At 35.3% G+C, this 57,671-nt stretch carries 64 protein-coding genes (2 of these 64 cut by a window edge); 50 read left to right on the top strand and 14 right to left on the bottom strand.

What is annotated here, in order from left to right; translation table 11 throughout:
• The 3 genes in view from KHA97_RS04875 to KHA97_RS23865 are tightly spaced (at most 19 nt apart) and all read right to left on the bottom strand, a layout consistent with a single transcriptional unit that may run on beyond the window.
• A protein-coding gene (locus KHA97_RS04875) for a hypothetical protein (protein WP_233713301.1) crosses the window boundary here: on the bottom strand, positions 1-171 show its 5' portion. It extends 231 nt beyond the left edge of the window; the window shows 171 of its 402 coding nt (coding positions 1-171); it begins with the start codon at positions 169-171; the stop codon falls past the left edge of the window.
• A 19-nt stretch (positions 172-190) separates the two neighbouring features.
• Positions 191-457, bottom strand: a complete 267-nt coding sequence (locus tag KHA97_RS23870) for a hypothetical protein (RefSeq protein WP_233713300.1) — start codon at positions 455-457, stop codon at positions 191-193.
• A complete protein-coding gene (locus KHA97_RS23865; protein ID WP_233713299.1) occupies positions 438-698 on the bottom strand; it encodes a hypothetical protein in 261 nt (86 codons plus the stop codon). The genes KHA97_RS23870 and KHA97_RS23865 overlap by 20 nt, the downstream gene beginning before the upstream one ends.
• A 132-nt stretch (positions 699-830) precedes the next feature.
• On the opposite strand from KHA97_RS23865, the gene corA reads away from it, so the two are divergent.
• Complete coding sequence (gene corA / locus KHA97_RS04865; protein ID WP_213123588.1) at positions 831-1,781, top strand: magnesium/cobalt transporter CorA; 951 nt, start codon at positions 831-833, stop codon at positions 1,779-1,781.
• A gap of 46 nt (positions 1,782-1,827) precedes the next feature.
• On the opposite strand, the gene KHA97_RS04860 is transcribed toward corA, so the two are convergent.
• Together KHA97_RS04860 and KHA97_RS04855 are read right to left on the bottom strand one after the other, a co-directional pair.
• Positions 1,828-2,244, bottom strand: coding sequence for a VOC family protein (locus KHA97_RS04860; RefSeq protein ID WP_213123587.1), 417 nt, complete (start codon positions 2,242-2,244; stop codon positions 1,828-1,830).
• A 53-nt stretch (positions 2,245-2,297) separates the two neighbouring features.
• A complete protein-coding gene (locus tag KHA97_RS04855) occupies positions 2,298-3,557 on the bottom strand; it encodes an MFS transporter (protein ID WP_233713298.1) in 1,260 nt (419 codons plus the stop codon).
• A gap of 92 nt (positions 3,558-3,649) precedes the next feature.
• Between KHA97_RS04855 and KHA97_RS04850 the strand changes: the two genes are divergently transcribed.
• Positions 3,650-4,282 carry an MOSC domain-containing protein gene (locus KHA97_RS04850; RefSeq protein WP_213123585.1) on the top strand — a complete coding sequence of 211 codons (633 nt, stop codon included), beginning with the start codon at positions 3,650-3,652 and terminating at the stop codon, positions 4,280-4,282.
• 5 nt (positions 4,283-4,287) lie between these two features.
• Here KHA97_RS04850 and KHA97_RS04845 read toward each other — a convergent pair whose 3' ends face one another.
• Positions 4,288-4,758: an Hsp20/alpha crystallin family protein gene (locus tag KHA97_RS04845; RefSeq protein WP_213123584.1), complete on the bottom strand. Its 471-nt coding sequence runs from the start codon at positions 4,756-4,758 to the stop codon at positions 4,288-4,290.
• Between the two features lie 319 nt (positions 4,759-5,077).
• Here KHA97_RS04845 and KHA97_RS04840 point away from each other — a divergent pair, with 319 nt between their 5' ends.
• The 3 genes from KHA97_RS04840 to KHA97_RS04830 all read left to right on the top strand — a co-directional run bounded on the left by KHA97_RS04840 (position 5,078) and on the right by KHA97_RS04830 (position 10,717).
• The gene (locus KHA97_RS04840) at positions 5,078-7,921 is read left to right on the top strand and encodes a 2-oxoglutarate dehydrogenase E1 component (RefSeq protein ID WP_213123583.1); all 2,844 of its coding nucleotides are present in this window, start codon (positions 5,078-5,080) and stop codon (positions 7,919-7,921) included.
• Between the two features lie 65 nt (positions 7,922-7,986).
• Positions 7,987-9,225, top strand: a complete 1,239-nt coding sequence (gene odhB / locus KHA97_RS04835) for a 2-oxoglutarate dehydrogenase complex dihydrolipoyllysine-residue succinyltransferase (RefSeq protein WP_213123582.1) — start codon at positions 7,987-7,989, stop codon at positions 9,223-9,225.
• 682 nt (positions 9,226-9,907) lie between these two features.
• On the top strand, positions 9,908-10,717 hold the full coding sequence (locus KHA97_RS04830; RefSeq protein WP_213123581.1) for a DUF2935 domain-containing protein: 810 nt from the start codon (positions 9,908-9,910) through the stop codon (positions 10,715-10,717).
• A 69-nt stretch (positions 10,718-10,786) separates the two neighbouring features.
• Here the strand turns inward: KHA97_RS04830 and sda are convergent, their stop codons facing one another.
• Positions 10,787-10,909: a sporulation histidine kinase inhibitor Sda gene (sda, locus tag KHA97_RS04825; RefSeq protein ID WP_213123580.1), complete on the bottom strand. Its 123-nt coding sequence runs from the start codon at positions 10,907-10,909 to the stop codon at positions 10,787-10,789.
• Between the two features lie 141 nt (positions 10,910-11,050).
• Positions 11,051-12,535: an aldehyde dehydrogenase family protein gene (locus KHA97_RS04820; RefSeq protein ID WP_213123579.1), complete on the bottom strand. Its 1,485-nt coding sequence runs from the start codon at positions 12,533-12,535 to the stop codon at positions 11,051-11,053.
• Between the two features lie 274 nt (positions 12,536-12,809).
• Between KHA97_RS04820 and KHA97_RS04815 the strand changes: the two genes are divergently transcribed.
• The 3 genes from KHA97_RS04815 (at position 12,810) to KHA97_RS04805 (ending at position 16,190) form a co-directional block, all read left to right on the top strand.
• A complete protein-coding gene (locus tag KHA97_RS04815; protein WP_213123578.1) occupies positions 12,810-13,307 on the top strand; it encodes a Rok-like winged helix domain-containing protein in 498 nt (165 codons plus the stop codon).
• A gap of 85 nt (positions 13,308-13,392) precedes the next feature.
• Positions 13,393-14,259, top strand: coding sequence for an ATP-binding protein (locus tag KHA97_RS04810; RefSeq protein WP_213123577.1), 867 nt, complete (start codon positions 13,393-13,395; stop codon positions 14,257-14,259).
• A gap of 17 nt (positions 14,260-14,276) precedes the next feature.
• Positions 14,277-16,190: a vWA domain-containing protein gene (locus tag KHA97_RS04805; RefSeq protein ID WP_213124312.1), complete on the top strand. Its 1,914-nt coding sequence runs from the start codon at positions 14,277-14,279 to the stop codon at positions 16,188-16,190.
• Between the two features lie 18 nt (positions 16,191-16,208).
• Here the strand turns inward: KHA97_RS04805 and KHA97_RS04800 are convergent, their stop codons facing one another.
• The gene (locus KHA97_RS04800; RefSeq protein WP_213123576.1) at positions 16,209-16,925 is read right to left on the bottom strand and encodes a TPM domain-containing protein; all 717 of its coding nucleotides are present in this window, start codon (positions 16,923-16,925) and stop codon (positions 16,209-16,211) included.
• 145 nt (positions 16,926-17,070) lie between these two features.
• Between KHA97_RS04800 and moaA the strand changes: the two genes are divergently transcribed.
• From moaA to KHA97_RS04780, 4 genes are all read left to right on the top strand, one after another.
• Positions 17,071-18,075 (top strand): GTP 3',8-cyclase MoaA, encoded by a 1,005-nt coding sequence (gene moaA, locus KHA97_RS04795; protein WP_233713297.1) that lies wholly within the window; start codon positions 17,071-17,073, stop codon positions 18,073-18,075.
• A gap of 20 nt (positions 18,076-18,095) precedes the next feature.
• Positions 18,096-19,385: a molybdopterin molybdotransferase MoeA gene (locus tag KHA97_RS04790; RefSeq protein ID WP_213123575.1), complete on the top strand. Its 1,290-nt coding sequence runs from the start codon at positions 18,096-18,098 to the stop codon at positions 19,383-19,385.
• Positions 19,355-19,876 carry a molybdopterin-guanine dinucleotide biosynthesis protein B gene (gene mobB, locus KHA97_RS04785; RefSeq protein WP_213123574.1) on the top strand — a complete coding sequence of 174 codons (522 nt, stop codon included), beginning with the start codon at positions 19,355-19,357 and terminating at the stop codon, positions 19,874-19,876. The genes KHA97_RS04790 and mobB overlap by 31 nt, the downstream gene beginning before the upstream one ends.
• A 102-nt stretch (positions 19,877-19,978) precedes the next feature.
• Positions 19,979-21,214, top strand: a complete 1,236-nt coding sequence (locus KHA97_RS04780; protein ID WP_213123573.1) for an MFS transporter — start codon at positions 19,979-19,981, stop codon at positions 21,212-21,214.
• Between the two features lie 29 nt (positions 21,215-21,243).
• On the opposite strand, the gene KHA97_RS04775 is transcribed toward KHA97_RS04780, so the two are convergent.
• Positions 21,244-22,134, bottom strand: a complete 891-nt coding sequence (locus KHA97_RS04775; protein ID WP_213123572.1) for a YitT family protein — start codon at positions 22,132-22,134, stop codon at positions 21,244-21,246.
• 432 nt (positions 22,135-22,566) lie between these two features.
• Here KHA97_RS04775 and trhO point away from each other — a divergent pair, with 432 nt between their 5' ends.
• On the top strand, positions 22,567-23,535 hold the full coding sequence (gene trhO, locus KHA97_RS04770; RefSeq protein ID WP_213123571.1) for an oxygen-dependent tRNA uridine(34) hydroxylase TrhO: 969 nt from the start codon (positions 22,567-22,569) through the stop codon (positions 23,533-23,535).
• Between the two features lie 42 nt (positions 23,536-23,577).
• Here trhO and pepF read toward each other — a convergent pair whose 3' ends face one another.
• Positions 23,578-25,389, bottom strand: coding sequence for an oligoendopeptidase F (gene pepF, locus KHA97_RS04765; RefSeq protein ID WP_213123570.1), 1,812 nt, complete (start codon positions 25,387-25,389; stop codon positions 23,578-23,580).
• A gap of 164 nt (positions 25,390-25,553) precedes the next feature.
• On the opposite strand from pepF, the gene KHA97_RS04760 reads away from it, so the two are divergent.
• The 4 genes from KHA97_RS04760 to KHA97_RS04745 all read left to right on the top strand — a co-directional run bounded on the left by KHA97_RS04760 (position 25,554) and on the right by KHA97_RS04745 (position 28,098).
• The gene (locus KHA97_RS04760) at positions 25,554-26,624 is read left to right on the top strand and encodes an AI-2E family transporter (protein WP_213123569.1); all 1,071 of its coding nucleotides are present in this window, start codon (positions 25,554-25,556) and stop codon (positions 26,622-26,624) included.
• A 116-nt stretch (positions 26,625-26,740) separates the two neighbouring features.
• Positions 26,741-26,944 (top strand): DUF1657 domain-containing protein, encoded by a 204-nt coding sequence (locus KHA97_RS04755; protein ID WP_213123568.1) that lies wholly within the window; start codon positions 26,741-26,743, stop codon positions 26,942-26,944.
• A gap of 64 nt (positions 26,945-27,008) precedes the next feature.
• A complete protein-coding gene (locus tag KHA97_RS04750) occupies positions 27,009-27,215 on the top strand; it encodes a DUF1657 domain-containing protein (protein WP_213123567.1) in 207 nt (68 codons plus the stop codon).
• A gap of 13 nt (positions 27,216-27,228) precedes the next feature.
• Positions 27,229-28,098 (top strand): DUF421 domain-containing protein, encoded by an 870-nt coding sequence (locus tag KHA97_RS04745; protein WP_213123566.1) that lies wholly within the window; start codon positions 27,229-27,231, stop codon positions 28,096-28,098.
• A 47-nt stretch (positions 28,099-28,145) separates the two neighbouring features.
• Here KHA97_RS04745 and KHA97_RS04740 read toward each other — a convergent pair whose 3' ends face one another.
• A complete protein-coding gene (locus tag KHA97_RS04740; protein WP_213123565.1) occupies positions 28,146-29,765 on the bottom strand; it encodes an ABC-F family ATP-binding cassette domain-containing protein in 1,620 nt (539 codons plus the stop codon).
• Between the two features lie 169 nt (positions 29,766-29,934).
• On the opposite strand from KHA97_RS04740, the gene KHA97_RS04735 reads away from it, so the two are divergent.
• The 4 genes from KHA97_RS04735 (at position 29,935) to KHA97_RS04720 (ending at position 34,470) form a co-directional block, all read left to right on the top strand.
• Positions 29,935-30,117, top strand: coding sequence for a cold-shock protein (locus KHA97_RS04735; protein ID WP_213123564.1), 183 nt, complete (start codon positions 29,935-29,937; stop codon positions 30,115-30,117).
• Positions 30,118-30,255: 138 nt separating this feature from the next.
• Positions 30,256-31,470 carry a CapA family protein gene (locus KHA97_RS04730; RefSeq protein WP_213123563.1) on the top strand — a complete coding sequence of 405 codons (1,215 nt, stop codon included), beginning with the start codon at positions 30,256-30,258 and terminating at the stop codon, positions 31,468-31,470.
• Positions 31,471-31,575: 105 nt separating this feature from the next.
• Positions 31,576-33,123, top strand: coding sequence for an FAD-dependent oxidoreductase (locus KHA97_RS04725; protein ID WP_407657987.1), 1,548 nt, complete (start codon positions 31,576-31,578; stop codon positions 33,121-33,123).
• 576 nt (positions 33,124-33,699) lie between these two features.
• Positions 33,700-34,470 (top strand): SDR family NAD(P)-dependent oxidoreductase, encoded by a 771-nt coding sequence (locus KHA97_RS04720; RefSeq protein WP_213123562.1) that lies wholly within the window; start codon positions 33,700-33,702, stop codon positions 34,468-34,470.
• A 47-nt stretch (positions 34,471-34,517) separates the two neighbouring features.
• Here the strand turns inward: KHA97_RS04720 and msrA are convergent, their stop codons facing one another.
• A complete protein-coding gene (gene msrA, locus KHA97_RS04715; RefSeq protein WP_213123561.1) occupies positions 34,518-35,042 on the bottom strand; it encodes a peptide-methionine (S)-S-oxide reductase MsrA in 525 nt (174 codons plus the stop codon).
• 163 nt (positions 35,043-35,205) lie between these two features.
• Here msrA and KHA97_RS04710 point away from each other — a divergent pair, with 163 nt between their 5' ends.
• From KHA97_RS04710 to KHA97_RS04695, 6 genes are all read left to right on the top strand, one after another.
• Positions 35,206-35,610, top strand: coding sequence for a hypothetical protein (locus KHA97_RS04710; protein ID WP_213123560.1), 405 nt, complete (start codon positions 35,206-35,208; stop codon positions 35,608-35,610).
• A gap of 95 nt (positions 35,611-35,705) precedes the next feature.
• The gene (locus KHA97_RS23860; RefSeq protein WP_233713296.1) at positions 35,706-35,969 is read left to right on the top strand and encodes a polysaccharide deacetylase family protein; all 264 of its coding nucleotides are present in this window, start codon (positions 35,706-35,708) and stop codon (positions 35,967-35,969) included.
• On the top strand, positions 35,966-36,067 hold the full coding sequence (locus tag KHA97_RS24385; RefSeq protein ID WP_325167428.1) for a hypothetical protein: 102 nt from the start codon (positions 35,966-35,968) through the stop codon (positions 36,065-36,067). The genes KHA97_RS23860 and KHA97_RS24385 overlap by 4 nt, the downstream gene beginning before the upstream one ends.
• Positions 36,045-36,203, top strand: coding sequence for a polysaccharide deacetylase family protein (locus tag KHA97_RS23855; RefSeq protein WP_233713295.1), 159 nt, complete (start codon positions 36,045-36,047; stop codon positions 36,201-36,203). Before KHA97_RS24385 ends, KHA97_RS23855 begins: the two co-directional genes overlap by 23 nt.
• A gap of 311 nt (positions 36,204-36,514) precedes the next feature.
• Positions 36,515-38,245 (top strand): ABC transporter ATP-binding protein, encoded by a 1,731-nt coding sequence (locus tag KHA97_RS04700; protein WP_213123559.1) that lies wholly within the window; start codon positions 36,515-36,517, stop codon positions 38,243-38,245.
• Positions 38,235-40,004 carry an ABC transporter ATP-binding protein gene (locus KHA97_RS04695; protein WP_213123558.1) on the top strand — a complete coding sequence of 590 codons (1,770 nt, stop codon included), beginning with the start codon at positions 38,235-38,237 and terminating at the stop codon, positions 40,002-40,004. Before KHA97_RS04700 ends, KHA97_RS04695 begins: the two co-directional genes overlap by 11 nt.
• Before the next feature lie 62 nt (positions 40,005-40,066).
• Here the strand turns inward: KHA97_RS04695 and KHA97_RS04690 are convergent, their stop codons facing one another.
• Complete coding sequence (locus KHA97_RS04690) at positions 40,067-41,764, bottom strand: transglutaminase domain-containing protein (RefSeq protein WP_213123557.1); 1,698 nt, start codon at positions 41,762-41,764, stop codon at positions 40,067-40,069.
• A 152-nt stretch (positions 41,765-41,916) separates the two neighbouring features.
• On the opposite strand from KHA97_RS04690, the gene KHA97_RS04685 reads away from it, so the two are divergent.
• The 23 genes from KHA97_RS04685 to KHA97_RS04585 all read left to right on the top strand — a co-directional run.
• Complete coding sequence (locus KHA97_RS04685) at positions 41,917-42,300, top strand: glyoxalase superfamily protein (RefSeq protein WP_233713294.1); 384 nt, start codon at positions 41,917-41,919, stop codon at positions 42,298-42,300.
• A gap of 425 nt (positions 42,301-42,725) precedes the next feature.
• Positions 42,726-43,631, top strand: coding sequence for a homoserine O-acetyltransferase MetA (gene metA / locus KHA97_RS04680; RefSeq protein ID WP_213123556.1), 906 nt, complete (start codon positions 42,726-42,728; stop codon positions 43,629-43,631).
• Positions 43,632-43,684: 53 nt separating this feature from the next.
• Positions 43,685-44,716, top strand: a complete 1,032-nt coding sequence (locus KHA97_RS04675; RefSeq protein ID WP_213123555.1) for a phosphotransferase enzyme family protein — start codon at positions 43,685-43,687, stop codon at positions 44,714-44,716.
• On the top strand, positions 44,691-45,518 hold the full coding sequence (locus KHA97_RS04670) for a GNAT family N-acetyltransferase (RefSeq protein ID WP_213123554.1): 828 nt from the start codon (positions 44,691-44,693) through the stop codon (positions 45,516-45,518). Before KHA97_RS04675 ends, KHA97_RS04670 begins: the two co-directional genes overlap by 26 nt.
• A gap of 15 nt (positions 45,519-45,533) precedes the next feature.
• The gene (locus KHA97_RS04665) at positions 45,534-46,178 is read left to right on the top strand and encodes an exodeoxyribonuclease III (RefSeq protein ID WP_213123553.1); all 645 of its coding nucleotides are present in this window, start codon (positions 45,534-45,536) and stop codon (positions 46,176-46,178) included.
• 14 nt (positions 46,179-46,192) lie between these two features.
• Positions 46,193-47,626, top strand: coding sequence for a recombinase family protein (locus KHA97_RS04660; protein ID WP_213123552.1), 1,434 nt, complete (start codon positions 46,193-46,195; stop codon positions 47,624-47,626).
• Positions 47,627-47,784: 158 nt separating this feature from the next.
• Positions 47,785-48,546, top strand: coding sequence for a hypothetical protein (locus KHA97_RS04655; RefSeq protein WP_213123551.1), 762 nt, complete (start codon positions 47,785-47,787; stop codon positions 48,544-48,546).
• Positions 48,547-48,558: 12 nt separating this feature from the next.
• Positions 48,559-48,693, top strand: a complete 135-nt coding sequence (locus tag KHA97_RS24250) for a hypothetical protein (RefSeq protein WP_267912407.1) — start codon at positions 48,559-48,561, stop codon at positions 48,691-48,693.
• Between the two features lie 73 nt (positions 48,694-48,766).
• A complete protein-coding gene (locus KHA97_RS04650) occupies positions 48,767-48,958 on the top strand; it encodes a hypothetical protein (RefSeq protein WP_213123550.1) in 192 nt (63 codons plus the stop codon).
• Positions 48,959-49,370: 412 nt separating this feature from the next.
• A complete protein-coding gene (locus KHA97_RS04645; protein ID WP_213123549.1) occupies positions 49,371-49,976 on the top strand; it encodes a hypothetical protein in 606 nt (201 codons plus the stop codon).
• Positions 49,977-50,251: 275 nt separating this feature from the next.
• Positions 50,252-50,905 (top strand): HNH endonuclease signature motif containing protein, encoded by a 654-nt coding sequence (locus KHA97_RS04640; protein ID WP_213123548.1) that lies wholly within the window; start codon positions 50,252-50,254, stop codon positions 50,903-50,905.
• Positions 50,889-51,149 (top strand): hypothetical protein, encoded by a 261-nt coding sequence (locus tag KHA97_RS04635; protein ID WP_213123547.1) that lies wholly within the window; start codon positions 50,889-50,891, stop codon positions 51,147-51,149. Before KHA97_RS04640 ends, KHA97_RS04635 begins: the two co-directional genes overlap by 17 nt.
• Before the next feature lie 752 nt (positions 51,150-51,901).
• A complete protein-coding gene (locus tag KHA97_RS04630; protein WP_213123546.1) occupies positions 51,902-52,075 on the top strand; it encodes a hypothetical protein in 174 nt (57 codons plus the stop codon).
• Complete coding sequence (locus tag KHA97_RS04625) at positions 52,076-53,653, top strand: phage major capsid protein (RefSeq protein ID WP_213123545.1); 1,578 nt, start codon at positions 52,076-52,078, stop codon at positions 53,651-53,653. It begins immediately after the preceding gene.
• A 106-nt stretch (positions 53,654-53,759) separates the two neighbouring features.
• Complete coding sequence (locus tag KHA97_RS04620; protein WP_213123544.1) at positions 53,760-54,167, top strand: phage major tail protein, TP901-1 family; 408 nt, start codon at positions 53,760-53,762, stop codon at positions 54,165-54,167.
• 65 nt (positions 54,168-54,232) lie between these two features.
• Positions 54,233-54,454, top strand: coding sequence for a hypothetical protein (locus KHA97_RS04615; RefSeq protein ID WP_213123543.1), 222 nt, complete (start codon positions 54,233-54,235; stop codon positions 54,452-54,454).
• A gap of 127 nt (positions 54,455-54,581) precedes the next feature.
• Positions 54,582-55,097: a P27 family phage terminase small subunit gene (locus KHA97_RS04610; RefSeq protein WP_213123542.1), complete on the top strand. Its 516-nt coding sequence runs from the start codon at positions 54,582-54,584 to the stop codon at positions 55,095-55,097.
• Positions 55,097-55,342: a hypothetical protein gene (locus KHA97_RS04605; protein ID WP_213123541.1), complete on the top strand. Its 246-nt coding sequence runs from the start codon at positions 55,097-55,099 to the stop codon at positions 55,340-55,342. Before KHA97_RS04610 ends, KHA97_RS04605 begins: the two co-directional genes overlap by 1 nt.
• Positions 55,343-55,468, top strand: a complete 126-nt coding sequence (locus KHA97_RS24245) for a hypothetical protein (protein WP_267912406.1) — start codon at positions 55,343-55,345, stop codon at positions 55,466-55,468.
• A gap of 182 nt (positions 55,469-55,650) precedes the next feature.
• Positions 55,651-55,935 carry a hypothetical protein gene (locus KHA97_RS04600; protein ID WP_213123540.1) on the top strand — a complete coding sequence of 95 codons (285 nt, stop codon included), beginning with the start codon at positions 55,651-55,653 and terminating at the stop codon, positions 55,933-55,935.
• A gap of 88 nt (positions 55,936-56,023) precedes the next feature.
• Positions 56,024-56,221: a hypothetical protein gene (locus tag KHA97_RS04595; protein ID WP_213123539.1), complete on the top strand. Its 198-nt coding sequence runs from the start codon at positions 56,024-56,026 to the stop codon at positions 56,219-56,221.
• Between the two features lie 83 nt (positions 56,222-56,304).
• Positions 56,305-57,081, top strand: a complete 777-nt coding sequence (locus KHA97_RS04590) for a hypothetical protein (RefSeq protein ID WP_213123538.1) — start codon at positions 56,305-56,307, stop codon at positions 57,079-57,081.
• Between the two features lie 170 nt (positions 57,082-57,251).
• Positions 57,252-57,671, top strand: partial view of a Rho termination factor N-terminal domain-containing protein gene (locus KHA97_RS04585; RefSeq protein ID WP_213123537.1) — the 5' portion only. The gene runs 171 nt beyond the window's last position; only the first 420 of its 591 coding nucleotides appear in the window; the start codon lies at positions 57,252-57,254; its stop codon lies beyond the right edge, outside the window.

The raw sequence follows: 57,671 nt of genomic DNA, 5'->3' as shown, positions 1-57,671 counted from the left end.
ATAAAAAAGAATCATTCCATCTGCATAGCTTGACTCGGGGTTTAATCTAAGTTCACTTACCAATGAACATAAACGCTGAACAACCAGTTTTGCTTCTTCCATTGTGCTCCACCAAGACATTAATCTCTGACGTTCCTCTACAGTTAATTTTAATGGTCGAATTACAGACATTTTTTATGCCTCCCATCCATTAAAGGCGAGGTATTGCCTGGATATTTTTTATTTTGGCACGAAGTCCTTTCCACTCCGGTCCAAGCAAATCCTTACCCATTCTATTTGCTTCTTTAATTGTTTCTATAAATTGTTTGTTTAATAATCGACTTTGCTCAACCAATTGATAAACCTCAGGAGAAGCATGTTTTACAGCAAGTTCAAAATTTGGGCTTAATTGTTTTGCGCTTATTTTTAGTGTATCTAAATCAAAAACAAGCAACTCCTTATAAAAAGCGGAAGGCATCTCCCTCATGCATGCGGCTTATCGTACCATGAACGGAATCAAAACCATATCCAATATCTGCGACAGAGACGTGATAAGGATTTAGACCCGGAGCCGTCCGTATTGATGGAACCCTTCGAAATCCAGTTGTAATCGAACAAACGACTTCCTTTGCCGCCATGCCATTTTCAAGCACAGTGGCGATCCTTTCCAGAAGAACATCACTTTCTTGCACGTTCTTTCCAAAAAAGGTGAATTTCATCTATTTCTCACTCCTTTTTGGGTATAGTTATTAAATAAAAATATTCAACAATACGTTGTACTAATTCTAAAAAGTGTTATATGCGAGTTAAAGAGTTAAAATATAGTAAATCGGCTTGTATGAGGAGAAAAAATGATTAAAACAATTGCGATTAATAAAAATAACGAATGCCAAATAAATATAGGAGTCAGGGAATTGTTAGAAGGGGATTTTCTTTGGTATTGGATAGACTTTGATTGCCCAACAGAGGAAGAAATAAAATTATTAAAAAATCCTTTGCATTTTCATCCTTTGGCAATTGAAGACTGTATCAATAATATCCAAAGGCCCAAATTAGATTATTACGACGACCATTTCTTTTTTGTAGCGCAAGCGATACGTGGAGAAAGCTTAATAAGAGAGGAAGTAAATATTTTCTTAGGAAAAAATTATATCGTTACGTTTCACCAAGAAAGTTCTATAGAAGTTAATAAAATTTGGGATCGACTTATACAAGAAGTGAATGTTGTACATTGGGATCCCATCCAAGTGTTATACCATGTCCTTGATGAAATCGTTGATAATTATTTTCCGCTTGTGGAAACGATTGAAGACGTGTTAAATGAGATTGACGAAAACTCAAATAGAAGACCTATGAAGTTACTGCTCCAAGATTTATATGATACGAGACATGATCTTCTATCAATAAGACATGTTGTTTCTCCGATGAGGGATTTATTATATCGAATACTTAATTCAGAACGGTTAAAGAAAATTCGACCTAATATGGAGTACTTTTCTGATATTCATAACCACTTAATAAAGTTATCCGAAATGATTGAAGAAAATCGCGAGTTAACAACAGATATTCGGGATAGTTATCTTTCTTTAAACGCTCATCAAACGAATCGAATCATGCAAGTTCTCACGCTCATTACAACTATTTTTATGCCTTTAACCTTTATAGCAGGTATTTACGGAATGAATTTTGTGAATATGCCAGAATTAGATTGGAAATATGGATATATCGGAACTCTGTTTGCAATGCTGTTAATTGGAACAGGCATGTTTGTATGGTTTAAAAGTAAAGGGTGGTTCAAATAAAAAAAGATATGGAATGTTAACAAAGCATTCCATATCTTTCATTTATTTATTCGCCCTCGTAGCTAAATTGCCAGTTTACACCAAACTTGTCTACTAATTGTCCATAAGACTTACTAAAGAACGTTTCTTGCATCTCCATTGTAATCTTCCCGTCTTCACCCAATTTCGTAAATGCAGATTTCATTTCATCCAATTTATCACTGACAATCGCTAAGTTGATATTATTGCCTACAGTAAAAGACATACCTGGCATTGTGTCGGAAAACATGACATCACTGTCAAAAATATTAAGACGAGCGTGCAAGACTAATTTATTCATTTCTTCTGTATGTGGGTAATCAGGATGTGGAGGTTGATCACCAAAAGTCATAATTTCTGGAGTTCCCAGGTTAAAAACCTGTGCATAATATTCTACTGCTTCACGACAATTCCCATTGAAATTCATATAGACATTTACTGCCATTCCCAACACTCTCCTTAGCGTAATATACTTTTATTATATACAAGTTTTACCAATTATTCCAACACAGGATCCATTTCTCCTACCTTTTTTCCTCTTTTAGGTTTAATTGCTTTAAACGCTAATAATGCTGCTACAGCACTAAGAATGGTCAATAATATTACCATACTGCTTATGTTTCCTTTCATTAACAATGCAACGATAGGAGGCCCAGCAGCTACCCCAGCAAATCGCATGGAACTAAAAATAGAAGTAATGGTTCCCCGCATTTCTTTTTCTATACTTTGAGTTAAAATGGCATCCAAGCAAGGAAGGGAGGCGCCAATGCCAATGCCACAAAATAAAATAATGACGATTAAATAAATAAAACGATCAGAAAACATCGTAGCCGCCACACTAACACCAGTTAAAATCATCCCAAAAAAAGTAATCCATTTCATCTTTTTTAAATTATCTTTAATGATCTTTCCTGTTACAAAAGACGCAATACACAAAGCAGCTAGAGGAATTGCAAGTAAAAACCCTTTTTTTACTCCGTCGTACCCATATTTGTCTTCAAGAATAGATGATAAATAAAAAAGGAGTCCGAACAATATAAACATAATAATTGCTCCAATAATAAAAACAGCCATTAACCACTTCCAATGCTCTGAGAAAATTTTCTTCGTATTTTTTACAAACCTACCAAAAGAGAGCTGATGATCATCATCTTTTGGCTTTTTCACACAAAGCATGATTAATATTAAAGATATGATGCAAAAGATTGGGATCGCGAAAAATGGCAAATACCATATTACCCCAGCAATTAATGCCCCAAGGATTGGGCTTAAAACTTTTCCTAATGTATTTGCTGTTTCAATAATACCTAATGATGAACTTACGTCTTCTTCCTTTTTATACAAATCACCAACTAAAGGAAGAACAATTGGAAATGCTCCAGCTGCTCCGATTCCTTGGAGAATTCGACCGATAATAATCCATATAAAAGCATTATCAAGCTCCCATGCAGCCCAGCCAGATAAAATACCGCCTATACCAGTAAGTATAAGTGAAGGTATAATGACCACTTTTCTTCCATATTTATCTGAAAGAAAGCCGGCAATCGGAATTAAAAAGATGGCAACAATGGAATAGACAGTAATGATATAACTTGATTGGAGCTTTGATATATGTAACTGCTTTTCCATTAATGGTAATATTGGAATGAGCATTGAGTTTCCTAATGTCATAATGAGAGGAATCGATGCAATGGCTATAAGAGCCCATTTATTTTTTTTCTTTCCGTTAAGCAATTCTTCTCTATTTATTAATTCCATAGCCATTTCCTTTCAAGCTTAGTAAGATTAATATTAACTTGTAGGAATTTTTTATCCTTACATACATAGAGCATTTATTGGGGGGATCGAAAATGTTAATAAAATCAGTTAATGTAGGAAGACCAAAGCTGATCAGTAATCAATATGGGCAAACGTTAAAAACAGGAATTAGAAAACAGCCCGTCCAAAAGGCTTTTCTCCGCAGGGGAGGATTTGACCAAGACGACGTTGCGGATTTGCGAAATCATGGCGGGGAAGATCGGGCAGCTTGTTTTTATCCATTTGAACACTATGCATGGTGGGAAGAACAAACAGGTAAATCCCTAACAATTCCAGCATTTGGGGAAAATTTAACGGTTACAAATATGTTGGAAAATGATGTGTGTGTGGGAGATATTTATCAGATTGGTGAAACAATTGTTCAAATAACCCAAGGTCGTATACCATGCATTACAATTGATCATTCGAATCGGACGAAAGGAATGTTAAAAGAAATTATTCGGACAGGGAAATCTGGCTTTTTCGCAAAAGTCCTTAAAGAAGGGGCAATCAAACCTGATTTTGAGCTTATTCTGCAAGAACGCCCTAATCCAGGTTTGAGTATTTCCATTCTGCATCAATTATTTTTTCATGATCGTAAAAATTATGAACAAATAGCTTATGCTATATCGGTTCCGGAACTTGCGAACGACATGAGAGAAAAATTTCAAAAACTTTGCCCATAAAAAGTTTATAACTTTTCCGAAACGGTTATTTCCGTATACTGAAGGTCATCATTTCTTGGAATCTTTATTTCTAATATTTGATTTTTAACTTGAGCGGTAGCTCCTTTTTTTTTGACTAGGCTAGGGAGAGTAAAGATTTGTCTGCTGCCTTCTTCTGATAAATTTTCAACAATGACCTGGTTTGACGTATGAAAAATTTTTAAATGATTTAATGTAATGTTTGGGGGTAAATGCAGTCTTACATATACATCATCAAATGTTTCGAATACTTGAGCGGAAACTTCACTTTTGGATTTTTGTGTATTGTTCGTATTATTCGTATTATTCTTCTGTGGAGAAAGCATATTTTCCATTGGAGTATTATTCATTAGTTTTTTCATCATGTCATTGACATATGAATTTACGTCTGAAGGATTTAGTTGTTCTGTTAACTTTTTAATATCTTCATTAAAAGGAAACATCCCCCATGGAAACATAATTCTCACTCCAACTTGAATTTCTTTATCACAATATATGCTTAAGTAGGCTTAGGTGGGAATCACGATGAAAAACAATCGAGCAAATCCATTGGATTTTTTAAGTAATCATAGTAAGATTGATATGGTTAAAAATAATTATTGAAATCAAGATTTTACATTCGACAGAAATAGCTAAATTCATATGAAAAATTACATTTAGTCTTTATATTACAGGTTGTCAATGATAAAATGGAGATTGTGAGCTTTTCACGAAAAAATTATGAACTTTGTATGAAAAATAAAAAATTATGGTTGAATTGGTGGAGGCGTATCATTAATGAGTAAAAAGGCTTCATTTCAAGGGACACCTTGGCATAATTTTTCGGGGCCAAATCTTGGTTATGTAATAGAAGTATACGAGCAATATCTTACAGATCCGGATAGTGTTGAGCCCGATTTGAGACAACTGTTTGATCAATGGGGTGCACCTGTATCAGTTGTTGAAGAAGAGACAACGAAAGGGCAGGCTGATGTATCTTTCCAGCTTCCAACAAATCCTAACTTACTTAGTAAGATGGTTGCGGCGGTCAAGCTCGCAGATAATATTCGTACATATGGTCACTTAATCGCGGATATTAATCCTTTAGACGATAGAGAAAAAGTAAATAGAAGAATAGAGCTATCGGAATACAACTTAACGGAAGAAGACTTAAAACATGTACCGGCATCTTTCATTTCGCCAAATGCACCATCCGATTTAAAAAACGGGTTAGACGCAATTAACCATTTGAAAAAAGTATATACTCAAAAACTAGCGTTTGAATATCATCAAGTGCATGAGTTAGAAGAGAAAAACTGGTTACAGCAACAAATTGAGTCTGAGAGTTTTTACCCATCATTAACAAAAGAAGAGCGAATCAATTTATTAAATCGACTTTCAGAAGTAGAAGGATTCGAAAAGTTTTTACACAGAACTTTTGTAGGACAAAAACGATTTTCTATTGAGGGTGTAGATACACTCATTCCATTAATAGATCGAATTATTAGTTTGACAGTTGAAACTGGTACAAGAACAGTAAATATTGGCATGGCTCACCGCGGGCGTCTAAATGTCCTTGCACATGTACTTGAAAAGCCATATAAAATGATTTTTTCTGAATTCCAACATGCTCCCAATAAGGATTTAATTCCATCTGAAGGATCAATCGGCATTACATACGGTTGGACAGGGGATGTTAAGTATCACTTAGGTGCTGACCGCAGGTTAAAGCGTGGAAGCACAGCCAATACAAGAATTACACTTGCAAATAATCCGAGCCACCTCGAAGTAGTGGGACCAGTCGTAGATGGTTATACTCGTGCAGCTCAAGAAAATCGCAATAAATCTGGTTATCCAGAGCAAGATTTTTCTAGTTGTGTTGCGATTTCGGTTCATGGTGATGCCGCTTTCCCAGGTGAAGGCATTACTCAAGAAACTCTAAATATGGGCCAACTGAAGGGATATGACACTGGAGGAACAATCCATATTATTGCAAATAATAGGATTGGATTTACTACAGAAAGCTCTGATTCACGTTCGACTAAATATGCATCTGATATTGCAAAGGGATTCGAAATCCCAGTTGTTCATGTAAATGCGGATGATCCAGAAGCTGTACTAGCAGCGGCGGTCTTAGCTTATAAATATAGACAAAAGTTTCGTAAAGACTTTGTAATAGATTTAATAGGATATAGAAGGTTTGGCCATAATGAAATGGATGAGCCAATGGTTACAAACCCTTTGATGTATAATATTGTCAAAGGTCATCCAACAGTGAAAGAAATCTATGCAGAACGTTTAATTACCAAAGGATTAATTTCCAAAGAAGATGCAGAAAAAATCGAAAATGATATTCAAGAACGTTTGCAGAAAGAATATGATGCGGTTCATTTAAATAAAGAAGAAGACCAAGATATCGCCATGAATCCACCGGAATACATCATGAATGGCTTACAGCAATATAAAACTAGTGTAGATAGAGATGTTCTTAAAACAATCAATGCTGAACTATTGCAGTGGCCTGAGAATTTTAATGTGTTCCAAAAGCTTAGTCGTATTTTAAAAAGAAGAGAAAGTATTTTTGACGGTGAAGGGAAAATTGAATGGGCACATGCTGAATCACTTGCATTTGGATCCATCCTAAGAGACGGAACTCCAATCCGCTTTACTGGGCAGGATTCACAACGTGGTACATTTGCTCAAAGAAATCTTGTTTTGCATGATGAAAAAACAGGTGAAGAATTTATTCCATTGCACAATCTTTCAGAAGTTAATTCTTCATTTGTTGTTTATAACAGCCCATTGACAGAAGCCGCAGTAGTTGGATTTGAATATGGATACAATGTATTTGCTCCAGAAACGCTCGTCATTTGGGAAGCGCAATTTGGAGACTTTGCTAATATGGCTCAAGTATATTTTGATCAATTTATTTCGTCAGGCAGGGCGAAATGGGGACAAAAATCTGGTTTAGTTATGTTGCTTCCTCATGGATATGAAGGTCAAGGTCCTGAGCACTCAAGTGGAAGAGTGGAGAGATTCCTCCAAAGTGCAGCAGAAAATAACTGGACGGTTGCGAATTTATCAACATCCGCTCAATATTTCCATTTATTACGAAGACAGGCTGCTACTCTTGGTTCAGAAGGAGTAAAACCGCTAGTCATCATGACACCAAAGAGCCTACTAAGGCATCCACTTGCTTCATCAGATGCGAAAGAATTGACAGATGGAAGCTTCCAGCAAGTGCTTGAACAAAAAGGACTTGGTCAAAATAAAGAGGCAGTAGAGCGAATTGTACTCTGCTCCGGAAAAGTTGCGATCGATCTTGAAGAACAATTGAAAAACGAATCCGAAGTGGATTGGCTCCATATTTTAAGGGTAGAACAATTATATCCGTTCCCTAATAAGGATATTGAAAATATTTTATCCCGTTATCCAAACTTAAAAGAACTTGTTTGGGTTCAAGAGGAACCAAAAAATATGGGCGGCTGGATGCATGTTGATCCTTATCTAAGAGAAATAGCTCCTAAAGGGGTAGACGTAAAATATACAGGAAGACGGAGACGTTCCAGTCCTTCTGAAGGGGATCCAACTATCCATAAAAAAGAGCAAAATCGCATCATTCAAGAAGCTTTTTCTAGATAATTTATTGGCGAAGCAAAAACTAAAATTGATAATTGTATTGGTTAAAGATTAGAGGAGGATTCAAAGTGGCTGAAATTAAAGTACCTGAATTAGCAGAATCGATTACGGAAGGTACAATCGCTCAATGGCTAAAACAACCGGGTGATTCCGTTGAAAAGGGAGAATACATCGTTGAACTAGAAACAGATAAAGTCAATGTTGAGGTAATCTCCGAAGAATCAGGAATTGTTAAGGAATTAAAAGCAGCAGAAGGTGATACAGTTCAAGTAGGTGAAGTTATTGCCATCGTGGAAGCGGGTGGAGAGCAACCAGCGGAGACTAAACCTGCAGAGCCTGTGAAGGAAGAGGTAGCTGCCGAAGAACCAAAACAAGAGCAAGTACAGGAAAAGGCTGACACTGAGAAAAAGGATCGACCTATTGCTTCACCTGCAGCTCGTAAGCTAGCTAGAGAAAAAGGAATCGATTTAAGCGAGGTTCCAACTGTTGATCCACTTGGCCGTGTTAGAAAACAAGATATAACATCTTATTCTAATCAGCCAAAGAAGGCTGCTGAACAAGCTCCAGCACCAAAAGCTGCTCCTGCGGTTACTCAAGAAGAAGGAAAACCAATTGAACGTGTACGTTTATCTAGACGCCGCCAAACAATTGCAAAAAGACTTGTTGAAGTTCAACAAAACGCAGCAATGTTAACAACTTTTAATGAAATAGATATGACGGCAGTTATGGATTTACGTAAACGCAAAAAAGACAAATTCTTTGAAGAAAATGATGTTCGTCTTGGCTTTATGTCATTTTTCACTAAAGCTGTAGTAGCAGCATTGAAAAAATATCCTGCAGTCAATTCCGAACTGCAAGGCGACGAACTCGTTTTGAAAAAGTTCTATGATATCGGTGTAGCCGTATCAACTGACGAAGGACTCGTCGTTCCAGTTATTCGCGACTGTGACCGTAAAAATTTCGCCGAGATTGAAGCAGATATATTAGCCGTAGCTTTAAAAGCAAGAGATAATAAATTGGCTTTAAGTGATCTACAAGGTGGAACTTTTACCATAACAAATGGAGGAGTTTTCGGATCATTGCTTTCAACACCTATCTTGAACGGTACACAAGTCGGAATTCTTGGTATGCACACCATCCAAACACGTCCTGTTGCAATTGATGCAGAACGTATGGAGAATCGCCCAATGATGTACGTAGCACTTTCTTATGATCACCGAGTCATTGACGGAAAAGAAGCTGTTGGATTCCTCGTAACAGTTAAAAAATTATTAGAAAACCCAGAAGACCTTTTATTACAAGGTTAATGGATATCAAAACGACCGCTTATGCGGTCGTTTTTTTATGGAGAGAATAGAGGACGAAAAGATAGGGATTAGTTATTTAATCTTAAGGCTAAATCTCTTGATAAGGTTTTAAAATTTACTACTTATTTTTGTTTAAGGATTCGCTAGTACATGGTCTTAATTTAGGTGTGTTGGATTTTGCTAGTGAAAGGTCTCAATCGAGTTATTGAGGTCCTATTCGTGTTGGATTTTTGCTAGTGAAAGGTCTCAATCGAGTTATTTAGACCTTATTCGAGATGGTTTTTGTCAGTGAAAGTCTCTATCTGGTTATTGAGGTCCTATCCGTGTTGGATTTTGCCAGTTAAATGTCTCAAACATGTTATTGTGGTCTTATAGGAGTTAGATTTTGTCAGTGAAAGGTCTTAATCATGTTATTGAGGCCATATACGATTTGGACTTTGCTAGTGAAAGGTCTCAATCATGTTATTGAGGTCATATTAGTGTTGAATTTTGTTAGTAAAAGGTCTCAATCATCTTATTTAAGCCATATCCATGTTAAATTCGTTTATAACTAAAGCAACCCTCCTATGTACCACCTTAATAACTTTATCTCAAAAAAATTGCCAAACTCAAAATAGTTTTCATTAAATAAAGGGGACATAGAATATGCTAAATTGAATGCAAAAATTAGGGGGGGATTTATTTGACTCTTACTTTAAATGAAGTAAAGTTTGAACATGAATTTTGGCTACAGATACTTGGTGATCATTCACGATTTATTTTGGATTCTTTAGCACCGTCAGAAACGGCTAATATTAGAACAGCGGAAAAATTCAAGAATTTATTTGACCAATTATTAATGCAGGCAAGACAAATAGCAAGCATTGAACAAGCGCTTACCTTAACGAGTGAAGCTAAAGCTGCAACAGAGGAGTTAAAAGGATTTAAATTTACCTTACTTGAAAAATTGCTGTTTAAAAAAATTAAATTTCATTTATCTCCATCATTTGTTAATCATATGGTCAATGAGCTAGAAGAATATGAAAGAATTATTAGTTATTTTTTAAAAAATGAATCACCGCCAATCGCCCATGAGTTGCATCACCATTTACTATGGCTTAGTGATGCAGCAGGTCATGCAGGGGCCATTCAAGATCAGTTGGATGCTACTGAAAAAATGCTTAAACACGAAAGTGCAACCTTCAATAAGGATTTTGAGCATCTTTATTTAAAGGCTGTTGAATTTGCTGGATACCTTCGGACTCATATTTATCAATTTCCAGCTTTATCAAGATTAAACAGTGAGGCTAAATTGGAAATAGAAGCGTTTCAAATATTCTTAAATGAAATTTTGGAACTTGAAATTTCTGAACAAGTATTAGGAACGTTTCCCGCACTAATGGCAGATCATATGTTTCGAGAGGAGTGTTATTACTTAACAAAATTAGCACAATCAACAAAATCACAAAATCCTGACTGTAATCCAGCTTCTCCACGAATTGAAGAAATTTAAAAAAGCGTGCTCTAATTAAGCACGCATTGTCATAAAGTCAAAGTTTCATAGAGAATCACTATAAAAATATTATGGTTTTAAACCACGTTTCTTCATTTCAGTTTTTAATAATCTTATCCATTCACTCTCTTGCTCGTTCTTTTTAGCATCTCGATAGGCAGCAACTAGCAGTTCATTACTCATGATTTTCATGCCAGTAAAAAAACCTCCTCGTGAAATTGGATTATTCTCTATATAAAAATAATTGTAACCTTTATGTTGATAAAAGAAAAGCATTAAGCATAAAAAAGAAGAAATACAGTATTTTTTATATACTGTATTTCTTCATCCATCTTAGTTCATCGAAATCCAAATGCTCTTAACTTCAGTATAATTATCAAGCGCATAGGAACCCATTTCTCGTCCTATTCCTGATTGTTTATAGCCACCAAAAGGAGAAGCTGCATCAAACGCATTGTAACAATTGACCCATACAGTTCCTGCACGTAGACGGTTTGCGATGTAGTGTGCGTTTGCTACATCACGCGTCCAAACTCCTGCGGCAAGACCATAATCGCTATTATTTGCCCTTTTGATTACTTCATCTAAATCCTCATATGGAAGGGCTGCTATTACTGGACCGAATATTTCCTCTTTTGCGATTGTCATTTCATCATTTACATCCGCAAAAATGGTTGGTTCAACAAAAAATCCTTCTTCGCGCGGTTTTTGTCCCCCTGTTAATAACTCAGCCCCTTCATTTAGGCCTTTTTCTATATAATTCAATACACGATTTTGCTGCTCAGAAGAAACGAGAGGACCCATTTGTGTATTTTCATCTAGTCCTGCTCCTTGTCTAATACTTTGTGCATGGGAAGTCATATCAGCGACAACATTATCAAAATGTTTTTTCTGAATAAATACCCGTGAACCTGCACAACATACTTGCCCTTGGTTAAACATAACGCCATTTAAAGCTCCTGGAATGGCATGGGTCAAATCAGCATCAGGCAAGATAATGTTTGGAGATTTTCCTCCTAGTTCAAGAGTAACGCGCTTTAAAGAAATAGAAGCTCTTTTCATGATTAATTTACCGACTTCAGTGGAACCAGTAAAAGCAATTTTATCTACATTCGGGTGGTCGACTAATGGTTGACCGGCGGTTTCACCGAAACCTGGTATGATATTTACGACTCCTTCAGGAAAACCAGCTTCATCTATTAATTCAGCTAAAAATAATGCTGATAGTGGAGTTTGTTCGGCTGGTTTTAATACAACGGTACAACCTGTGGCAAGCGCAGCACCTAATTTCCACATAGCCATTAAAAGCGGGAAGTTCCACGGAATAATTTGACCGACTACTCCAACAGGTTCGTGACGTGTGTAATTAAAAAATGGTCCAGAAACAGGGATAGTTTGCCCAGTAATTTTTGTTGCCCAGCCCGCGTAATAGCGCATATGATCTATAGCAAGCGGGATATCGGCATTTGATGTTTCTTGAATAGGTTTTCCGTTATCAAGTGTTTCTAATTGCGCCAACGCATCTTTATTTTCTTCCATTAAGTCTGCAAGCTTATACATAAGACGGCTTCTTTCTGAAGCACTCATTCTTGACCAAGGCCCGTTGTCAAAAGCATTTCTTGCTGCACGAACAGCACGATTCACATCTTCTTCCTCGGCTTCATACAAAGTAGCTAACGTTTCACCAGTCGCAGGATTGGGAGTGTCGAATGTTTTACCTGATGCACTTTCAACAAATTCACCATTGATAAATAACTTTTTCGTTCCTTGCAAGAACTTTTGCACCTTTTCGTGAACTTCCGCTGTCAATTGACTCATTGAATACCTCCTAAAATTTAATAAATTTTGTAGAGAGATTCTAGCTAGAAGTGTTACCAACCTTTATTCTATTAGCATTGTCTAATAAAAACAACTAAAACTTTCTGATAGTTTAGAACATTATTTTACGTTTTCATTTAAAAGTCGACATTTTCCTTCATGTTACAGAAGAAAATTGTTTTTTTATACTCTTTACTATTATTACTCTAGTAAATTATAATTAGAAATAAATACTCAATTGAGAAAGTTTATCGTTAAGTGAGGGGGCGAAAAAATGTTTAATGAAAGATTAGCTTTAAAAATGAGATTAGAACAAATGAAAGAGGCAGAAGAGCAATTACTTTCAAAATTACAAACCGAAAGAGACGCAATATTCAATAGACTTAGAGAATTAGATTCTATGTCTGAGAGAGATGAGACAACTACTGAAAAAATACATTATATAGACTCTCATAATAAAATAATCGAAGCGCCTTCAAACATCTCAGAAAATGCTCCCAAAACTAGAAAAGGCCGCCCTTCTAGAAGAAGTAAAACGACTAAAATGCGAGAAACTGCCATCGCGATTTTAAAAGAGCAAGATGCACCTATAAGAGGCTCGGTTCTACAGAAACAAATTGAAGAAAGTACTGGATTTAGAATTGCAAACATGACAACCTTCATGAATACAATAAAGAAAACAGATGATAATATTATGAAACTAGGAAGAGGTTTATATTATTATCAAAAAAACGATCTTATCCGTAATAAAGGAACAAGAATTCTAGGCTAATTATTATTAGAGGACGAAAAGCTTGCTGATATGCAGGCTTTTTTATATGTTATTAACATATAGTTTTATGAAAGGAAATATCATTATGAACTTACCAGACGTAATAAAAAACTTGATTGATGAAAGACGTAGTTCTTTTACAAATAGCAATGAAAAGATGCATTTCAAAGGCGGATTTATTTCTGCTAATGATTATATTTTAACAGATGCAATAATAGCGTTATCCCTTGGGAAAAACGTGCTATTAAAAGGTCCAACCGGTTCCGGAAAAACAAAACTTGCAGAGACGCTTGCGAACATTTTCAAGCAGCCGATGCATAGCATCAATTGCTCTGTTGATATGGATGCAGAGTCATTGCTTGGTTTTAAGACTATTGGCCAGGAGAATGGTCAAAATACGATTGAATTCGTGCCTGGTCCAGTGGTAAAGGCGATGAATCAAGGACATTTATTGTATATAGATGAAATTAATATGGCGAAACCAGAAACATTGCCTATTTTAAACAGTGTTTTGGATTATCGGAGAATGGTTTTTAATCCATTTACCGGAACTGTTGAAAACGCGAAAAATCATTTTGGAGTCATTGCTGCTATTAACGAAGGATATATTGGTACTGTACCACTAAACGAAGCGTTGAAAAATCGATTTGTCGTTATAGAAGTACCATATGTGCAAGGAGATGTATTAAAAGAAGTTCTTTTCAATGAGAGTATTTTAAAAGATAAGGTAATGATTGAGAAATTCGTCATATTATCCGAAGACTTGATAACGCAAGTCCGAAATGGCCAAATACCAGAAGAAGCTGCCTCCATACGGGCTTTAATTGATACATGTGACTTAGCTACCTATATGCCGCCTTTGCGTGCAGTCCAGAGAGGGATTGCAGATAAACTGGAGGAAGAAAGGGAAAAAGCTGCTGTCATGAACATAACACAAACCTTATTTGTATAGGTGGTATTTTTATGAATATGTATCGATTTATCGATTTTAATGACGAAAAAATAGATTCCTTATTATTAATGGAATTGGCCGATTTGACAAAAACGTTGGCGAAAGATCAAGAATACAATACTGAGTTCCGGGTCCATTCATATCTTAGTAAAGATGAAAAGAAAATATATGTCGGCCATTTTTGGAATCATCGTCCTGAAATGATCATGTGGGCAGGAATGAAAAGTGATGTTTTTTTACGAGCATTCGGAAATATGTATTATACAGAAGATCAAGTAATTGTCCGTTACGGAAATTGGTGTGAAACGACGAAAATTCCACGCTTTGCTAAACAGATTTTTGTACTTGCTGAAGACATTAGAATAGAAGAACTATGTAAAAAAACTCGTCCTGGAATGACGAAAGAATTTCGAATAAGGCGTGAAATTTACAACAATTTTTTTGAAACACAACTGAAAGTGAATATAGAAAGAAGCCTCTTTCTTGATGCCATTTATAACTTAATATATTTAATGATGAATAGCGAGACACCTATATTTGCTTTACCTGATTTAAATGAAAATTGGGAGTCATTCATCAAATTAATTAGAAGTAGAGTTGAACGTTTTTATGATGCTTCTTCAACTAATGAAATAGCTGAAATTTGTAAGTCCATTGTGGGCGTGATAGAAGAAAATGTAAATCGGGATATGGTGAATGAATATTTCCATCTTTATTTACAGACAATTGAAATGCAAAAAATGCCTTACGACGATCTCCAAAGAAAAGATTCACTTGCTAACGACGATGATGCAGATGAAAAAAGCAGTGGTGAAGAAGATATAGTTGAAGAAGAACTAAAAACTTGGCACCGTGAAACGAAAACCCCCGGTGAATTATTCCTCCAATTTGATTTAAATCAAGGAACAAAAACAGACATGCTAACAAATGAGGCAAGAGAAGGGGAAGCGGGGGACCAGGCATTAGCTATCGTTCAGGGATCCGCTAAGAAAACGTCAAATAAGGATTTTTCTAATTTAGAGACAAAAGATAAAAAAGATACGGAAGGGAATAGAAGGAGTCCACAATATGGAGTGGAAAATAAACATGCTGAGGCTATTTTTTTATCTAAGATGCCTCCTTCCGCTAAACAAATATCTGACTATAATCAATTTAAAAACGACATTCAGTTATATAAAAAACGACTGAAGAAATCGATTGATCTTACGTTAGAACATAAAAAAATCTTACCGCGTTCCGATCTACAATACGGAAGGTTAAATAGAAAGTTGATCAGATTTTTTACCGAAGAACAGCCTCGGGTCTTTCATAAAAAATTAGATGAATCAAAGGAAATCGATGCTGTCTTTAGCTTACTTATTGATTGTTCCGCGTCGATGGAAGATAAAATGAACGAAACGAAAAAAGGGATTATATTGTTTCACGAGGCATTGAAATCAGTAAGAGTTTCTCATGAAGTAACTGGATTCTGGGAAGATGCAAATGAAGCATCGAAAACTAGACAACCAAACTATTTTAAGACAGTTATTGATTTTACAACATCTTTAATGGCTCATTATGGTCCTGAAATAATGGGACTTGAACCTGAAGAAGATAATCGTGATGGATTTGCGATTAGAATAATGGGTGAGAGATTATCGAAAAGAATTGAAAACCAAAAATTTTTAATTGTATTTTCAGATGGGGAGCCAGCGGCATACGGATATGACCAAAATGGGATTGTGGACACTCATGAAGCTGTCACAGAGGCAAGAAAAAAAGGGATTGAAGTATTCAATATTTTTCTTTCTCAAAATGGAGTAGGGGACGAACAGCGGAAGGTTTTCCAAAATATTTATGGTCCTTATAGCTTAGTTGCTCCGACTGTTGCAGAGTTGCCTGACTTGCTTCTCCCACTACTAAAAAAATTACTATTAAGAGCAATATTATAAGGCTGTCCTTAGACAGCCTTACATTCTTGATCGATTTTTAACTATTTTTCTTCCTATTCTTCTTATGATTACAGCAAGAATTCTTAGGGTTGTTTTCATAATCTTTCCCTTTAAAAATCGATAATCTAAATAAATAATTGTAAGTACTATAAATAAAAAGATTATAAGAGACCAACGGTTCTTTCCATCATTATATCCATATTCGAAGCTTTCAGTTTTTACTCGCTTTTTAAGCTTGTATTCAGCTGCAACTTCATTAAATAGCTTTTTATATGTATTCGTAATAGCCTCTGATAGTTCTCCATTTTCTAAATAAGGCAACGCGTGAGTATCCAAAATTTTGCCTATGGATTTATCATTTAATCTATCTTTTAATCCCGAGCCTACTTCAATATATATTTTACGATCGTTTAAAGAAAACAGCAAAAGAACCCCGTTATCCTCTGTTTGATTTCCTAATTCATACTCTTTCATAGCTTTTGAAGCGAATTCCCCTACTGGAATATGTTCAAGGGAATTAACGGTTAAAACAGCAATTTGCGATTCGGATTCTTTATCCAGATGTGTCCCGAGCTTTATTAACTCTTTCTTTTGTGCTGCATTTAAAATATTTGCAAAATCTTGTACATATATATCACCGACTGGCTTAGGCACTGTTTCAGCATATGAATGTTTATTTGTAAGAAATATTGCTGTAAAAACGAATAAGATAAAAAGGAGATGCGCCTTTTTCATCAATCTCCATCCCTTCAAGAACAATACGTATATTTTATAATAATGGTCGAATATTGTCACTTACTCATATTATCATTATTAGTGATATTAGAGTGAAAATGATACAATGAAAAAAATGTAAGTCAGATAGGGGTTGATCTGTAGAATGATTATAGACAAACTAAGACGTCCACTGCATGATCTCAGAATATCTGTTACGGATAAATGTAATTTTCGTTGTCAGTATTGCATGCCAGCTGAAATATTTGGACCTGATTTTAAATTTTTAAATAAAGATGAAATTTTATCATTTGAAGAGATTGAAAGATTGGCCCGTATATTTAGCAAACTCGGTGTAAAAAAGCTAAGAATAACGGGCGGAGAGCCATTAATGCGAAAAAATATCGCATTGTTAATTTCAAAGCTTAATGAAATTGAAGGCATAACAGATATTGGGTTAACTACGAACGGAGTTTTGCTTGTCAAACAGTCGAAAGAATTATACGAGGCAGGACTACGACGATTGAATATTAGTCTAGATGCTTTAGATAATGAAATTTTCCAAAAGATGAATGGTCGAGGAGTTAAATCGGATGTTGTTTTAAGAGGTATCGAAACAGCATTAAATACGGGATTTTCCGTTAAAGTTAATATGGTAGTTCAAAAAGGAGTTAATGACAGTCAAATTATTCCGATGGCAAAACATTTTCGAGATATGGGAATTACGTTACGATTCATCGAGTATATGGATGTTGGAAATACAAATGGATGGAATTGGAATCAAGTAGTTACAAAAAAAGAAATCTATGATCTTCTATCCGAGCACTTTACGTTAAAACCCGTTGATTCTAATTATTATGGAGAAGTAGCGAAACGTTATAAATATAAAGATAGTGAAACAGAAGTAGGATTTATTACATCTGTCTCTGAATCTTTCTGTTCAACATGTACTCGGGCAAGAATCTCGGCAGATGGAAAATTTTATACATGCCTATTTGCAGCAAAAGGGCATGACTTAAAATCACTCTTACGAAATATTGATGATGACGAACAAATATTGAACGAAATAAGTGGAATTTGGCAAAATAGAAATGATCGTTATTCAGACGAAAGAGTAATAGGTTCTGTCTCATCATCTAAAAAAATTGAAATGTCCTATATTGGAGGTTAATGAAAGAGGAGGTGCGTACAATGGTTGAACGAAGAAAACCAATTTGGGTAAAAGATGCAATTGAGAATGTAATGAAATATAAAAAACACGGGGATATTGAACTCATTTCCTTAGATGATTGTGATGGCAGATTTTTAGCTGAGCCTTTAGTAGCTGACCACGACGTACCGCCATTTGATCGCTCTCCTTATGACGGATTTGCTTTACGGGCCAAAGATACTAAAAATGCATCAAGAGAGAATCCGTTAACCTTTAAAGTAATCGATGAAATTGGTGCGGGGCAAGTAAGTCCATTTAAAGTTGGAAATATGGAAGCGATTAGAATTATGACCGGAGCGCAAATTCCAAAAGGTGCAGACTGTGTTATGATGCTAGAGTTGACCAAGGAAGAGAAGGGCAGTGAAGGAACGAGTATTTCGATTAAACGTTCTTTAAATGAAGGAGATAATATTTCCTTTCAAGGTGAGGATACTAAAAAAGGGAGTCCACTCATCAATAGAGGGGCTGCGATTAATCCTGGAATAAAAGCATTGCTTGCGACTTTCGGATACAGCAAAGTAAAAGTATCAAGCAGCCCATTTATTGGTATTATTGCGACTGGAAGTGAGCTGTTAAATCCCGATGAAGATTTAGTTCCTGGAAAGATCCGCAATAGTAACGGCTATATGATAGAATCGCAAATATTAAGAGTTGGCGCACGCTATAAACGATACGGGTCAATTTCAGATAATATAGACAAGCTAACAGAAATGATTAAGCAAGCAATAGATGAATGTGATGTATTAATTACAACTGGCGGGGTTTCAGTAGGAGATTATGATTATTTGCCCGAAATTTATCGGCGTTTAGGAGCAAATCTTTTATTTAATAAAATTGCGATGCGACCAGGGAGTGTAACGAGCTGCGCAGAAAAAGACGGGAAATTGTTATTCGGGCTGTCAGGAAATCCATCAGCCTGCTATATTGGTTTTGAATTATTTGTACGTCCATACATTCGATATTGGCTTCGTTCTGAGCAACCATTTTTACGTATTATAAGTGGTACCTTAAAAAATGATTTTCCAAAACCGAACCCATTCAGCAGATTTGTCCGCGGGAAAATTGTTTACGAGAATGGACAAGTATTTGTTGAGCCCGTAGGTTTAGATAAGTCAGGGGTTGTCACATCCCTAGCTTGGGCGGATTGTTTAATCATTCTTCCTGGTGGAACAAGGGGCTATATGAAAGGTGATCATGTTGAGCTTTTTTTACTTGATGATCAACAAGGAAGTGATGAGCCGTGGGTGGAAGCAAAGTTTTCCAAATTGTAGGATTCCAAAATAGTGGGAAAACGACATTAATAGAGAAACTGATTAAAGCAGGTAATGAAAAAGGCTTGAGAATCGGTACGATCAAGCATCATGGGCATGGTGGCCCTATTGACCTTCCTAATTTAAACAAAGATTCGAATCGTCATAGCCGTGCAGGTTCTATTGTTTCCAGTGTGGCAGGAGAAGGGACCTTACTTATTGAAGCACCTAAAGACGATTGGGGGCTTGAAGATATAATCCAAGTGTATCACCGTTTTGAATTAGATCTCATATTAGTGGAAGGATATAAAAAGTCTCCATATCCAAAAGCTGTTATGATTCGAAATAAAGAAGATTTATCTTTATTAAATAGATTGAAGAATATACAAACAGTCATTAGTTGGTTTCCAATAGAAACAAATTATCCTGTTTTTTTACATACACAAGTAGACGATTTTATTGTCTTTTTTTACAAAGATTTATTTTCTAATTTTGGTGGTAATAATAGATAATATAAAAATCTAGTAAAATATTATGAAGTGTCATTAATAGAATGGTATTGTATAATTACTTACATACCATTTTCGTTTTTATTTAGAAAGAGAGATGTATATATGAGTACAGCTAAAGCAGAAAATATTAAGACACAAAAAGCTATACCGCAAATGGCGACTGTTTATGGAGTTTTATTTGCAATAAGCGGCGGACATCTTTTTAATGATGCCATTCAGTCAGTTGTCCCTGCAATGAATCCAATTTTTGAAAAAACATTAAACTTATCATATGCACAAATTGGTTGGATAGCATTTGTTTTAAATATGACATCTTCTGTTATGCAGCCGGTTTTGGGATATTTTGCAGATCGAAAACCATCTCCATTTCTTTTGCCAATTGGAATGTTTTTAAGTATGGTAGGTTTGGTTGGATTTGGATTATCCCCCAATTTTTACGTTATTTTAGCTTCAGTATTTTTTATCGGTCTTGGATCTGCAGTGTTTCATCCAGAAGGATCGAGAGTTTCATATATGGCAGCTGGAGCAAGAAGAGGGTTGGCACAGTCCATCTATCAAGTCGGGGGGAATTTTGGACAATCGTTAGCTCCTGTCTTTACTGCTTTTATTTTTGTCCGTTTTGGCCAAAAAGGCGCACTCGGATTCACTTTAGTTGCGTTAATGGGTGTTTTGCTTCTTTTATTTGTGTCAAATTGGTATAAATCACAGCTTGAACTGGAAGTTTTTAAACCAGTTAAACGACAAAAAGGAACAAATGGAACGCCCATTCATCCAAAAATAAAAGCGGCAATAGGATTACTCGTCTTTTTAGTCATTGCTCGTTCATGGTATTCTGCAGGAATTGGGAACTTTTATCAATTTTACTTAATAAAGGATTATGGACTAACAATAAAAGAAGCACAATTATATGTATTTATTTTTATGTTTGCTGGAGTGCTGGGAACCTTTTTTGGAGGACCGCTTGCGGACAGATTTGGAATGAGAAATATCATTTTTCTCTCTATGGCTGGGGCTGCACCACTTACATTGATTTTGCCTTACGTATCCCTTGGTTGGGTAATACCGCTATTTTTCCTAATAGGCTTCATCATAACATCGAGCTTTAGTGTTACAGTTGTTTATGCGCAAGAGCTTGTTCCGAAAAAAATCGGTATGGTTTCCGGACTTATTGTAGGATTTGCTTTCGGGATGGGAGCTGTTGGAGCAGTGTTTTTTGGAACTTTAGCTGATATATTCAGTATTAAATTTGTCATGGTCGTATGTAGTTTTCTACCGATTATTGGAGTTTTAACATGGTTACTTCCAAGTGATAGACAGGTACGAGAGTTAAATGCATAAACGAAAGCTGTCCGATTGGACAGCTTTTTTCAATGAATATGCTTTTTCCTGAAACGTCCACCGCGAACCTCTGATATATTAGCTATCGCAAGAAAGGCGTCGCTGTCGAGCTCTTCAATAATTGATTTTAATTTTGCTTCTTCTAATCGTGTTAAGACACAAAAGATAACTTTTTTGTCATCGCCAGTATAAGCACCTTCACCTTTTAAATACGTAACACCTCTTCCAAGTCTTGCCAGAATGGCATCTCCAATTTCTTCTGCTTTTTCTGTAATGATCCATGCTGATTTTGATTCATCCAATCCTTCTACGACAATGTCTATTACTTTAAATGCAATAAAATAAGTAATAATAGAGTACATTGCACGTTCCCAGCTAAAAACAAACCCTGCAGTTGTAAAAATAAAGAAATTAAAAAACATGATGATTTCGCCGACAGAGAAGGGAAGTTTATTATTGAGCAAGATGGATAGAACTTCAGTGCCATCTAATGATCCTCCATACCGAATGACAATACCAACACCAGTCCCAAGAATAATTCCGCCAAAAACAGTGTCTAACAACAAATCGTCGGTAACGACAATCATGTTATGGAGGAAAATGGAAGTTACGGATAAAATAAAAATACCGTATAAGGTAGTCAAAGCAAATGTTTTTCCAATTTGTTTGTAACCTATATAAATAAATGGAAGATTTAGTGCAAATATAATAATTCCAAGACGCCAACCAGTAAAATGAGCTATGATAATGGATATACCAGTTATTCCCCCATCTAAAATGTGGTTGGGAACGAGGAATAATTCGAGAGCAACCGCCATTAAAGCAGCGCCAATTGTTACGAGGAGGGTGCGAATAAGAAGTATTTTCCTAGGTAACTTTTTATGTCTAACTGTCTCTACTAATTTCTCAGCATCGTTCATTTCATCATCCTTTCTAGAGAAGTGCAAGCTCCTTGCTCATCGACGTACAGGACCACAGGATGTGGGTCCACGGACCTCGCCACACGACTTGGCGGTGTTAGTCGGAGATAAAGGAAACACGATGAGCCAACAAGGCGAATCTGGCTTCCTTATCGTAGGGAGAAGGACAAGAAGTTTGCTAGTCGATAGGCGCTGGAGCTAGACACTATTAAAAAATCTATATATTTATTATAACTTAATTATTTTCTAGTAGAAAAGAAAAATATTTTACATCGGAAAATTGGAAGTAAGTTCAATCTTGATTTTTTTTTATGTAAACTGTAAAATACCATGAGTAAGAATAAAGTGTATATCTTCGGAAATAATCCGAAATTATATCCTCCTAAACACGTTTATATCTTGCAAATATAAGATGATAGGTGGTATTTTGTCATGTCAGAAAATCAAAAGTATAGGGTATTATTGTACTATCAATATGTCCATATTGAAGATCCTGAGGAATTTGCTATAAATCATTTAGCATTTTGTAAGGAACTTGGTCTAAAAGGACGTATTTTAGTCGCAACTGAAGGAATTAACGGAACCGTTTCTGGCACTTGGGATCAAACAGAAACATATATGAATGAAATGAAAAAAGATCCACGTTTTGAGACAATGGTATTTAAAATTGATGAAGCTGACGGGCATGCTTTCAAAAAAATGCACGTTCGTCCACGTCCGGAATTGGTAACACTTCGTTTAGAAGACGATATCGATCCTCATCAAATTACAGGGAAATATTTAAATCCGAAAGAATTTTACGAAGCGATGCAAGATGAAAATACAGTTGTTTTAGATGCTCGGAATGACTATGAATTTGATTTAGGACATTTTCGTGGTGCCATTCGTCCAGACATCGAAACATTTCGTGATTTGCCTAATTGGGTAAGAGAAAATAAACAGCAGTTAGAAGGAAAAAAAATACTAACATACTGTACAGGTGGCATTCGTTGTGAAAAATTCTCAGGTTGGCTTCTAAAAGAAGGCTTTGAAGATGTTTCACAGCTACACGGAGGAATCGTCACCTACGGAAAAGATCCAGAAGTTCAAGGGGAGCTTTGGGACGGTCAATGTTATGTATTCGACCAAAGAATCGCTGTTCCTATAAATCAGAAAGAGCATGTTGTGGTTGGGCGTGATTATTTTGATGGCACTCCTTGTGAGCGATATGTAAACTGCGCCAACCCAGAATGTAATAGACAATTCCTTTGCTCAGAAGAAAACGAGCATAAATATATGAGAAGCTGTACAGATGAATGTCGAGTTCATCCAAGAAATATGTATATTAAAGAACATGGCCTTACAGAGGAAGAAGTACAAGAGAGATTAAGCTCACTTAAAAAAGAAGTAGCTATGAATTAGTTAATAAACCCGATATCTGGTCTAGATATCGGGTTTATCGTTTTATTGATAGCTTTTTTCCAATTCTTCAATTAAGGAGCCGACATATGCCACTGCTTTTTTAATTGCATCTGGCTTGGACATATCAACACCTGAAATTTTGATTAAATCAAGAGGTTTTAATGTTCCACCTGCTTTTAGCAGTTCAAGCCAACGATCAACAGCAGGTTGTCCTTCTTCTTTAATCATTTGAGCGGCTGCTGTAGCAACGGTTAATCCTGCAGAGTACGTATAAGGATACAGTCCCATATAATAATGAGGTTGTCTCATCCAAGTAAGGCTTGCACCTTCATCAATTTCAACCGTGTCGCCCCAGAAGTCTTTTAACACATTTGCTTTTTGTTCACAAAATACAGTGGCAGTTAACGGTGTTCCACTCTCCGCAAGATCATAAACTCTGCGTTGGAATTCAGCCTCCAATAAATGTGTGACAAAATTATGGTAGTACGTACCAAGTAATTGTAGAATAACCCAGCGTTTCATTCTTGGATCATCAGCTTGGGATAAAATATGCTCACCAAGAATTAATTCATTAATAGTCGATGGAGCTTCAATACAATACATGGAAGGTCGTGTATTAACTAAATCTTGATTTCGTCCCGCCATATAGAAATGTCCGGCATGACCAAGTTCATGGGCTAATATGAAGGCACCTCTCATTGTATCCGTCCACGTGATTAAAATATATGGATGTACACCATATGGACTCGAGCAGAAGGCACCTGTAGATTTACCAACATTGTCGGCTAAATCTACCCATCTTTCGGTTAAAGCTTTTTTCATCGCTTCACTATATTCTTCACCCATAATCGATAAGGCAGATAAAATGGTTTCCGAAGCTTCTTCGTAGGTTGTTGTAGGATTAAAATCAGGATCTAAAGGAGCTTTTAAATCGCAAAATTTCATTGTTTCAAGATTTAATACTTCTTTTTTCAACTTCGCAAATCTACGCATATGCGGTGCAAGTTCTTTTTGAATAATATCTAATTGGTTATGATACATCTCTAAAGAAACCTGTTGTGGTTCGAGAAGCATATGTGTAACAGATTCATAGTTGCGTAAACGTGACATCGCAACTTGTTTTTTTACCTCTGTTGCATAATTTGCACCGAACGTATTTTTATACTGTTTTAATGTTTTTACGAAAGAGTCATATGCTTTTCTTCGTAAATCTGTATCGGGAACGAGTTCGTACCGATCTTCAAATAAGGCGAATGACATTGGAAGTACATTCCCGTTTTCATCCTGAATAGAATCAAACTGCATATCAGATGATTTACTGAATTGATATACTGTATATGGAGCATCCAACACCTCTCCAAGTGAAGCAAGAGCTTTCTCTGTATCAGGAGAAAGTTTATATGGTTTTGTTTCAAGAATATCTGTTAAGAATTTAGAGAATTTCTTTAAATCCTTATTTTCTTTTAAATATGTATCTACTGTACCATCAGGCAAGTCTAAAATTTCAGAACGAATAAAAGATAAATCAGCGTTTATTTTTGCGAGCATTGCTGCAACTTTAGATGAATTCCCTTGGTTAACAGGGTCTGTTCCATCTGCTGATTGACGCAAACTGGCAAAAGTTGCTACACGGATAATTCGTTGTTGCAAAGCTTCCATTTTATTTAAGCAATTAAGTAATTTGTTTGAACCTTCTCCTAATTGACCTTTAAATGAAGTTATACTAGGCAAATCTTCCTGAACAGCTTTCAATTCTTTTTCCCATTCTTCGTCTGTTTGAAAGAGATCCCTTAGATCCCATGTTAGATTTTCTGGAACTTCTGAACGTAATAATCGTTTTTCGGTAGCTTCCATTAAATATCCCCCCAAATGAAATTATTTCGGTATACTAACAATTAAATTATATCGGACCTTATTAATATATTCCACGATAAAAATAGAAACCGTTGGAATTTCAGTGAAAAAATGCGATAATATCAAGACGGAGCCTTGTAAAAGAGAGAGAAATGGGGAGAATTATGTATAAAGAAAAATGGTTTAAAATAGGAATCGCCATTATCATGATTTTTTTAATCATTTTGCTTGGAACAAAAGTCGGTTTTATATTTACTCCACTAGTTATCATTGTAAAAACATTATTTCCGCCAATTATACTTGCTGGAGTTCTATATTACATATTGCGGCCAGCCGTTAACCTCCTGTCAAAAAAAATCCCGCGAACTTTATCTATCGTCATTATGTTTATTGTAATTGCAGGTATTGGGGCAGGGGCGGTGCTGTTAATTGGGCCGGTACTACAAACTCAATTCAATCTTTTAATTGAAAATATTCCAGCTTATGCACAAAATATACAACAGTGGGTTACATCACTAACTGAAAAAGAATGGTTTTTACAATTCCAACAAAATGACTATTTTTCAATAGAAAAATATACAAAACAGTTCGAACAAAATGCAAGTATGATTTTACAAGGATTTGGTTCAAAAATTGCCGGCACTTTTGGTTTTATTGTCAATATGATCATGATTTTCGCTCTCGTACCATTCGTATTATTTTTCATGTTGAAGGATGGCAAGCATGCACCCAAATTTTTAGAGAAGATATTACCGAAAAGGCATCAAAAAGAAGCTGATGAAATATTAGAAGAGATGGATAATGCTTTAAGTTCTTATATTCAAGGTCAGCTTATCGTAAGTCTGTGTGTTGGTACTCTAGCTTTTATTGGCTATTTAATTATCGGTCTTGATTATGCACTTATACTAGGCGTGCTTGCCATGGCAACGAATGTAATCCCATTCGTTGGACCTTGGATTGGAACATTGCCTGCTGTAATTGTTGGGTTATTTACATCTCCATTGCAAGCATTATTAGTTGTAATCGTCGCTGTGATTGTCCAACAATTTGAAAGTAATCTTGTTTCACCGTTCGTTATGGGCAAGGCATTAAATATGCATCCCTTGACTATTATTTTTGTTTTACTTATTGCAGGTCAATTCGGTGGATTGCTCGGACTAATACTTGCGGTGCCAGTCTATGCTCTATTAAAAGTTATCGTAAGCCATATTTATCGTTATATTCGTTTAGAATAATACTGAGAAAGTACCTATCGAAAAGATAGGTATTTTTTTCATATAATATTGTTTTAACTTTTTTCACAAAATAGAAACGTTCAATAGAACGAACAACTATTAGGGAGGTCAGTACGTTGACAGTCATTAATAAAGTACAACAAACGATTACAGGATTAAAAACAGCACAAGCAAGCTTGGAAGGTTTCGCATTAGATACCGATAATCAGCAGGCTAAACAACTTTATAAAACATGTGCACAACAGGCGCAAGCCATTATTGACACATTAAGTCCGCGCGTACAAGAAATTATGCAGGAAGAGCCACAATACAATCAATAAAAAGACATTAGGAACAGAGTGATGAAAACAACACTCTGTTCCTTTGAAAAATTTGGAGGAAATTATGACTGTATTTGCAAATGTTAAGGCAACCCTTGCTAGTACTAAGACAATTCAATCAGAATTTAGCCGTTTAGCTCAGTTCACTAAAGACCCGAAGGCAAGTGCTATTTTTCATGAATGTATGATGGAAATAGATGATGTTATTCACGACCTGATGCAAAGAGTTGAATTTATGAAGGCTGAAGAACTGCAATATAGGAATTCATGAGAGGGGATTGCTTATGGATGTCCCAAGTTGGCTAGAAATCATAATAAGATCAACTATACTTGTCTTTGTACTTTTTTTACTGACCAAATTTCTTGGAAAGAAACAATTATCGCATCTTTCTTTTTTTGAATATGTAGCCGGTATTACAATTGGTAGTATCGCTGCTGAAATATCAACGGGCCTTGATGGTAATTTTATGAATGGAATCTATAGTTTACTTGTTTGGACGGCGATTCCATTTATCGCTGGTTTAATTGCTCTAAAAAGCAAAAAAGCTCGCAATTTTATTGAAGGAACCTCAACTGTAGTTATAAAAGATGGAAAAATCCAAGAGGAGAATTTGACTAAAGAGCAGTATTCAGTAGATGAATTAATGCAATTGTTAAGGAAAAAAAATGCCTTTCAGGTTGCTGATGTAGAATTCGCAGTGTTAGAAGCGAACGGTGATTTGAATGTATTGTTAAAAAAGGAAAAGCAACCAATCACTCCATCCGATTTACAACTAGATACCGCTCCTGAAAAAGTGCCACAAACTGTTATTTTAGAAGGGGAAATAATGGATGCCGCATTGGCAGCTAGCGGTTTAACGAGAGCGTGGTTGGAATTGGAATTGGCAAAATTAAATGTTGCAATCGATAATGTTTATGTTGGCCAAGTTGATTCTTTCGGACAGCTGACCGTCGATATTTATGATGATAAAGTCAAAATTCCGGAACCAAAACCAAAACAATCCTTATTAAGTGCCTTAAAAAAATGTCAAGCTGATTTAGAATCTTATTCTCTGCAAACTGATTCGGAAGAGGCGAAACAGATGTATAAGAGGAATGCTAAAAGAATGGAGCAAATCATTTTAAAAACAGAACATTTATTAATAAAAGGGTAAATAAATACCCGGAAGTTTCCTTATCATCCGGGTATTTGCTTACCTTACTATGCATACATTTCTTCCATTTGTTTTTGAATCTGATCATTCTCAAGATATTCATCATAAGTCATTTCTTTATCTATGATGCCTTTTGGCGTAACATCGATAATACGATTCGCTGTTGTTTGGATGAACTGATGATCATGTGAAGCAAAAATGAGAGAACCTTTAAAATTAATTAAACCATTATTAAGTGCCGTAATCGATTCAAGGTCAAGATGGTTTGTTGGCTCATCTAGAAGAAGTACATTGGCTCCACTTAACATCATTCTTGATAACATACATCTTACCTTTTCTCCACCTGAAAGGACGGATGCTTTTTTCAATACTTCGTCACCTGAAAATAACATTCTGCCTAAGAAACCGCGTAAAAAGCTTTCACTGTCATCTTTCGGTGAAAATTGCCTTAACCAATCGACAAGGCTCAAATCACAGCCGTCAAAGTACTCTGAGTTATCTTTAGGGAAATAAGCTTGAGACGTTGTTACTCCCCACTTATAAGTTCCTGCATCGGGTTCCATTTCACCCGCCAATATTTTAAATAAAGTCGTTTTGGCTATTTCATTTCGACCGACAAGCGCAATTTTATCATTTTTATTCATGATGAAGCTTACATTATCTAAAACTTTTACACCATCGATTGTTTTCGATAATCCTTCAACTCTTAATAAATCATTTCCAATTTCACGTTCAGGAGAAAAACCAACAAATGGGTAACGACGTGAAGAAGGTTGAATATCATCAAGTGTAATTTTATCAAGTAATTTCTTACGTGATGTCGCTTGTTTTGATTTCGAAGCATTCGCGCTGAATCTTGCGATAAATGCTTGCAATTCTTTAATTTTTTCTTCCTTTTTCTTATTCGCATCTTGAGCCATTTTTTGTGCTAGTTGGCTAGATTCATACCAAAAATCATAGTTGCCGACATATATTTGTATTTTGGCAAAATCAAGATCGGCAATATGCGTGCATACTTTATTTAAGAAATGACGATCATGGGAAACGACAATGACAGTATTTTCAAAGTTGATCAAGAATTCTTCTAGCCATTGAATTGCTTTTATATCAAGATGGTTTGTCGGCTCGTCAAGGAGAAGAACATCAGGTTTTCCAAACAAAGCTTGTGCTAATAATACTTTAACTTTTTCAGATCCTGACAGTTCTGCCATTTTCTTGGCATGAAGATCTTCATTAATTCCGAGACCTTTTAGCAATATTGCCGCCTCTGATTCTGCTTCCCATCCGTTTAACTCTGCAAATTCACCTTCGAGCTCTGCAGCTTTCATTCCGTCTTCCTCAGAAAAGTCAGCTTTCATGTATATAGCGTCTTTTTCTTGCATAATTTCATAAAGACGAGTATGTCCCATAATGACTACTTTAATAACTTCTTCTTCTTCATATTGGAAGTGATCCTGTTTCAATACAGCAAGACGTTCTCCAGGAGTAATCGAAACAGAACCTGTTTGCGGCTCAATTTCACCAGACAATATTTTTACGAAAGTAGATTTACCCGCACCATTCGCTCCAATTAAGCCATAACAGTTTCCAGGTGTGAATTTTAAATTTATATCTTCGAATAATTTACGGTCACCATATCGGAGACCAACATTAGTTACGGTAATCAAGATATATCCAATCCTCCAATTAATCCTTATTCCAAAACATTATAGCATGTTCTTAACGTTATACATAGTAAGGGTTTCATCCCATTTTTCATAAAGATGTCCGAGCGATTTGGTTTATATAAAAAGTTAGCGTATAATAAAGATGATAAATAAGAAGGGGGCTCTTGCCATGGCTTATAGAAGGGGACCACAGGAACCCATTCCTGAAGAGGAAACAGTTGTTTGGTCATGCACGAATGTTGATTGTTCATGTTGGATGAGGGATGCCTTTTCTTCGGATGAAAAAACCGTATGTCCTATCTGTAAATCAGAGATGGAGAAGGAAACGAGAATGTTACCTGTAATAAGTTAAGTTTTATGTAAAGACTGTCTTTTTTAAAAGGCAGTCTTTTTTACATTGGTTATCGAAAAATGGCTAAATTTGTAATTTAAATGGTGCTATTTCTCTCTAAAAAATTATGATACTATAATTTTCTAGGGGGTATAAATATTGGATAGAAAAACAAAATTTGGAAGGAAAAGACGTCGAAAAAGAAATCGACAAGTTTTTATCGGATTGCTTACTTTACTAGTATTATGTTTTATCATCTTGCTAGTTCAGTGGAAAGATTATCAAACTATGAAATCCTCAAACCTTCATATAAAAAAGGCAATACCAACACTTGCAGAAAATGGTAAGAAGAATGCTAAAAAAAATAAATCTTCGAAGGATCAAGAATTAATAAACAAAAACGCTGCTCCAACAGCGGAATCTCCAAAAGAAAATCCAGAAATTAATATAATTTTTGCAGGCGATACGATGTTTGATTGGGGTCTCCGGCCAATTATGGAAGCCAACGGTTATGATTATCCATTTGTTTATGTTAAGGATAAAGTTCAAAAAGCAGATTATGCTTTTGTAAATGCCGAAACAGTTTTTACCGATAAATCTGAAAAAGATCCTAGCCAATTATTTTGGATAAAATCAGATCCAAAAGGACTGCAGGCACTTAAGAATACTGGGTTTGATATGTTAAACCTTGGAAATAACCATACTTTGGATTATTTACGGTCTGGACTTAACGATACACTTAACTATGTAAAACAATATGATTTTGATTATATTGGAGCAGGACAAAATGAAGGTGAAGCATATTCCTCTAAAGAAGTCGAAATTAAAGGAAAAAAGTTTCGATTTTTCTCATTTGTACGTTTTCTTCCTGATGTTAATTGGATTGCACAAAATGATCGATCCGGCATACCAAACGGCTACGATTTGGAGCTCGTTAAAAGAACCATTTTGGAACAAAAAGGGGACGCTGATTATATAATCGTCTATTTTCATTGGGGAGTAGAAAAGCAAAATGTTCCTGCAAACTACCAATTTGAATATGTAAAGGAACTTCAAAAAATAGGTGTAGATTTAATCGTAGGTTCCCATCCTCATTGGCTTCAGGGATTTCAATACTATAATGGCATGGCAGTCGCTTATTCTTTAGGAAACTTTTTATTTCCTCCTTACGTGAAAAATGAATCAGCGCAAACGGGGTTATTAAATGTGACCTTTAAAGGTGATCAAATAAAGATGAATTTTGATCCGTTTATTATTTCAAATGGACAAATTATTCCAGTGGAAAATAATAATAGGGAACAATTTCTACGATATTTACAGTCCATCTCATTTGATGCAGAAATATCAAATACAGGAGATATAATTCCAAAATAATGATATTTTAAACCGGTTATTAACCGGTTTTTTTCTTTTTCGTACATGATTTTGTAGAAATGGGGGATATCAAGTAGTAGATAATAAAAAGGGAGGGACCGTTACATGACCATGCCAAATAATGGAGAGGAAAGGCTTTCATCTTATTGGATTGATTCAACAAAACTTCCGTCATTTCAGGCGCTTGAAAATGATATTAATGTTGATATTGCAATCGTTGGCGGTGGAATTACTGGAATCACAACTGCTTACTTACTAATTAAAGAAGGTTTTCATGTAGCTGTTATTGAAGCAAGCACCATATTAAATGGAACAACGGGGCATACTACGGCTAAAATTACGGCACAACATAGTTTGATCTATGATGAGTTTATTCAACATTTTGGAGAGGATAATGCTCGGCTTTATTATGAGGCAAACAAAGAAGCTGCTGAACAAATTGCCGAAATTATTAATTTGCATGGAATTGATTGTGATTTTAAAAAAGAAGATGCCTATGTATATACAAACTCCAATGATAAAGTACAAAGCCTTAAAAAGGAGTATGACGCTTACAAACGTTTAGGAATTGATTGTGAATATTTAGACAATATTTCACTGGATGGAAATATTAAAGGAGCTGTTGTAATGAAAAACCAAGCTCAATTCCATCCACTCCATTATTTGTCACATCTCGTTAATTATATAAAAGAAAGCGGGGCTGAAATTTACGAACAATCAGTGGCAACTCATCTGGATATAGGTGATAAGCCAATAATTCATTTAAGAAATGGAGCTAAAGTAACTGCAAACCACGTGATTTCAGCATCGCATTTTCCTTTTCATGATAATCGCGGTTATTTTGCACGCCTCCATCCTGAAAGGTCATACGTGGTTGCAGCAAAGCCAGAAAAAACGTTCCCAGGCGGAATGTACATTAATGCGGAAAAGCCGAAAAGATCCATCCGGTCAGTAACAATTGACGGAGAAGATTTATTATTATTTAGCGGAGATGGTCATAAAACGGGACAAGGCGAGCCCGAAAAAAAGCACTACGAAGCATTGGAGAAATTTGCAAAGGAAGAATTCGGAGCAAAAGAAATATTATATCGTTGGTCTGCTCAAGATCTCGTAACGGAGGATAGGATTCCGTTTATTGGTTGCAATAATGAAGGTGATAAACGTGTGCTCGTAGCTACAGGCTTTCGAAAATGGGGAATGACAACAAGCATGGTAGCAGCCCAGCTTATGAGGGATATATTAATTGGTAAGAAAAATAGATACGAAGAACTTTATTCGCCATCAAGATTCAAAGCAGATCCTGGAATCAAAACGATAGTAAAAGAAAATGTAAACGTAGCTGCAAACCTAATCAGTGGAAAATTAGACAGTCCCGATAAAGAACTAAAGGATATAAAAGAAGGCGAAGGAGCGGTTGTATCCATTAAAGGCGGCCGTGCTGGAGCTTATAAAACAAAAGATGGAGAATTATTCGTAGTGGATACAACGTGTACCCATATGGGATGTGAAATAAACTGGAATAGCGCTGATCAAACTTGGGATTGCCCATGTCACGGCTCAAGATTCTCAGTAGAAGGGGAAGTCATCGAAGGACCAGCAGAAAGACCGCTTAAAAGAATTGATCCAAATAGTATTGATTACACGACCTCCTAAGGTATACTCAGCTAGAAAGTGAATAAGCTTTTGAATTTTTTAAGTGCTACGCTGTTGGGCGTAGCACTTTTTTATTATGGTGAAAATCAAGAAATGGAAGCTCACGTAAAATAAGGGATATTTGTGTATTAGAACCCTTCACTACTGAAAAAATTGAGTTGAAGGTAACCAATCTGTATATGGGAGCCCTTCGTCGTGGAAATAATCAAGGTAAAGGTAAGCAATCTCCTTATTAGTGCCCTTCATCATGGAAACAATCGTGTTGAAGGTAACCAATCCGCATATTGGTGCCCTTGATCATAGAACCAATCGTGTTAAAGGTAACCAATTTGTATATTGGAGACCTTCGTCAACGAACCAATCCAGGTAAAGGTCACCTACCGTCAAACTAGACAATAGTCATTAAAAAACATTATTAATATAACCTAAATGACATTTTCACAATTAAAACATCTAGCTCCCACAGCACAAAAGAATAAAGCTTTTAAAAAATTAGAGGAAACTCCTAATTCAATGTCGTACTAATAAAATTAGTAAGGTAATTTTAAAAAGCTGCAAAAAGGAAGTGGGATGAAAATGAGTGAGCGTCTAAATGGAAAAGTGATTGTTATTACGGGTGCAACGAAAGGAATCGGGAAAGGGATAGCATATATTTGTGCAAAAGAAGGTGCAAAAATTGTTGTCAATGGGAGAAATAAGGATGCGGGATTAAAGGTCGCAGAAAATATTATACAAAAATATGGAACAGATGCAATTTTTATACAAAGCGATATATCTACCGAAACAGGATGTCGCGAATTAATTGAACAATCGATTGCGTATTTTGGCAGGATTGATGGTCTCGTAAACAATGCCGGAATTTTTCCAAGGGGGACTATTCTAGAAACGACAGAGCAGTTATTTGACAATATTTTTGATGTAAATATTAAAGGTCCATTTTTTTGTTCAAAATATGCGATTAAAGAAATGCTTAAGACTGGTGGAGGTTCGATCGTACAAATCGGGTCAACAAATGCCTATAGTGGAATGGAAAATTTAGTTGCCTATTCATGTTCCAAAGGAGCGATGCGTACGTTAAATAAAAGTATTGCTTCGCATTATGCTAAGCATAAAATAAGATCTAATTGGGTTACTGTCGGATGGGTTGCATCCGAAGGTGAGATTGAGTTGCATGAAAGTATGGGAACAAGTGAGGAAGAATTAAAAAAATGGGCAGAAAGTGTTATCCCTACTGGGGAAATGCAAACAGAAGAGGATATGGCTTATGGTGTTGTATATTTGTTATCTGATGAATCTAAGCAAGTAACAGGTACAGAGCTGCATATTAATGGAGGATTAAGTTTATAATGTGAAAAACGGTGAAGAAAACATGACATTTTCTTCGCCGTTTTTTATTACCAATGTTTTTTAATAAATTCATCTCTGCCTGATTTTTGTCGATCCTCTAAGTATTCAGCTTTATTTTTCTTATAATAATCTTGGTGATATTCTTCCGCTTTATAAAAAGTTTGTGCCGGCAATATTTCAGTTACGATCGGTTTTTGAAATTTGCCGCTAGAAGCAAGCTCTAATTTTGATAATTCAGCAGCCTCTTTTTGTTCGTCATCGTGATAAAATATAGCGCTGCGATAAGACGAACCGCGATCGTGGAACTGACCTCCCTCATCAGTCGGATCAATTTGTTGCCAAAAAATCTCCAATAATTTTTCATATGAAAAAATTGAAGGATCATATGTGATTTGAACGACCTCATAATGGCCGGATTCTCCCGTTTTTACATCTTCATATGTCGGATTTTCTAAATGGCCCCCCATATAACCTGAAATAACACTTTCGATTCCATCCCACTGGTCAAATGGTTTTACCATACACCAAAAGCATCCTCCCGCAAAGGTAGCAATATGTAAATTCTTTTCCATCATACAACGCCTCTTTCTAATACTCTGTATGCTTATATCATACCATGCAGCATGTAATTTGTGTTAGTCATGAAAATGTTGGTAGTCATAAAGGTTTATTAACTACAAACAATAATATTGTCCACTTTAAGGACAATGAAACGAAAAAAAAGGAGCCTTGTCCGTGAATAAAAATCCCATTTTTCCTTTAAATAAAAATACAGCAAAAAAGGCAAATAGAATGTGGGTGCCCATATTGACTACTGTTGGTTTAAGTGCTGCTATGTATGGTCTTCGTAAATACAAAAACGGAAAGCTCATGACTCCAATTCAAAACTTCATGAAAAAGTTCCAAAATACGGGGATCCAAAATGTACTTGCTGGCGCAACAAACCCACTTACCGAGTTTTCGCAAGAACTCACTAATATGAACGCATCCAACGGTTCTCAACAAAATGCAGCAACAAATACAGCTCAACAAAATAAAACGTCAGGGACTCAACAAAAAGCTCAAGGAAATACTATGGCCAATATGAGTAGTCAACAAAATACTTCAGATTGTGCAAACAATCAAAATAAAACGCAGTAGTGTAAGAGTAATTAGAAAATAGAGCTGTCTCAATTTGAACTTTTTTCATTTGAGACAGCTTTCTAATTCAGGGGTTTAGTTAATGGGTATCTAATATGATAACTAAAGGATTAATAATATTATGTTTTTTTATGCTCATTCCTCCTGCATTTGCAAGAGAACATGATAGATACTACTTTGAAAAAACCGGAGATGTTATTTGGGAAGTACTCACTAATAAGAAAGTGATAACTTTAACATCTTCAAAATATACTCCCCAAATATTAGATGTACACTTAGAAAATATGATGCAAAACAACTTTTTTGTCATTGGAGAGCTGATATCATTCATAGACAATAACGTGAAGGTCATGAAATAGCGAATCATACATTTAGCCACTATAAAAGAAATAATAACACGATAGACGAGATGAGAATGGAAATGAAAAAAACAGATGATAAACATTACTGGGGCTAGAACTACATTTTTCCGACTAATAGGCGGCAATTATAATGACCAGATTATCAATACAGCAGTAGGAGAAGGTTACCGGGTTATTATGTGGTCTTGGCGTCAAGATACCGAAGATTGGAAAGGAATTAGTGCAAGGTAAATTTTAAAAAAGGTTTTATCCAATTATAGGCCAGGTGACATTGTCCTATTTCATGATGCAGGAGGAGAACGATCACAAACAGTAAAGGCACTAAAGAAGATTATACCTAAACTAATTGATGATGGTTATGAATTAGTCACAGTATCTGAATTACTTCAAATTACTGGTATAGATGATATTGATCCTTAAGAATAAACTTTCAAATTCAAAATATTAAAACGATTTACATGACATTTATAATTTTGTCATTTATGATTATAATTAATTACGGGTTGCTAAATGTTTTTTGTTTTGGGTGGGGGTATATAACCATGGGAAAAGTTTTGCCATATTTAAAGCCATATCGACTTACTATGACAATTGCGTGGATGCTTATGCTAACAGAACTTATTGTAGAACTTTGGCATCCGATGTTTATGGCTAAAATTATTGATGATGGTATTCTAAAAAAAGATTTAGGAGTAGTAATGAAGTGGGGAGGAGTCATGGTAGGTATGTCCATGCTAAGTTTTTTAGCGGGCATTACAAATTCTTTTTTCTCCTCTTACGCAAGCCAAGGGTTTGGATTCGATCTTAGAGCAGCACTATTTAAAAAAATTCAATCGTTTTCATTTCATAATTTGGCGCGCTTTCAATCATCATCACTTATTACTCGATTAACAAATGATATTACTCAAGTTCAAAATACTGTCTTTATGAGTTTGAGAATTGCATTAAGGGCACCGCTATTAGTAATCGGCGGAGCAACGATGGCACTGTTTGTTAACGTAAAACTTGCTTTATTTCTTGTACTTCCAATCCCAATCTTGGTTATCTTATTAATATGGATGATGAATAAAAGCGGGAGACTTTTTCGATTTGTACAAGAGAAATTAGATAAAGTAAATAATGTAATGCAAGAAAATTTAACAGGGATGAGATTGATAAAGGCATTTATTCGTAAGAAATTTGAAGAAAAGCGATTTCAAAACGCGAATGAACAATTACGGGATCAAACCGTCAAAGCATTGCGGCTTGTTGAATTGATTGGGCCACTTCTTTTATTTGTTATGAACATTGGAATATTATTTATTCTTTGGGTTGGTGCGATTGAGGTTCAGCAAAACAAAGTAAATGTTGGGGAAGTAGTAGCCATCATAAATTATGGCTTCCGTATTACGATGGCGCTTTCAATGCTTTCTTGGATTATTATGGCTTTTTCTAGAGGAAAAGCATCTTCTGAACGTGTATCTGAAGTTCTTGCGACCTCGGTAGATTTTGAGAATACAACTAAAGGTTCAAAAGATTACATTGGCTTTGGAAAAGTAGAATTTAATCATGTTAGTTTCCAGTATCCGAGTACCGATACGTATGTATTATCCGATATTTCTTTTACGGCTAATGCTGGGGAAACGATTGCCATTATGGGGGCAACGGGATCTGGAAAATCAGCGTTATTTCAACTTGTTCCAAGATTATATGATGTAACAAGCGGCATGATCAAAATAGACGGCATCGATATCAAAAATATGGATCTTAATGCGTTGCGGAAGCAAATTGGTTTTGTCCCACAAGAATCCATCCTCTTTACTGGTTCTGTAAAAAACAATATTGGCTGGGGAAAAGAAGGGGCCACAATGGAAGATATTATCAAAAGTACAAAAGATGCTCAAATTCATGAAACCATTCAAAGGCTGCCAGATATGTATGATACTAGAATCGGCCAAAAAGGTGTAAATTTATCCGGAGGACAAAAACAAAGAATATCCATTGCCCGTGCACTTATTAGAAAGCCTAAACTTCTCTTTTTAGATGATAGTACGAGTGCTCTCGATTTAAAGACGGAGGCAAAATTGTTGTCCTCTTTACGCAAATACGATTGTACGACATTTATCATTACGCAAAAAATCAGTACCGCAAAAGAAGCTGACCAAATCTTATTGCTTGATGATGGTAAATTAATAGCTAGTGGAGATCATGAAAGCTTAATGAGTTCCTCTGCATTGTATCGGGATATTTATCATTCCCAATTTGCGAAGGAGGGGTTCGCGGATGTCCAATAATAAACAATCATCAAAGGTGAAAAATTGGAAGTCCACTTTAATAAGAATATGGAAGTATTTGGACTTTTATCGAAGCCAGTTATTTCTCGTGTTATTTATGGTTTTTCTCAGCTCTGGGTTAGGTTTATTAGGACCTTATTTAATCGGGAATACAGTAGATAACTATATTGCAAAACATAGTGGAAATATGCTTTTTGTTATTCTAATTGTCATTGGGGCAGTCTATTTTTGCTTTTCTTTATCAAGTTTTCTTCAAAACTATTGGATGATTGGAATTGGTCAGAGGACCGTTTTTACTATGAGAAGTCAGTTATTTAGTCAACTTCATAGTCTTCCAATAAAATTTTTTGATAAAAGACAGCATGGCGAGCTAATGAGTCGAGTGACAAATGACATAGATAATGTGAGTCAAACGTTGAATAGTTCAGTGATACAAATATTTTCAAGCGTTCTGACACTTGTGGGAACTGTTACGGTTATGCTCATTCTTAGCCCATTATTGACCCTAATTTCTATGATAATCATCCCACTTATGTTTTATGGAATGAAATGGATTACGAATCGTACTGGTCGATTGTTTAAGGAACAGCAAAAACATTTAGGGGATCTGAACGGGTTCATTCAAGAAACAATATCTGGACAAACAATTGTTAAAACCTTTTCTCAAGAGCAAAATATGATTGATGATTTTATGGAGAAAAATGAAAGATTAAGAAAAGCTGGTTATTGGGCACAAACTTATTCCGGATTTATTCCAAAGTTGATGAATATGTTAAATAACTTAAGTTTTGCCATCATTGCTGGAGCAGGAGGATGGCTTGCCGTAAAAGGCCATATCACGATTGGTACCATTATTGTGTTCACGGAATACTCTCGCCAGTTCACACGTCCGTTAAATGATTTAGCTAATCAATTTAACACGCTTTTATCAGCTGTGGCAGGTGCAGAAAGGGTATTTGAAATATTAGATGAAGAAGAAGAGAAAGATCTTACTGCGAGTAAGCCACTACAAGATGTCGTCGGTGAAGTTGAATTTAAAAATGTTTCATTCTCGTATGGAGAAGAAGATCAAACGATTAATAACGTAAGTTTCCATGCAAAACCTGGTGAAACGATAGCGTTGGTCGGACCTACCGGAGCAGGTAAAACGACTATTATTAATTTGCTTGCTCGTTTTTATGAACCGGATGAAGGTCAAATATTAATAGATGGCCATGATACTGCATACATTAAGCGAAAAAGCCTACGCAGTCAAATGGGATTCGTTCTTCAAGATTCTTACTTATTTCAAGGAACGATTCGTGAAAATATTCGTTATGGTAAATTGGATGCCAGTGATATTGAAGTAGAAACAGCTGCGAAAATGGCAAATGCACATTCATTTATAATGAAACTCCCAAACCAATACGATACCATTTTGAAGCAGGATGGAAGTGGAATAAGTCAAGGGCAGCGCCAGCTTTTATCGATAGCAAGAGCAATGCTGTCCGATCCTTCGCTTCTTATACTTGATGAAGCTACAAGCAATATTGACACAATTACCGAAATGAAAATTCAAGAAGCCTTATATCGTTTAATGAAAGGGCGGACGAGTGTAGTTATTGCCCATCGACTAAACACAATCCAAAACGCGGACCAAATTTTGGTCTTAGACAATGGACAACTGATTGAAAAAGGGAATCACGAATCATTATTGAAAAATAGAGGGTTTTACTATAGCTTGTTCAATAGTCAATTGAAGCAGGAAGTAGGATCCTGATATTAGAGAACAAAAGCCTGGCATTTTAATAGAAATGCCAGGCTTTTTTTATTTGCAAGACTTCAATATTCAACTTTTTCCCGGACATGCGTTTGACTAAATTCAGCTTCATTTGGATCAAAGTATTTATCGGTGTATTTTGCAACGAAACGGTCGCCTTCTAAGTATCCTGAACCCCAAGTCGGATCCATGATTAACCATTTTCCTTCTACTTTTGCTTCTATCCAAGCGTGATTTTCTTTACTTACACCAGTTCCTGCGTCACCAGCAATAAATCTTGCTTCTATGTCACTTGCCCTTAAAAGCGCGACAGCTAAGTAAACATAATCCTGGCAAACTCCTTTTTTAGTAGATAATGTTTTTAAAGCGTTATCGTCCCATTCAAATTCACTATTTTTATATTTTTCAACATCGTAGGAAACATTTTTGGCTACATATTCATAGATCGCTTTCGCTTTTTGTTTGTCATTGCCAGCATTCTTTGTTATTTGATGTGCAAGGGCAATGATTTCAGGCGCATCAGATTGAATGCCACGTGATGGCAATAAATCACGTTTATCTTCTTTCGCTATATTGTTCACTGACAACGCTGCAATCGAAGAAAAGCTAAAATATGATTTGTTACTCGGGTTTATCTCAGGCACATTAATCGTTATTTCATATTCGCCAGGACCAAATCGTAAATAAATAGATTCGTCAAAGCGATAATGATGAATTGGCACAACATCAAGTGCTTCATCCGTGTCTTTTTTTGTTTTTATATATAAATGTGTTAACTTATCTGCATCAGCAGCATTTGGATCAATCGATCCCTTAATGGGCAACATTAAATCGATATCATTACCTCCGAATTTCGGAGATTCAAGAACAATACCTTTTTCCTCATATCCACGGTGGTATTCAATGGGTTTCATATTTTTAGTCGATGTATTAACAACTTTGAACGTACTTCCATACTGATAGCGATTTTCTAAATTCTTGTCAGGAAGAAGAACGTGAACATCATGGACACCTTGTCCAAAGAATAGAGGAAGATCAAACGAAAAGCTGCCATTCGTGACTGGAATAATATGCTGCCATGAATTCTCTTCCTTTTCGATTTGAATCATGACTGAGTGTTCGGAAACTTTGCCAGACACATTTATTAATTCGCTTCCCTCGATAAGACCCGCAATTGGTTCGGCAATATGTAATCCTGCATCCAAGCCAAATGGGGTATATGTGACATCGCGAACAACATCTTCATCTGTATTAGTTACCTCAAATGCAGTTAACTCGGAATAATAATTTTCTTTTTCCGTACTTGGCAGTAGTATTTGAACAGAATAGGTTCCTTTCCCGTTAAAAAAGTGTATTAACTGCGAAAACTTACCATACTTTATAGGGGCATAATATTCAAAAGTTTCCTCCGCATCAAGATACTTCATTTTTATCCAGGCATAACTTCCTTTTAAACTTTCAAATTTCTCAATGCTCCCCGAAATAGTAAGCTCTTTTTTAATTTGTAACGAATCGTATAAGGGTTCTGAAAGAGCCGCACCTACCACATCAGCATACGTTGTAAGTTGAATTTTTTTATGGCTATTTTCTTTATTTTTTTTGTCTGCCAAACTAGTATACTTATTAACAGAATCTTGCTTATTACTAATTTGTTCATCTTTTTTTGGATCCTTAAGTATAACCGAAGTTTCTTTACTACACGCGGTATTAAAAATAATTAGCGAAAGAAAGATCGTAAAAAGCAGTTTCCAATTATTCAATAGAATTCCCCTTTCAGATGAACTTGCTTTATATATACCATATTCATTATGGCAGAGACAAATTATTACCATTATTTTCAATAAAACAGGACTATTTCATCGTAAAAAATATAGTTTTGGACTATGATGAAATCAACAAGGGAGGTTGTAAAATGAATTCAAATGAAATTACGATGTACGAGCCAATACCAATTTTAAGAATCTTCGATGAAAAAAAAGCATTGGAATTTTATGTGGATTTCTTAGAATTTAAAGTAGATTGGAAGCATAACTTTGAGGAAAATACACCTCTATATATGCAAATATCTTCGGGAAAATGCATTATTCATTTATCGGAACATTATGGTGATGCGGCACCTGGAAGCTCAATTCGTATTGCCGTTAACAATATAAAAACACTACACGAAAAGCTGCTATCGAAAAATTATAAGTACACAAGACCAGGACTTGAAGAGACACCATGGAATACGCTTGAGATTACAGTTGGGGATCCATTTTATAATCGGATTATATTTTATCAGAATAAATTTGAATAAAGTTTTCACTCAAGTCGCTATTGATGAAATTCTCAATCAACTTTATAATTGATTTTATTAGCTTTTTTGTTATTCCAGCTACAGCGCCTATCGCCTAGCAAACTTCCTGTCCTTCTCCGTACGATATGGAAGCCAGATTCGCCTTGCAGGTCCAGCTGCAGGCGCCATCCCCTCGAGGTCAAATAACCTGAGTCAATAAAGTCAAAGAGCGACTTTTTTGCCTCAGAACATTTGCTTGTCGGGGCTGATCGGGCGCCTTCCGCTTTTCATGGCTTATCGTGGTTCCTTTATCTCAGTCGAAGGCCGGAAGAAGAACGTCGACTAAAATCGCCACGTCCTGTGGCAACGTCGACGGACCCACATCCTGTGGGCCTGTACGTCGATGAACAAGGCGCTTGCGCATTATTAGCAAGGGGGAGTTAAGGTTGCCGATTAATATACCACCTAGAATGCCGGCAAGAGAAATATTGGAAAAAGAGAAAATCTTCGTAATGGATGAGGAGCGAGCAACAACTCAAGACATTCGCCCTTTGAATATTCTAATCTTAAATTTAATGCCTGAAAAACAGAAGACAGAGGTACAATTATTGCGCTTGCTTGGGAACACGCCTCTGCAAGTGAATGTTTCATTTCTTCATATGGAGACACATCAATCAAAAACAGTAAGCAAGTCCCATCTCGATCAGTTTTATACGACATTTTCTACTATTAAAACGAAATATTTTGATGGGATGATCATTACTGGGGCACCGATCGAACATTTGCCATTTGAAGATGTGACGTATTGGGAAGAATTGAAACAAATTATGGAGTGGACTAAAGAACATGTCACTTCCACGATGCACATTTGTTGGGGAGCACAGGCTGCTTTATTTTATCATTATGGCATTGATAAATATGAGTTATCTGAAAAATGTTCTGGAATTTATCAGCATAGTATCCCTGAGTCGACTGTAAAATTATTTAGGGGATTTGATGATGTATTTTTTGCTCCGCACTCACGAAATACAAGCGTTCAAAGTGAGCAAATTAGAACTCATCCAGAATTATCACTACTCTCCGAAGGCGAAGCAGGACCTTTTATCATTTTATCAAAAGATGAAAAGAATATTATGATAACAGGTCACTTGGAATATGATACTACTACTTTAGCGGAAGAGTATAAACGTGATATTAATAAAGGAATCGATATTCAACCGCCGGAAAATTATTTTCCAAATGATGACCATACAAAACCACCTATCAATACGTGGCGATCACATAGCCATTTATTATTTTCGAATTGGCTTAATTATTATGTATATCAAGAAACACCTTACGACTGGAACTAAAGAAACTTATGGACCACCTAGGCCCATAAGTTTTTTGTATAGGAGGAGGAAAGGTGAAAGTAGATAATAGTACGATACATAGATCCGATTTATTAGCTTTTATCAATCAATCATATAGTATTGGAGAAGGAGTAAAAATTGAATTTATTCCAAAAGGTGAAGAGGGATATTGTTATTCTCTTGAAACTAAAACTGGAGAACAGTATTTTGTAAAAGCAATTAAAACGGAAATGGATCTTTCTACAGCACTTTCGGCAATTCATTATTTACATTTTCATGAAAAGAAAACATATTTGCTGCCACCAATTCTATCAAAATCTGGTGATGTCGTTGTTCATTTTGGGCCATATCAAGTATCGATATTTCCTTATATTAAAGGGAAATCTATTTACGAAGACAAAATTACGTTGGCCGACACTGTCAAAATCGCTAAGATGATGGCTGATTTTCATCGTATTGATATTCATAAAATAGATGGCTTGTCACAAGAACAATTTGCTAATCCTTTTGAAAAAAACATACTAGCGATTTTACATACTATAGAAGAAAATGATAATGCTGCTCATACATATAGACAGCAAGCAAAGGAATTATTTGCAAAAGAACAAGAAGATCTTCGTGTAACTTTAAATCAGATGAAAATAATACAGAATCATTTACAAGCTTTACCATTAAAATATTCGATTACTCACGGAGATCCAAACACTGCCAACATTATTCGTGATGAAAAAGGGTTTTTGCACTTAATTGACTTTGGTTGGCTGGCATATGGTCCTGTAGAAAGAGATGTTTTTTCTTTTACAGATAACGATTTTTTTCAACCGTTCCTATTAGAATATGTAAAACATCATCATGATGTCGAATTTCATATAGAAGTTTTTAAGTTTTATTTATATCGATGGGCATTACAAGAAATCTCCGATTATGGGTCACAGCTTTTCTTTGGTTCGACAGGAGACGAGGAAAATGAACATGCATGGAATGAATTGCAGCCTTATTTGCCTATCCCACATAAGGATATTGCTAAAAGCCTAATTAATATAAGAAGGAGCTGTTTAAATGTTAAAATTGAGAAAATACGATGATTATGAGGAGTTCAAATCAGATGTTTTGCCGCATCTCTATAAACATGAAGTTGAGAATAATCTACCTATTGGCATTCTCGGTTCATTAACTGAGGAATCAACTATTTACTTGATGGCCACAATTACACGGGATGAGGAAATGTTGATTGTGTTGTTGCAAACACATCCGAAGCAAATTATTATATCAAGACCACCCGAAATGTCTGATGAAGAAGCTGTTGAGATTGCCAAGCTTATTCGTGATCAAGTTGAAAATATTCCAGGTTTGATAGGAGAAAGAGATTTTACGGATAAAGCTGTCAATATTATCGATAAATCAAATTTCTTTGTCCAAATGAATCAAAGAATATATGAATTAACGAAAGTGAAAAAAGAAGCAGATACAAATGGAAAACTCCGTCTCGTAACGATGGAGGATCTTTCAGTCGTAAAACAATGGGTATATTTGTTCTGTGAAGAAGCAGATGAGAAAATAAGTTTGGAAGAATCGGAAGAAAAAGCAATAGCCATTATTAAAAATGAAAGAATGTACGCTTGGGAAACAGACGGAAGGATTGTGACGATGGCGTGTATAAGTCGTCCAACTCGGACTAATATTTGTATAAGCTTAGTTTTTACTCCGTTAGAAAACAGGAAAAAAGGATTCGCTTCTAGCTGCGTTTCCGCACTTTCACAATTAATGTTAGATAAAGGCTATAAAACAACAAGCTTATATACCGATTTAGATAATCCAACATCGAATAAAATCTATATGGAAATTGGATACGAACCAATCATGGATTCAATTTTATACAGGAAATGAAGGGACAAACAGTAAATGAAACTTGTATCTTGGAATGTAAATGGGATAAGAGCTTGTGTAAAAAAAGGATTTTTAGATTATTTTCAAGAGGTAGATGCAGATATTTTTTGTCTTCAGGAAACGAAACTGCAGGCAGGACAAATCGAACTGGAACTAGAAGGCTATCACCAGTACTGGAATTATGCACAGAAAAAAGGGTATTCGGGTACAGCGGTTTTCTCCAAAATATTACCTTTAAATGTTTCATATGGGTTAGGAGAAGAGGAGGAAGAACCAGAAGGAAGAATCATTACATTAGAATACGAAGATTTCTTTTTAATAAATGTTTATACACCTAATGCACAAAGAGATTTAGCTAGGCTCGATTATCGTCTATCATGGGAAGATAGAATGCTCCTTTATTTAAGAGAGCTGGACAAGATTAAACCTATAATCCTTTGCGGTGATTTGAATGTCGCCCATAAAGAGATTGACTTACGAAATCCAAAATCTAATGTCGGTAATTCAGGTTTTACCTTTGAGGAGAGAGGAAAGTTTACAACCTTACTTGAAAGTGGTTTTATTGATTCTTATCGTCATTTTTATCCAAACCAAGAAGGTGCTTACACGTGGTGGTCGTATATGAGTAAGGGGCCGGTTAATTCGATAGTAGCTTCATAAGGAGGAAGAACAGCATGAAAGCTATAATCTACAACAGGAAGTCGAGAGGAACAGAAGAAGAACTGCAAAAGAATAAAAATGAAATGATTGCTTACTGCAAGAAAAACAACTTCGATTATGACTATCTTGAAGAGATTGGAAGTTCAGTTGATGAAGAAAGAGAAGGCTATCAAAAACTGCTCAATCTAATAAATACTGGAAAGTATCAAATTATTGTAGTCATGGAACTTTCAAGACTAACTCGTAGTTTGAAGCAACAGCTAGAGCTATTTGATATTTTAACAGAAAATGGAGTCATTATCCATGCTGTCTTAGACAATGACATAATTGACCCTTCAAATCAAATGAACGAGATGATGAGTATCTTCAAAGGAACGTTCAATCAGATGGCATATCGTGAAACTTCAAAAAAAATGCATCTTGGGCGTATTCAATCAGCTAGAGAGGGAAAATTTGTTAATGCACCGCCATTTGGCTATTCAAAAGGACCTGATATGAAACTTGAAATTGTTGAAGAAGAAGCTGCTATTGTTCGTAGAATGTTTAAGCTAATTTTAAAAGGTCATTCGATAACTCAAATATATCGAATTCTGTACAACGAAGGAATACGAACTCGTGATGGACATGTCTTTCATGATAAAACAATCTCAAAAATGCTTAGAAATCGAGCATATCTAGGAGAAGTAATTTTTGAAAGTAAGAAGTTCGATGAAACAGTAGTAGTTAAAAATGCCCATCCAGCAATTATTTCTTATGAAGAATTCTTCAAAGTTCAAGAAGAAACTGAAAAAAGGAAAGGATTCCAAGAACGAATTTCAAAAGTTCTGTCTCCAGTTGATAAATTGATCTATTGCAAATTATGTGGAAGAAAGATGCTTATAAGTCGTGGCAATAGTAAGAATAGAAGCAAGTACATCAACATCAATAAATGCAGACATTTTATTGGAGATGAAAGATGCCCAAATGGTGGTAGTAGCATTCATTTAATTATGCCAACTATCTACGAACAAGTTGAGAAACGAACTCATATTATTCGACAAAAACTGGAAGAGCTTAATCAAGGGAAATCAGATGGAAGTATTGAACTTCTACAGAAAGAAAAGAAGATAGTAGAAAAAAATATATTGGACAAGCAAAAACAAAAAGACAAACTTCTTGATGTTCTACTAAACGGAACAATCAATGAAGTAGTTTTTAGTAAAAGAGACAAGCAGTTTGAATCAGAAATTGAAGCTCTAAGGCAGCGTGTTTCAGATATTGAAACAATAATTCTTCAACGGACGATAGAAAGTGATACAGAAAGAATTGAACAACTTCTTGATGATTTGTCTCAACTTCAAGAAAAACCAATTGAAGAACAAAACAGAATTCTACGTAATGTTATTGAACGTATCGATTATTACAGAAATAAAGATCATATAGAAATTGACATTACCTTCATGGACTAAAGAAGTGTACGGAATATTCTGAATATGGTATAATAAATAATAAAGAGCCAGCTTATTGGATTCGGCCCCAAAACTGACTCAATACAGAAAGAAGAAGAAAATTCTGTTATATTCATTTTAGCAGGCTTCTTCTTCTATGTCAAAAGGAGAAGAGAGAAATGGAAGCATTATTAACAGCAAAACCAGAAGAACTTATAAAGTACAGCAAAGGAAAGTATAATAAGCAAAAGTTTATCGAAAAATTATCAGAGCTTTGGATACCGAAAGGTAAGCAACAACAAATGATGTGGCTTGCAGCAGACTTGGCTGAAAAAGCAGAAGGAGTATTTTCAGTTTCTAACAAATCATTCAGAGAAATGTTCGAGAGAAGGTTCAAAGAACCCGTTGCAAGAATTACTGTTCAAAGATTCTTTCAGAGGCTTGAGAGTTTAGGACTTATAACTGTAAATGCAGCAAAGCGAAAGAACGGAGAACAAGCAGCAAATATTTTCATCGTAGAGCCAATTGAGACAGAAGAAATTGAAAATGATACACCGTCTGAATCACCGTATGATACATCGTTTGTTACTCCGACTGATACACAAAACAAAGTATTTAACAAAGTATTTAACAAAGAATTTAACAAAGATTCAAAGAATAATTTTGTTAACAAGAATCATGAAACAATTGACAAATTAATCTTAGAATACATGAGCAAAGGACTTAGCAAAAAGGTCTGTTTTTTAGTATTGCAAGAAATCGAACAAAATCCTGATGTTAAGAACTTTGGAGCATACTTCAGAACAGCTCTTGAGAATGCATTGTACAGGCATAATGTGAAGCATGGTAAGATAAAACCAATCGAACAGTTTCTAAAGAAAGCTCGAAATGATCTTCCGTTCTATGATTGGCTGTCTGAAGAAAATGAACTACCATACTAAGGAGGATGAATAATGAAAGCAAATGAAGTATTCGAAATTATTAAGAACCTTGAAGCTGAAGAAAAATGGAATCTGCTGAACATGCTTTATGACGAATACTATACTACTCGACCAGGTAACAAATCAGAAATTGATGAAGATTACTAAAAACTTTTGATTTTTGGTTTACATTCTTTATTAAGAACCTATAATACCTTCAAACAAATTGGGGGTAGAAGAAATGAACTTGATAAACTTACTTTCAACTAAAGAAGAATTCTTGTATGTTGCAGAAATTTTCGGGGATGTTGACTTTTATACTTATGCTGAAGAAGTTCAACGAGAGATCAATGAAGTATTAGAAAGAATGGCAAATCCTTTGAGCAGCAAGATTGAAATAAATGGAATCGTATTTGAGTTAGATCGGGCATAATTTGCTCGGTCTTTTTTCTTGAGGGAAATACACGAAAATGGTCAATTTTGAACTTTTCAAAGTGTTGCGGTTATAACCATTCCGAAGGTCAAAAAGCTTATTTTCATTTATTTTAAGTCCAGATGATGAGTAACTCAACAGACTGGATTTTGTCAAAAATAATGAAGAATACATGACCAAATTTTAAAAACAGTCAATTCCACAAAGTCCTCTGATTAGCTCTAAGACCTTTCAATTTCCTTCGAATGGTCATTATTATTCATGAGTCCGGAATAGCTCTGTATGGCCTTCTAGTGACCTCAAAATATATTATAAATTCCATATTTTATTATAAAAGAATTTACTCTGTTTGATTTACGTTTTTGAAAAGACAGAAATAATGATAATAAATAAATCAGATGGAGGGTGTAGAATGGAACAGAAACCATCATATATCGATGATTACAAATTCTATTATGGAAAATCTTTACTCAGGAATTATGACAGTAAGGTTGTCTTAGGAATGATAAAATTAATGAATGGAAATCGTCGTTCTTCATTTACAATTAAGCAACTTGCTGAAACAAGTGGAGTAACTAGAAAAGTTGCAAGATCAACAGTTTACAAGATGATTGATGAATGTATGGAAAATCATCTAGTAGTTGATTTTATTCCAGCTGATTTTTCTGCTAATGAAAGATTCGTTGTTCAGTTTCCGTATGACCTGGTTAATTTCTCATTCTTGTATGAACTTGAAATTGATGAACTTCTTGAACTTGAAACAAACGAAATACGAGTATTCTTGGTTCTATTCGGATTCATAAAAAACTCGAATATTTACAAACAGAAAAACTTGAAACGACTTCGAATTGGACGTTCAAATATTGCCCATTACAGTGGTGTGAAAAACCTGAACTCTTTGACGAATGCCATCAATTCACTTGAAGAAAAGAACTGGATTAAAATAACTGACAAAGGAAATAACTTGAAAGAAAGAACAACAGAATATGAAATTCTAAAAGACTATGAAATTCGATGAAAAGGAGCTAAATTTTAGTTCCTTTTTTCATCTGTACAAAATGGCTCCATACGCTCCATTTTGATATTTCAAAAAGGGTCCAAACGCTCCAAACTGATACACTAAATAATTAAATAATAAATAATTAAATATATTTATTACGTAAAAAAAACTCCGTTTCACTACGTTTTTTTACGTAAGCAAATAAAATTTCTCCAAACTATTTTGTAAATTTGATTTACGTTTTTCAAAAGACAGAAATAATAGAATTATACAAATCAAATGGAGGAATCAAAATGGAGAAATGGAAACTACTAGAGAAAGATGACATTTTATTTAATGTCAGCAATAAAGGAAATCTTCAGGTTCTTGGAGACAAAGTGGTAGGAGCAAGAAATAATATCATAAAGACCAGGAACAAACTTATTAAAACTCTTGATGATATAAAAGATTTCTCTTTTAATGGTGGACATGAAGATAATCGTTATCTTTTTACTCATGGATACTATACTCATCTGCTTGTTGCTGAGGCTTGGATTGGACCAATTCCAGAAGGAATGACTGTTAATCATAAAGACTTGAACAAGTTTAATAATGAAGTAGAAAACTTAGAAATCATCAGCAAATCAGATAACTTAAAGCATGCTTGGGAAAATGGAGCTTTTGATCACTTGATGCTTTCTCAAAAAGAAATTGATCGAAGATACATCAAAAAAGAAATTCACAAATTAAATAGACAGTGGGTTGTTCTTGACCCAAGCTTTAAAATTCTAAGCACTCATGATTCTCAAGAAACTGCTGCTAAATCAATCGGAGTAAGTAGACAATCTGCAAATAATTCCTTCCGCAGAGGAAAGCCAATTCTGAGGCATTACTACATTTGTAAGCTTCGAGAAGTATCAGAACTTAAAAAGAAAATCGGAGGGCGTAATCATGGCACGACTAACTAACGAAGAAAAACTTGAAATTGAAAAGAAGCAAATGAAACGAGTTCAACAAATTAGACAGCTTGAAAAAGAACTTATTTCATACTGCAATAAAAATCGAAGGTGCTTTATCGATGTATCTAATCTCATCATTTATTCTGAAAGAACTATGAATTGGTTAGATTATAAATCAGAAGATATTCTTCCATTTGAAGATTACTCATATTTCAGAAATAAAATGGAAGAAGTCGAGCAGGCGGTGATCTAAAATTCGACATGCATTCGGAGAAGAATATCGAGTCAAAAAGAGCAAACGAGGTCTATCAAATATCAAGAAGATTACAAGAGGTTCTTGCTGCGTACTTCCTCAAAAAGAGAAAGCGAAAAAAATTCATTATACGGAAGTAAAATTTGAATCTCGTGAAGATAGTGAAGAAGTTAAAAGAATAAAAGAAAAATGGAAGAAAATGAAAGAAAATCGTACTAAAGTGTCTAGTAACTACTAGCTTTCATATAATTATATTAGAGGGATAAAAAGTTGTCCAAATGAACAACTTTTACGTACAAATTCTTCTACATCTATATATTTATATTAACAGGGGTGTTTCCAATGCTTTCACCCCTGCTATTTCATTTTATTCTCCTCCTTAGAATAATAATGTCTCGTAGAGATTAGTTTTTTCAAGGACTCTAATCTCAAAACTTCGAAGTCAGCTCGAAGTTCCATATCTTTTGAGAACTGATTAGATTTGTTTCCTAGCTTTATCCACTACGATTCAACTTCTAATCAGTTCTTATCCCAAATTTAAAAATTTTTGGTTAAGCTGTCTGGTTCGCAGCTTAACTTTTCTTATACGGTAGATGGGATGAAAGGTGGAACTGATTATGTCCAGGTCAGTTCCTCCGATTCTTACAAATTTTAGCAGCTTCAGCTGCTCTTCATAAAATGAATTTCCTTTCTGGTTTGGCGTCCTTAATTGGACGTCTTTTTTATTTTTGCTGTTTTTAGGAGCTGAAAAAATGTCTGAAGCAAAATGGATAAAAAATGATCGAACTTATAAGTTGGAAGATTCAAATGGAAATGTTCTTCTAACAATCGAAGATCGAACATGCAGTGGAAATTACGTTACTAAAGAAATGCTCGAACAATATTCAGTTGAGTATTTCAAAGATTTAGAAAAGGAGAATGACTAAATGAAAAAGATGGAACTCAGAACTTCAAATGCAAAGTTTGAAACGAATGAAGATGGTTCGTTGGTAGTCTCGGGCTATGTAAATAAGACTGAACAATTATCAGAAATTCTTGGAGCAACAAAACGCTTCAAAGAAAAGATTGCTAAAGGAGCTTTCTCTCGAGCAATTAGAACTCAGAAGGAGATTGACTTCTTAGCAGAACATGACAGTAAAAGAATTCTTTCTTCAACACGAAATGGTTCTTTGAAGCTTACTGAAGATTCAGAAGGACTATATATGGAAGCTACAATTACTCCAACTTCATGGGGGAAAGATGCTTACGAACTTATAAAAGCTGGTTTATATAAGAACATGTCATTTGGCTTCAGAACAATCAAAGATTCTTGGAAGAAAATTTCATCTGATTTATATGAACGAACTATCGAAGACCTTGAATTATTTGAAGTCTCAGTAGTAAAGAATCCTGCCTATTCTCAAAGTACGATTGCAGCTCGTTCAATTGAAATTATTGATCAACCAGAGATTCATGTTGAAGAAGAAAAAGAGGAAAGAAACATCCATAAAGAAATTCTTCAGCAAATAAAAACTGTTGATGTGGCAGAACGGATGCTAAAACTTGATTCCGAAAATTCTGCTTATAGAAATTTAGTTGATAAAGAGAAGAAGAAGCTTGAAGAACTTCGAGCTGAAAAAGAAAAAATGGAGGAAGATACTATGAATGAAGAAACGCGTGTCTTACAAAAAGCAGAAGATGGAATTCCATCAACTGGAATTGGTGAAATTGCTAAGGGACTTGAACATGAATCGAATGTTTATGCTCTTGCTAGAAAAATTCCATTTGAAGGCGATTCTATGAAAATTCCACAAGAAACAGCATTCGGAGATGCTGAATTTGTTGGTGAAGGTAAGAACGTTAGGGATGTTGATATTCCTACTGCTTCATTTGTAGAAATGAAGAAAAAGAGACTTGGCGTATCAATGAATATGTCTAAAAAGCTAATGTATGATTCAGGGGTAAACCTTAAAGAGTATTGTAAAGAGGTAATGACTCGTCGAACAGCTAAAGCTCTTGAAAAATCAATTCTTGCAGGACAATATGAAGAAGAATTCAAAGGAATTGCTTTTGATGAAAATGTTAGCGCTTCCAATATCTCGCTAGCTTTAAAAGTTGAACAGCTTCGTAAACTTACAATGAATGTAAATGCATCAGTTTTAAAGAATTCTGCTTTCTACATGAGCAAAGCCTTCTTTGATAAAGTAGCAGAACTCAAAGATGACGCAGGTCAGTACGTTGTAAGGAATGTTGTCATTGATGGAAAAATTGTTCCTACTTTGTTTGGCTTTCCAATTGAAGTTACAGATGCTCTAGAAGATGGTTCTGCAATCGGACAAGTTCCAGTTATCTTTGGTAGCATTGCAGATTCTTACACAATCGGAATCAAGAAGCCATTTGAAATAAATACAGTACAAAATGATACTACTCATGTTCTTCGAGGTTCAGTTTTATTTGCTGGAGACATGTTTGCAGATGGAGCAGTAACGAACTACGATGCGATTTGCAAAGGAATAATTGCTTAACTATACCGCCCTATGTGAGATTCTTCACAAGCTTTTTAAGAGGTCAGAATTTTTTTCTGGCTTCTTTTTTATTTCAAAATAACAAATGAAAAGGATGATATAGCCGATGCCAAAAATCTCAGGTATGAAGGTTAAATTGTATATTAAGGACGCAGTAACAGGAAAGTTATTAGCTGGTCAAAGGAACGCCACGCTCAATCGGAGCGCAGAATCAATCGATGCCACAAGCAAGGATACTGCAGGATTTTGGAAGGAATCAATTCAAGGATTTAAAGAGTTCTCTATTGATGCTGATGGCGCTTTCGTTGAATCTGATGAAGCATATAAAATTCTTGAAACAGCATACTTGAATTCAGAAAATGTGGATGTATATCTAGAGATGCCTAGCGGAAAAAAATACGAAGGCAATTGTACTATAACTGATTTTAGTCTTGAATTTCCTTATGATGATCTTGTGACGTACTCCATCTCATTACAAGGCTCTGGAGCATTGAATATAGTAGAAGATGAATAACAGTATTGAAGGGAAGTGGGGTAGTCTCTACTTCCTTTAGTAATTGATAATCGGAGGGATGCATAATGAAGGGTAAACTACATCACTTACTAATGGTAAAGGATTGTATGAATGAAGATGAATTCAGATTCACTGTTGCCAGAGTACTAACTAATCATTGCTTACAAGAGTTAGATAGAACTGGTAGGAAGATGAATAGAATGAAGCTGTTAGATCGAGTGAACCTAAGTCTTAGAAGTATTGGGATTAAAGAAGTGAGTTATGAGTATATGAGAAAGTATGTTTAGTAAGTAAGTATCGCCTACTCCGAAAACAAAAAAAGTTAACTTCTCTAAAATAACGGGGGGAGGAGAGGTTTTTTAGAGCTGACCGTTTGAGTTGGTTGATGTCGTTACAAAGAAAGAGGGGAAGTCTATGAACAAGAAGATTATGGGGACTCATAATGATAGCAATATAACTCGTGCTAAGAAGAAACAAGAGCAAGCAGAAGAATTTAAGAAGAATCTGCCTCAGACAGACTTGTCAGAAGTTCCAAAAGGATTTTTTCTACAGAATGAAATCATGTACAAAATTCTTATTAAAGAACTGGAGAATATTGGAGCTACACATTTAATTGGAATCGATAAATTTAGTTTGGTATCAATTGCTAATACTTTCAATCTACTAAATGAAGCAGAAAAGATTATTGCTAGAACTGGTATGACTCAAGAACTTGTTACAAGAGAAGGAGCAGTCAAAGTCATTCCGAATCCAATGCTTCAACAACGAAATACGCTGATCAATACTTTGAACAATCAACTTAGAAGTCTTCAACTTGACCCTACAAGCAGAAGAGAACTTATTGAAACTGTCAGCAATGACATTTCGAATATCAAGTTTGATGACGATGATGAATCAATCATAAAGCTGCTACTAGAAGGTGCTGAATAATGTTTAAAAAAGAACGAGAACTGATTGGAATGGCAAAGAAAGTAAGTCAAAAAGAAGCTTTAGAACTTATGATGAAGAATCCAGAACTGCTTAATCCGATGGTCTACATCTTGTTTGCTATTGATGCAGGAGTTGATGAAATTCTTCCTCATAGTAAGTACTGTGCTTTGATGAAGAAGAAAGCTATACAAACAAACAACAAGAAGCTATTGAAGATGGTCATGGAAGCTGAAGGGAGTCTTTAAATGATACGTAACTATAACTTTTTAATCTCAGGAAAGCTTATTTCAGTTACAGCTGCATCAGTGGCTGAAGCAAGTCAGAAAGCTAAAGACATGTATATGGAAATGAAACAAGAAGAAAAACAATAAGCAGTACTCTGAAATGGGTGCTGCTACCTTATTTTTTTAGCCTCGAACAGTCTCTTAAAATATGTCAAAAAATTGGTAAACTTGTAAACTTTTAGTGTACGAACACATGTTTTCATGTTATAATGATAATAGAGAGTTAAATATACCAACTCTCAAAATTTAATAGAAAGGAGTTGAAAAACATGCATGACAAAAGCTTTAGCGAGAAATTTCAGAGTATTCTGGAAAGTTCTTTCTCGGAGATCAATGAGATGAAACGTGCTTACTTGATACTTTCTGAAACATCATCCGAAAGTACAAAAGAAAAGCATGAGAACATCTTGCTCAAATCAATGTTGAGTCTTGAATTGAATGTAAGAAAGCTTCAGAAAATCAATTCAGCTCTAAGTTATCAAGAGCAAGATTTAGTCTCAGAACGGAAAGAGAGCTACCGCAGCAACGGTAACCCTCAACTCAAATCTGTATAACGACAAATTGGAAAAAGTCGTTAAGGTCTGGACAGTTGTTGACGCAACTGTTCAGACAAACAAAAATCTACTGTAAAGGAAGTATACCATGAGCCAAAATAAAGTTCAAGTTCCGAAATCTGAATTATTCGGATACACATTTGAGAATCTTGTTTTTGAAGTAAGCTTCATACTGGAAAGTCTTGCTTCATATGAAACAGCAAGAAATTACAATCGAGAAGTATTGTCTGCTAAGAACAATTCTCAACGATTAGAAGTAATCAACAGTTACGTGAAACTCGTTTAATACCGATTGAATGGACCAAGTGATGGGGTTAAGTCCCTAAACTGCTCCCCCATCTAAATTCAAACAATCGGAGGAATATAAAAATGAATACAACAACAAAAATTTTCGGTGCATTAACTTTATCTGGAGGCTTGGTGCTTGGAAGTATGGTTTACTTCAATGGAGTTGATACTTTGAATCAAGCAAAGCAAACAATTTCTGATTATGCCAACAAAATCAACATCTTCGGTAAAAATGAAGCTAAGCTCGTTTCAAAGATCAATGAACTGAAAGCATTGCGTGATGACCTTCTTGCTCAACTTGAACAGAAGAATCTTGATGAAGAACGAATCAACCAACTTCAAGAAGAATTGGATGAAGCTAATGCTCAAATTGCTGAATATGAAACTCAGTTACAAGATGCGGGCGAGAGAATTACAGCTCTTGAAAATGAAATTCATCTTGCGAACGAATTATCAGCAGAATTGCAAGAAGTTATTGACAGCAATCAAGTGACAGCAGAACCAATGACTGAATCTGAATTGAATCAAGTTCTTGAAGAAGACACAGTTGAAGAACCAGTTGAAGAAGATGTTGAGGAACCTATCGAAGAAGAACCAGTAGTATCAGGTCCACTTTATACTGGTCACTACGTTCAGAAAGATCCTAAGGTAGAAATCGTACCTGGAATTGAAATGCAAACAATGTCCGGTAGTGTAGCGATTACCAATAAGACTGGTAAGGATCTTCAAATGAAAGAAAAACCAGACGGTCCTAAGACAACTCTTGGTAGTCTCTATAAACTTTTGAATTCAAATACTATTGAAGTTCAACTCTACATGGATGGAACTTACTACGCAAAAATAACAATTGAACGATAAGTCATTCATCTTCAAAAGAAAGTCTAGCTTAATTGCTAGGCTTTTTTATTTGCAAAAAAATGGAAGAAAATGGCATGAAAGTATGTACGAACGTACGTTTGCGTATTATAATGTATATAAAGAGTTAAAAAATAAATAAAAAATTCAACTACTAAATCGGAGGAATTGAAATGAATTTACAAGAAATGAAAGTAAAAGAACTTAGAACTTTAGCTGGTGAAATGCAAATTGTTGGTAGAAGCGAAATGAAAAAAGAACAATTGATTTCTGCAATTGAAGCTGCTCAAATTGAAGAACAAGTTCAAGAGTTTATGATTGTTGATGGAGTTTCAGAAGAAGTTGCTAGAGACATGATTAATGAACAAGTTAATCAACCAACTGGAGAAGAATTTGAAATCACTCCTGAAATGATTCAACAAGTTGAAGAAGAAAACAGACATTTTGAACAAACAGTTCTTGGTACAACTCAAAATGAGGGCGCTTCCAACAATTCAGAAGAAAAACCAGTAAAGAAACCTCGTGGAGAACAAAGAAAAATTAATCTTCTAAATGCTGAAAATGAAATTGTTGAAACCTTTGAGTGTAGGAAA

The organism is Lederbergia citri (assembly GCF_018343625.1).
Classification (GTDB): domain Bacteria; phylum Bacillota; class Bacilli; order Bacillales; family Bacillaceae_C; genus Lederbergia; species Lederbergia citri.
This window is presented reverse-complemented; position numbering and strand designations above follow the sequence as displayed.

Excerpts from the sequence above, each read along its gene's own strand:
- KHA97_RS23870 (WP_233713300.1), bottom strand. The coding sequence starts at position 457 with ATGCCTTCCGCTTTTTATAAGGAGTTGCTTGTTTTTGATTTAGATACA.
- KHA97_RS23865 (WP_233713299.1), bottom strand. The coding sequence starts at position 698 with ATGAAATTCACCTTTTTTGGAAAGAACGTGCAAGAAAGTGATGTTCTT.
- corA (WP_213123588.1), top strand. The coding sequence starts at position 831 with ATGATTAAAACAATTGCGATTAATAAAAATAACGAATGCCAAATAAAT.
- KHA97_RS04860 (WP_213123587.1), bottom strand. The coding sequence starts at position 2,244 with ATGGCAGTAAATGTCTATATGAATTTCAATGGGAATTGTCGTGAAGCA.
- KHA97_RS04855 (WP_233713298.1), bottom strand. The coding sequence starts at position 3,557 with ATGGAATTAATAAATAGAGAAGAATTGCTTAACGGAAAGAAAAAAAAT.
- KHA97_RS04850 (WP_213123585.1), top strand. The coding sequence starts at position 3,650 with ATGTTAATAAAATCAGTTAATGTAGGAAGACCAAAGCTGATCAGTAAT.
- KHA97_RS04845 (WP_213123584.1), bottom strand. The coding sequence starts at position 4,758 with ATGTTTCCATGGGGGATGTTTCCTTTTAATGAAGATATTAAAAAGTTA.
- KHA97_RS04840 (WP_213123583.1), top strand. The coding sequence starts at position 5,078 with ATGAGTAAAAAGGCTTCATTTCAAGGGACACCTTGGCATAATTTTTCG.
- sda (WP_213123580.1), bottom strand. The coding sequence starts at position 10,909 with ATGAAAATCATGAGTAATGAACTGCTAGTTGCTGCCTATCGAGATGCT.
- KHA97_RS04820 (WP_213123579.1), bottom strand. The coding sequence starts at position 12,535 with ATGAGTCAATTGACAGCGGAAGTTCACGAAAAGGTGCAAAAGTTCTTG.
- KHA97_RS04815 (WP_213123578.1), top strand. The coding sequence starts at position 12,810 with ATGTTTAATGAAAGATTAGCTTTAAAAATGAGATTAGAACAAATGAAA.
- KHA97_RS04810 (WP_213123577.1), top strand. The coding sequence starts at position 13,393 with ATGAACTTACCAGACGTAATAAAAAACTTGATTGATGAAAGACGTAGT.
- KHA97_RS04805 (WP_213124312.1), top strand. The coding sequence starts at position 14,277 with ATGTATCGATTTATCGATTTTAATGACGAAAAAATAGATTCCTTATTA.
- KHA97_RS04800 (WP_213123576.1), bottom strand. The coding sequence starts at position 16,925 with ATGAAAAAGGCGCATCTCCTTTTTATCTTATTCGTTTTTACAGCAATA.
- moaA (WP_233713297.1), top strand. The coding sequence starts at position 17,071 with ATGATTATAGACAAACTAAGACGTCCACTGCATGATCTCAGAATATCT.
- KHA97_RS04790 (WP_213123575.1), top strand. The coding sequence starts at position 18,096 with ATGGTTGAACGAAGAAAACCAATTTGGGTAAAAGATGCAATTGAGAAT.
- KHA97_RS04780 (WP_213123573.1), top strand. The coding sequence starts at position 19,979 with ATGAGTACAGCTAAAGCAGAAAATATTAAGACACAAAAAGCTATACCG.
- KHA97_RS04775 (WP_213123572.1), bottom strand. The coding sequence starts at position 22,134 with ATGAACGATGCTGAGAAATTAGTAGAGACAGTTAGACATAAAAAGTTA.
- trhO (WP_213123571.1), top strand. The coding sequence starts at position 22,567 with ATGTCAGAAAATCAAAAGTATAGGGTATTATTGTACTATCAATATGTC.
- pepF (WP_213123570.1), bottom strand. The coding sequence starts at position 25,389 with ATGGAAGCTACCGAAAAACGATTATTACGTTCAGAAGTTCCAGAAAAT.
- KHA97_RS04760 (WP_213123569.1), top strand. The coding sequence starts at position 25,554 with ATGTATAAAGAAAAATGGTTTAAAATAGGAATCGCCATTATCATGATT.
- KHA97_RS04750 (WP_213123567.1), top strand. The coding sequence starts at position 27,009 with ATGACTGTATTTGCAAATGTTAAGGCAACCCTTGCTAGTACTAAGACA.
- KHA97_RS04745 (WP_213123566.1), top strand. The coding sequence starts at position 27,229 with ATGGATGTCCCAAGTTGGCTAGAAATCATAATAAGATCAACTATACTT.
- KHA97_RS04735 (WP_213123564.1), top strand. The coding sequence starts at position 29,935 with ATGGCTTATAGAAGGGGACCACAGGAACCCATTCCTGAAGAGGAAACA.
- KHA97_RS04725 (WP_407657987.1), top strand. The coding sequence starts at position 31,576 with ATGACCATGCCAAATAATGGAGAGGAAAGGCTTTCATCTTATTGGATT.
- KHA97_RS04720 (WP_213123562.1), top strand. The coding sequence starts at position 33,700 with ATGAGTGAGCGTCTAAATGGAAAAGTGATTGTTATTACGGGTGCAACG.
- msrA (WP_213123561.1), bottom strand. The coding sequence starts at position 35,042 with ATGGAAAAGAATTTACATATTGCTACCTTTGCGGGAGGATGCTTTTGG.
- KHA97_RS23860 (WP_233713296.1), top strand. The coding sequence starts at position 35,706 with ATGATAACTAAAGGATTAATAATATTATGTTTTTTTATGCTCATTCCT.
- KHA97_RS23855 (WP_233713295.1), top strand. The coding sequence starts at position 36,045 with ATGATAAACATTACTGGGGCTAGAACTACATTTTTCCGACTAATAGGC.
- KHA97_RS04700 (WP_213123559.1), top strand. The coding sequence starts at position 36,515 with ATGGGAAAAGTTTTGCCATATTTAAAGCCATATCGACTTACTATGACA.
- KHA97_RS04695 (WP_213123558.1), top strand. The coding sequence starts at position 38,235 with ATGTCCAATAATAAACAATCATCAAAGGTGAAAAATTGGAAGTCCACT.
- KHA97_RS04685 (WP_233713294.1), top strand. The coding sequence starts at position 41,917 with ATGAATTCAAATGAAATTACGATGTACGAGCCAATACCAATTTTAAGA.
- KHA97_RS04670 (WP_213123554.1), top strand. The coding sequence starts at position 44,691 with ATGTTAAAATTGAGAAAATACGATGATTATGAGGAGTTCAAATCAGAT.
- KHA97_RS04665 (WP_213123553.1), top strand. The coding sequence starts at position 45,534 with ATGAAACTTGTATCTTGGAATGTAAATGGGATAAGAGCTTGTGTAAAA.
- KHA97_RS04660 (WP_213123552.1), top strand. The coding sequence starts at position 46,193 with ATGAAAGCTATAATCTACAACAGGAAGTCGAGAGGAACAGAAGAAGAA.
- KHA97_RS04655 (WP_213123551.1), top strand. The coding sequence starts at position 47,785 with ATGGAAGCATTATTAACAGCAAAACCAGAAGAACTTATAAAGTACAGC.
- KHA97_RS24250 (WP_267912407.1), top strand. The coding sequence starts at position 48,559 with ATGAAAGCAAATGAAGTATTCGAAATTATTAAGAACCTTGAAGCTGAA.
- KHA97_RS04650 (WP_213123550.1), top strand. The coding sequence starts at position 48,767 with ATGAACTTGATAAACTTACTTTCAACTAAAGAAGAATTCTTGTATGTT.
- KHA97_RS04645 (WP_213123549.1), top strand. The coding sequence starts at position 49,371 with ATGGAACAGAAACCATCATATATCGATGATTACAAATTCTATTATGGA.
- KHA97_RS04640 (WP_213123548.1), top strand. The coding sequence starts at position 50,252 with ATGGAGAAATGGAAACTACTAGAGAAAGATGACATTTTATTTAATGTC.
- KHA97_RS04635 (WP_213123547.1), top strand. The coding sequence starts at position 50,889 with ATGGCACGACTAACTAACGAAGAAAAACTTGAAATTGAAAAGAAGCAA.
- KHA97_RS04630 (WP_213123546.1), top strand. The coding sequence starts at position 51,902 with ATGTCTGAAGCAAAATGGATAAAAAATGATCGAACTTATAAGTTGGAA.
- KHA97_RS04625 (WP_213123545.1), top strand. The coding sequence starts at position 52,076 with ATGAAAAAGATGGAACTCAGAACTTCAAATGCAAAGTTTGAAACGAAT.
- KHA97_RS04620 (WP_213123544.1), top strand. The coding sequence starts at position 53,760 with ATGCCAAAAATCTCAGGTATGAAGGTTAAATTGTATATTAAGGACGCA.
- KHA97_RS04615 (WP_213123543.1), top strand. The coding sequence starts at position 54,233 with ATGAAGGGTAAACTACATCACTTACTAATGGTAAAGGATTGTATGAAT.
- KHA97_RS04610 (WP_213123542.1), top strand. The coding sequence starts at position 54,582 with ATGAACAAGAAGATTATGGGGACTCATAATGATAGCAATATAACTCGT.
- KHA97_RS04605 (WP_213123541.1), top strand. The coding sequence starts at position 55,097 with ATGTTTAAAAAAGAACGAGAACTGATTGGAATGGCAAAGAAAGTAAGT.
- KHA97_RS24245 (WP_267912406.1), top strand. The coding sequence starts at position 55,343 with ATGATACGTAACTATAACTTTTTAATCTCAGGAAAGCTTATTTCAGTT.
- KHA97_RS04600 (WP_213123540.1), top strand. The coding sequence starts at position 55,651 with ATGCATGACAAAAGCTTTAGCGAGAAATTTCAGAGTATTCTGGAAAGT.
- KHA97_RS04595 (WP_213123539.1), top strand. The coding sequence starts at position 56,024 with ATGAGCCAAAATAAAGTTCAAGTTCCGAAATCTGAATTATTCGGATAC.
- KHA97_RS04590 (WP_213123538.1), top strand. The coding sequence starts at position 56,305 with ATGAATACAACAACAAAAATTTTCGGTGCATTAACTTTATCTGGAGGC.